Below are 57,671 nucleotides of genomic sequence, written 5' to 3'. Positions count from 1 at the left end.
GCACAAGCATATCTTCTACAGTTTTAACTGCATTTCCGTATATTCTATCAATCATGGAAGAGGCATATCCCTGGTTCCATGTGTATTTATCTCCTGACCAATAGCCGGCTGTAGTGGCAAAATGCTGCATCATGGTCGAGCAATAAATTAAATTAGCTCTCCAGTTCTCATAACGTTCACCCGAGGTATAAAGTTGGGTAGACGTAAGCTTATTCTGCACATTTACCTGATTCGGCTTTGTAGGATCAACATTGAGTTCATCAAACCCCTGATCGCACGCACTTAAAACGACAGCAATGAGGAGTATATATATTGACTTTTTCATAATTAGTTTCATTTTAAAATTTAACATTTAAATTAAGTCCATAACTTCTTGTCGCTGGAAGTCCAAAGTATTCCAATCCCTGAGCGTTTCCTACATTATAAGCGCTCTCCGGATCTATATTATCAATTGATCTGTTTATATAAAATAAGTTCTGTGCAATAAGTGAAATACTTGCATTTTGAATGAAAGTCTTATCTAACAAACTACCAGGGAAACTATAGCTCAAGCTAAGTTGTCTGAACTTAATGTAGTCTGCATCGTCAACAAATTCTTCAGCAATTCCACTAATTCTACCATAATAGGTTTGTAGATTTTCAGGAGCTACAGTTAATTCGAAAGGCTGATTTGTTTCTCCATCAATTCCTGAAACGGTTAATCCGTTTTCACGACCTTCTAAAGTAGCTTTGTGTAAACCATTTCCATAAGTAACTGCATTGGTTCCTGAAAAAGTCTGACCTCCGAACTTCGCATCAATAAGGAAGTTTAAGCTAAAGTCTTTATAGGTGAAAGTGTTTGTCCAACCTAATACCCAAGGTGGCACCCCTTCTCCTAAGATTTTACGCTCTCCTATTTGCGCCAATGGAATTCCATCATCGGTAACATCATAAACGATATTTCCACTATCATCTCTTACATAAGAAACACCATAGATAACACCATAAGGCTGACCAACGATGTGCTTAATTTCAACATTTCTTGTTCGCGGTTCACCTAAACTAATATCTGTACCATCTTCATTGGTAGATAAAATAGTACCTTCATTGAAAGTGGCATTTACACTGGTTGACCATCTAAAGTCTTCCGTTCTTACAGGAACACCGGTAACAAGCATCTCCACCCCTTTATTTTCTATTTCCCCTAAATTACTTAATGCCGTTGCATATCCTGAGAAAACAGATGCTGTAGCCGGAACAATATCATTTAAGGTTTTATTTTGGTAGTAAGCCAAATCGAACTTAAGTCTGTTTGAGAACAAACGAACATCAAGACCTACCTCAAATTCTTTTTTTCGATACGGTAATAGACCTGGGTTAGGCACTGAGTTCCCGTTAATTGCTCCAAGTGGTTGCCCCTGGTGACCCTGACCAAAAATCTGATATGTTAAAGCTAAGCCATAAGGATCTTGCGCACCACCTGACACTTCAGAATAACCACCTCTTAACTTTAAGAAGTTAATAGTCTCAGGCATATCAAATGCTTCTGAAAGGATAAAACTCGCATTCACTGATGGATAGAAATCGTTATTCGGTGTATCTTTACCAGGGTATGACAAGGTTGAGAACCAGTCATTTCTTCCGGTAAAGGTTAAATAAGCCATATCCGCATAAGAAACTTCCACTGAACCGTATAATGATCCGATTTTACGCTCGCCATAGGATCTGCTACGCGATTGGTTTTCTGTATTACCAACATCTTCCAATCCAGGAACAATAAAGCGTGCACCTCTTTGACCAAGGTTCTCCTGAGTCACATGGTTACTGTTTGCTCCAACGAAAGCCGTCGTACTAAATTTATCCGTTATATCTTTTTCGATACCTAAGATCAGATCCGCATCTACTTGCGTATAGCGTATTTCATTTTCATTAATAGCCCCTAAAGGAATATAAGCAGTACCCCAAGGCTCTACTGAAGTTCTTCTAATCGTGTAGTGGTCTACCCCGGCACGACCGCTTATGTACATCCAGTCTAAAATATCATATCTTATAGAAGAGGAAGCAATCAATCGATTCTGAACATCCTCATTTCTAAAGTTGTAAGCAGCCCAATAAGGGTTTTGCGAAAATGTATTACTTGAGTAGGCTCTTTCGGTTCCATCCGGATTTTCTCCCGGATCCATAAATCTTACGTCAACATTCGGCGATAAGTTTGCCACGGTGAAGTTAGCATTACCAGGCGCATCAGATAATCGCGCTCTGTTATGCACATTTTCTATAATATATTTGGCATTCACCTGTGTTGTTAATTTCTCATTCAACACGGCTCCTGCATTAATAGAAAAAGACTTTCTGTTTAAATCTGCATTTGGAATAATATCATCACTGTCTAAGTTTGAAGCAGAAAATCTATAGTTCATATTTTCGTTAGCATTGGTCATAGCCACAGTATTGATCATAGTTGACCCTGTTCTATAGAAGTGATCAACATTGCTTCCTACATAAGAATAAGGTCTTTCAACCCCATCCCACTGAACTACATCAGTACCATCTAAACGAGCACCCCAAGAGCTTAGTCCTAAATCAAAAGCTTCCGCTTCATTAGCAGGCTTTCTACCTTGAGTACCTTGTCCGTATTGTCTTTGAAAATCTTGTAAAGAAGTATCTACCGTATCGAAAGTAACCTGGCTACTGATCTCTACTCCAAAACCTTCTTGTTGCTTACCAGATTTTGTAGTTACCACAATCACCCCGTTCGCAGCTCTGGATCCGTAAAGAGCGGAAGCAGCACCCCCTTTTAATACACTCACAGATTCTATATCATCAGGGTTCAAACTAGAGATACCATCTCCACCATCAGAACCACCCCAAAGCCCTGCGGCTCCGTTATTTTCGTTACTAATGGTTACACCATCAACAACGTATAAAGGCTGGTTGTTCCCTGTTAATGAACTGGCACCCCTGATCACTACTCTACTTGATCCGGCAGCACCTGTAGCATTTTGGGTAATATTCACCCCAGCTACTTTACCCTGTAAGGCATTAATTGCATTTGTTTGTTTAATTGTAGATAACTCTTCACCTCCAACTTCAGTTAATGAATAACCTAAGGCCTTCTGTTCTTTTTGAATACCCAAGGCAGTCACCACAACTTCTCCAAGTTGTTCAGCACTTTCTTTCAGGGAAACATTAATACTTGTCATCCCTTGAACTGCAACTTCTTTAGAAGTATATCCAATTATGGAAAATACTAAAACACCATTATCAGGAATATTACTAATATTAAAATTCCCGTCAAAATCGGTTGATGTACCATTACTGGTACCTTTTAAGATCACATTTACTCCAGGCAACGGTGAACCGTCATCTGCATCTGTAACTGTTCCAGTAACAGTCTTCGTTTGTGCTAAGATCGCTTGTGAACACAACGCAAACACAAACACCATTAAAGGCAGTAGTTTTTTACACATAGATTTGAAATTTAAGTTAGTTGTTGATTAATTTATGACTTTTTCTTAAAAAAACCATACTAAATGTTAGTATTAAGTTAAATTTTAAGAAAATATTTCGACAAACAACAACTAGCAAAAGTCAAATAACATGAAATCAGAACCAACCATCCTTTACAGGAATTGAAAAAAAAGGCCCCATTCGGGGCCTTCAAACACAATAAAAAACTATATAAACTAACTAAATGAGAACTTACTAGTTAACATCCCAGAATATTTTTGTCGTTAAATTATCTGATGCGCTAACCTGGTTATAATTTTCAGTATTGTATATACGTTCACCACTTGGATATATCCATCTCATTGGAGGTAAAGTTTGTGGATTTGCCTGGTCTGCCTGGAATTCTAATTCAGGTAAGTCCATTCTTCTTAACTCCGACCAGTTCTCTACAGACTGTACTACATTGAAGTGAATCCACTTTTGTTCTCCGATCAATCCTAGTTTTTCAGCGCCTGTAGTAGCAGCATCCCAACTTACACCCGGACTCATCAGGTATGCCGAAATCTCAGCTTCATCTGTTGGCATTAGCTCACCAGCAGCATTATCTGCACTCAGACTATTTAACCAATAATAGAATTCTATAGATTGTCTAATCCCAGTTTCGTATGCGGTTTTTGCCATGGCGTCATTCCCCTGACCAAGGTAATACTCTGACACAAGAAAACTCACTTGAGAGGCATTCATCAAAACTCCAGGGAAATAATCATTTCTACTTAAGGTTGTACGATTATAGATGGCCAACTCTCCACTACTAACCGCTGCTTCCTGCTCAGAAGCCGTCAATAAAGGATCTAATCCATTATAAACGCCACCTGCAGATTCACCCGGCTCGAACATTGCTCTCAATCTCGGGTCAGCATTGGTATTCATATGATCCATCATGGCTTTACTTGCCAGGTTACCGTCCCAATCTTCTAATCCAGTTTCAAAACCTTGAGAGTTAATTGGTGTATCTAGGTTTGTAACCTCTATCTGAATATTATCATCATTACTTTCTATGATCGGATAAGACCCTGGGTTATTCAGGATTGAAGCAATTTCAGAATCTGCCCTTGACTCAAATGAGGACACACCTGAAACCCTTGTAAGCATTCTTAATCTCAACGAGTTACAATACTTCTTCCATAAATCAAGGTCACCTCCATTTAGAAAATCCTGATTGTTAAATAATACTGCAGTTCCGGAATCAAAGCTGATATTATTTAATTCATCAGCAAAAGTTTTCAAATTATCCAGCATCATTGTATACAGATCTTCTGCATTATCATAAGGTGCTAAAGACCCTATATAATCTCCACCATTCTGGCTTAACATACCCGCTTCATTAAATGGTATATCTCCATGTAAATCAACCACCTTCTGTGTATGATCATACAAATAGATAGTCGCCGTTAACATGAACACTCTATATTTATTTTGCTCTTCAGGAGTTAGTTCACCATAAACCTTTTCTAATTCCCTGTACTGAGCTAACATATTATAGTAGTTATCCCATCTTCTGGCAATACCAGCTTCTCCAGGCACATATTGATTGGTAGCATTCACCCAACCTACGGCCTGATTGTACCTTGTTAGTGTTGTTCTCAACACAATAAAGTAATTAGGATAGGAAGGCAACACGTAATCCTTGTTGGTTACCATAAACCCAGCAAACTGTTTATCTACAGTAGTTTCCGCGATCTTAGAAGGACTTGAGTAGTCATCACTAAAATCGGATTCTTGACAACCGGTAAACAGCAATGCTCCGGCCATTATAATAGGTATATATATTTTTTTCATTTTAAAATTTTTTGATATTAACAACCTAATCAAATTACAAACTTGCACGTATCATCATCCCGAAAGTTCTTGTAGAAGGATTGGTACCTAAATTGTTTACAGACTGGAACCATCTTGAACCAGCTGTTGTCTGCTCAGCATCTAAATGATCTAAAGTTCTATACAGGTAAAACAGGTTTCTTCCGAAAACAGATAATTGAATATTTTGGAATCCTATTTTCTCTGCAGCTTCTCTAGGTATCTGATACTTTAACGAAAGCTCACGCATTTTGAAATATGTATTTTCTTTCACATACAACTCATATCTTGTATTCGGGCTATACTGTGGCCCACCCCAGTTATAAACAGTCCAGTAATACTCAGGGTTTGAAGTGATATAATCGTTCGTTGATCCATCATCCTTAACACCATCTAATACAATCCCATTATCATATACAGTCTCCCCGTTAGGACCCTGTGTCGCATCTGTAAGGTGTCTGTCACCGGCAGCATCCTGATACCAGCTTAATCCTCCATGTTCAGCATCCATATAATTTAAACTTTCTTCTGTTAATCCTCTACCGATCATCCAGTTAATTGCTGTTGGCATTACGTGTCCACCAATTCTATAATCTACCATGGCGTCTAATGAGAATCCTTTATAAGAGAAGGAGTTAAAAACACCACCCACTGCTTTTGGCATGGCATTACCCACTTTTATATATTCATTTGGATCAACTCTATACAATCCATTAGGATCTACTATTCTTCTACCTTGATCGTCAGTTGCTACAGGGTGCACATAAAAGTCTCCCATTGGCTCACCAACTTTAGACACTAACTTGGCTGCATCACCATCCCAGTTGGTATGTTGTAATTCATCAAGACCTGGCGCTAACTTTTCAATTGTATTCCAGTTTTTCGCATAATTCACTCTTACATCCCAGGTAAAGTCACCATCTATAGGTGTTACATTTAAGCCAACCTCTAAACCTTTATTTCTTAAGGTACCAATATTAGTCAATACAGAATTAGCTCCTGATGTAGACGGTAAGGTTAATGGTAAAATCTGATCTTTAATCTGGGCATTATAGTAAGACACATCTAATCCGATTTTACTATCGAACATTCTTGTTTCAAAACCAAATTCAAATTCATGCTTCTCTTCAGGTCTGATTCCATCATTCCCCTGTGACATTGGAAGCTGAGTATAAAGAATTGCTCCTCCACCTTGAGAACCTAGTGTATTCTGCGTGTAAGCCTGATTAGCTCTGTAAATATCAGGGTAATTACCTACAATACCCCAAGAACCTCTTAATTTACCGTAGTTGATAAAGTCCGGCATTTCAAAAGCATCAGAAAAAACGAAACTTGAATTAACTGAAGGGTATGTAAATGCATTATTATCAGGGTGCATTGTTGAAGTTCTATCACGTCTAACCGTACCTTCTACAAATAAAAATCCTTTATAGTTGAAGTTTGCCGTACCGATTAATGCATCCTTAGTAATATTGAATCGATCACTCCCTGAATTCGGAGTATTTGTTGAAGCTGCCACATCAAACCAGTTTTCTACACTCAAACCTCCATTGGTTGATCTTCTCACCATGGTACGCTCTTGTTTAGTAGCATTGTAACCAGCCATTAAAGACATCTCTAAATCAGGGGTTAACTCTTTGGTATATGTCAATAACACATCTCCATAAACGATCTTATTGATATCATTTGTTAAAATAAACGCCCCTGACGGACCGTAAACCAAAGGTCTTGTAGTTGCACGACTGTCTTCAGTTCTCATCGAAGTGAAATCTGTTGAAATTCTACCTCTTAACTGTAAGCCTTTTGTAATATCCCAATAGTTGGTAAGATTGGCGATTACACGATCACTTTTTTCTTCTAACTGATGTCTGTTCACTCTCCATAAGTAATCCAAAACAGCATCTTTATATCCAGGATAAATAATATTTTCATCTGGCGTTAAACTTTGATTGTTCCCTGTTACAAAACGATATCCTAAACTTGTCTGATAGTGGTCTAAATACCAATCTGCGTTATCGAATCTCGACATCATCCCACCGAAGTTATTCGTTAGACGGTCTATTGAATAAGGTCTGTTATTAACAGTTTGATTGATATAATTTATAGTAATATCTGTTTTAAACTTTTCTGCCCAATCAAAAGAGGTGTTTAAATTGAAAATATTCTTATCATTTTCAGAGTTCAAACTCACTCCTTCCAAATCCTGACGGGTATATGAAAAACGTGTATTCGACTTTTCAGTAACATTGGTAATTGCAATGTTATAAATATTGTTATTAGCGGTCTGGAACAATCCTTCATATGCATTTGTTTGTGCATTGTAAGGACGTACTTCACCATCCCATGATAACGTTGGCTGTCCATCGAACTTTGGTCCGAAGTTTAACGTTGTTCCGATAAGACCTCTGGTTTCATTAGTACCATCCCCATCAAGGTCGTAGTATACAAATCCATCTGCATCCTGACCTGCATCCGAAAGATACGTTGGATACCCAGGACCTCTTACGTTTTGATATTTTGGCAAATAAGCAACTTCATCAAAACTTGTAGACACGCTAAAGTTAACACCAAGGCCTCTGCCTTTACCTTTTTTAGTGGTAATTAAAACCACACCATTCACTGCTTCAGAACCATATAATGCAGCTGCAGAAGCTCCTTTTAAAATCGAAATATTATCGATGTCTTCCGGGTTAATATCCAACAATCCATTTCCTCTAAGACGTTGATCACCCCAGTAATTACCGTTATTCACTTCTCCATCACGAATTGGCACCCCATCTAATACGATGAGCGGTTGACTTCTACCCGTGATCGAGTTAATACCTCTAATCTGAATATTCACCGGACTGGTTGAACCACCAGGTCCCTGAGAAATTCTTACCCCGGTTGCTTTACCATATAAAGCTGTACCGAAGTTGGGAGTTGCAGTTTCAACAAGTTCTTCAGAATCGATAGTAGAAGTAGCATATCCCAAGGACTTTTTCTCTCTTGAAATACCTAATGAAGTAACTACTACTGCATCTAATTGCTGAGTATCTTCTGCCAGCGAAACATTTACGGTTGTTTTTCCAGATGCGGTAACCTCCTGAGTTGCGAACCCAACATAGGAGAAAACCAATACGGCATCAGCTCCTACGTTAATGGTATAATTACCATCAAAATCGGTTGAAGTACCATTACTTGTCCCCTTTACCATAACCGTTACTCCCGGTAACGGCGAACCATCCATTTCACTGGTGACCTTACCAGTGACAGTTTTACTTTGCGCCAATACTGCCTGACTACACATCAACAGCACAAACACCAAACTCGATAGTATCCTTTTATACATACATTTAAAGTTTAAGTTAGTTAGTATTATTTTTGGTTAATCCTTAATAATTTGACATAAATGTTATGAATCTGTTAAATAATTAAAAAGAATTTCGACAGGCAACATAGGGCACTCGCCCAAAGTATGTATTTTAACTACGAAGAAGCTTTAATTTTGGTCCAAACGCCCAAATTAGGATAGAAAATTATCAAAACGATAATAAAATTCATAAAAAAGAGAATAATTTCTAAAAAACGACAGAATGTTGTAAGAAAAGACAGAATATACCACAAAAAAAAAGGCCCCTGCAGGGGCCTTTTTAAACACAATAAAAAACTATATAAACTAACTAAATGAGAACTTATTAATTATTAGGTCCTACACCATAATTAGGATTCTCCTTATCAAACCAGATTCTTTCAGTATTCAAAGTAGCAGGATCGTTTGTACCTGTGGTAAACCCTTGCTCTTCGATAGCACTTGCACGATTCTCAAAGTTCGCATCATCTCCAGTTGGAGTTTCGATGGTAAATCTACGTGGAATTGTAAGCTCAGAACCTGAAGCTAAAAGCGCTTCTCTCGGGAAGTATGCACTTCCTGTTTTAGGCACACCTGAACGTCTAACCAAAGTCCACAAATCTCCAGGAGTTGCAGCAAAATTGATATACTGCTGGATGTATACTTTTTCTAATCCATCTGTACTTAAATCGTAAGCAGGCTGTGTTAATAAATCAGCGATTTCTCCAGCTCTTAATTTAGTAGCGGCAGCTTCCGCTTCCGCTTCATCCGTATAAACAGGATCAGATTCATAATAAGGCTGTCCGTTATTCTCTGCTAAAGCATCCAATCTTAGTACAGAAAGCTCAACACCTCTATTGAAGTATTCCTGAGCCGTACCCGGAATATTAGCACCCAACAATTTAAATTCAGCTAAATATAAATTTGTTTCTGCAGAAGAACCTAAAATAACCTCTAATGAAGGGAAGTTATCTCTCTTTTCAATCACTCTTCCTCCTGGTCTTGTTGGGTAGGTATGGTTAATACCAGTTCTTGTAATTCTTTCAGAATAAGAAGAAGTTGAGGCATAGGTCTTTTCTACACCATCAAGACTAATTCTATTCAATTCACTTTGCTGAAAATAAGGATCATTAGTCGCATCGAAACGCTCATCCGGAGATAAAGGTGCTCCGAAATAACGAACCCATGGCTCACCTGGCGCTTCCCAACCTGCAAAGTTACCATCAACATCTGTCATTACATATTGCTCAACATACGGAGGAAGGTCTTTTCCTGCATCTATAAACGCCTGAACCACCTCTGCATTGAATCCGTTTTTAGTAAACAAGTAACGTACTCTTGGATCTTTATTTGCAATCAAGAAATCAACAACATTCTTACCTGCAGCTCCAGGCTGGTTACCGTTACCTGTACCGAAATAATTTTTATCTCTTTTATAGATAAAATCATCATCAAGGCTATTCATATATCCTACCGGTGAGTTAGCTACTTCTTCAGCAATTGATAAAGCTTTCGCTCTGTCTTTATTCACTAATCTTGCAGCAATTTTCAACTTTAAAAGGTTACAAAACTTAGCCCATTTGGTGTAATCACCTCCATAAACAACGTCTTGTCCTCCAATATCCAATTGATTAGAAGCCGTAAGACTTTCAATAGCCATATCTAATTCCTCTAACCATGTATTGAACATCAATTCCTGATTATCGTATACCGGAGTCAATAAAGCAGGGGTTGTATACGAAGCTAAAGCAGCTTCAGTATATGGTAACGAACCCTGATTATCAGTAACCGTAAGGTATGGCTGAATCAATGTTGGTACAGTCATCGCTTTCATAGCTTGCATACCAGCTTGTTCTTCTGCAGGCAAGGCATCAATTCTGAACCTTACATCTCTTACATTTGAATAAAGTGAAGGATAAAGTTGCTGATTCCCGTAAGGTCCCATCACAACAAAATCTTCATTGTTACCTACCCCAACGCCAGTTAACTGACTCCATGGGAACACATAATCGAAATTCGTATAGAACCAAATCGTATAATCGTTATTATACATTAGTTCGACAGATTTAGCCACTGAGAAACGTAAATCCGGTTCGGACAAATCTGATGGATTACTGTTAAGATCCGCAAAATGGTCTTTATCACAGCCTACAAAAGCAATTGCGAGTAGCGCTAATGATGTGTGAAATATATTTTTAATTTTCATCATATTATCTTTTAAAAGTCAATAGCTATTGTCATGGTATAAGACGCAGTGTAAGGGATAAATCCTCTTTCCTGGAATGACTCAGTACTTGTAGTACCTCTAAAACTTTCTGGATTCAGGTTATTTGGTAATGAATTATACAAATACCCTAAATTTCTTGCATTTACACCTACATAGAAGTTTCTAGCTCCGATTTTACTACTTACAGTATTTGGAAGGTTATATCCTAATGAAATATTTCTTAGCGCGATATACTTCACCTCATTAAACCAGTTGTCATTAACAACCCCTTGTCCCCATGAGTTTGTAAAATAATTATAGAAACTAGCGTGAGTAGGCTCTACAAAACCTTGATCGTAAGCTTCCTGATAAGTCATTCCACCCACATCAACAGAATTTCCGTTTGGTGCAGTAACGGTTTGTCCTTCAGCAAATACACCATCAGGAATTACACCATCACTAAATTGCTGTCCCTGAGTATCGCTGTATTGAGAAGTCCAAGACTGACCTCCATACTCTGGAGCTCTTCCATACAATGAAGTCTCTAACCATCCGTATGAAGTACCATATTTGTTAGAGTAAGAAGCAATATGTCCACCATATCTTGCATCTAATAGCACAGATAAAGTAAGTCCTTTATATGTAAACGTATTGTTCAATGATCCTTCAAAGTCAGGCTGTATCTTACCTACTTTTTCCACTTCATAACTTCTTTCGTAATAAGCACCTCTTCTCGAGTCACTCCATACGAATATTGGCATTCCGTTTCTTGGATCATTCGGATCGTCAGACTGCCATGTCTTAGGCTTACTATCACTCATTAAAGTACCGTATTCTCCTCCTTCGAAGGCTACCGCACCTACTCTAAAGTTACCGTAATTCACATAACCTCCAAGCACTTTGTACTCTCCTAATGCTTCATGCATCTCGGTTATCTTAGTGGTATTTTTCCAATAATTAAAAGTAGCATCCCAACGGAAGTCTTCTGTTTTAATTGGTGTACCAGTAACTTTTAATTCTACACCATAGTTTGAAAGTGTACCAATATTGGTAAAGATTCTGCCATATCCAGATTCAGCAGGAACCGGGATATCACCGATCTGATTTGTAATATCTTCTTTATAGTAAGCAAAATCAAAACCTAATCTATTGTCAAAGAATCGAATATCTGCACCGATCTCATAAGAGTTCTTTCTCTCCGGCTCGATACTTCTATCGATTGCTGTAGTACTGATACCATTTGTATAAATAAAGGTACCATCATTCATTTCATAGGTATCCAGATTATAACCCTGGTTCAGGAAATAAGGAGTTGTATCACTACCTACCTGAGCCCATGAAGCTCTTAGTTTACCAAAAGTAAACCAATCTGGCGTATCGAATGTTTCAGTAAATATCCAAGAAGAACTTACAGAAGGGTAGAAATATGAATAATTTCCATCTCCGTTACTATAAACTAATGCAGAAGACCAGTCATTTCTTCCTGTAATATCTAAGAACAATTGATCTTTGTAACCGAAGCTTGAAAGGAAGTATAAAGAATTAATCTTTTTAGTTCCAAAAACTCTAGCTTCTGTTCTTGCAGTTCTCTTAGAGTTGTTAAGGAAATATCTTCCCGGAACAATTAAACCACCATCGGTCCATGATCTGGTTTGTGATTTTTCCTGGCTCCATGCTTCAGCACCAAGCAATAATTGACCAGTAATATCAGGAGTAATATTCTTCTGGAAGTTAGCTGTAAACTTACCTGTTTTACTAACATCCTGAAAATGTCCTAACTCATAATACCCACCTTCATTCTGAAAACCTTGTCCAAGGTTTTTAACTTCCGTCTTAACATTATAAGAGTTCATGTTCGCTTCAGCGGTAAGCGTAATCCAGTCATTCACATTCGCAGTTAATCGAACGATTGGACGAATAACTTCTTCGTTACGCTCATTATTATTCATATTGTAAGAGAACCACAATCCTCTTGCCGGAACATAAGCATAATCATCACCATAAGCAGCATTAGGAACACCGCCATGTGCAGCCTGCCAGTATTGACGCTGACTGTATTTTTCTGCATCATAATAGTTTGACCAGGTACCATCAAAGAACAATTGAGAAATATCATTTCTTGGGTTCTTAGCCGTTGAAAGCGTATAAGAAATCGACGCGTCAGCTTTTAACCAATCTGTAAGCTCATGTGCTCCTCTGAACATTAAAGCATCTCTGTCGAATGTATTATTTGGTAACGTACCTTCTCTGTCATTTCTTGAATACGAAAGGTAGAAATTACCTTTTTCATGACCACCACTCATTGAAACAGACGTGTTGGTGTTCCAACCTGTATCGTATGCCTTAAGAACCCCATCTTTAACCGGGCTATAAGTAGTCATTTCACCATCGAACCCTACCATTGGTCTTCCATCAAAACGAGGACCGTAACCAGCCCATCCCCATGGATGATTAATTTTTGTAGGATCTCCATCCTGATTTGTATAAAACTGGTCCGTAGAGAAACGGTAGTAATTACCATCAGCATCTCTTTCACCATAATTAGTATACCCAGCTAATGCACCAGGACCAAATTCGTATTGTACATCAGGTTGATTGTAAACGTGATCAACACCCATAGATTGCTTTATAGAAACACCTATACCTCTTGATGCTGAACCGTCTTTAGTTTCAATCAATACCACCCCGTTAAGACCTCTGGATCCATAAAGAGCTGTTGCAGCTGCACCTTTAAGTACAGAAACACTCTTATAGTCATCCGGGTTTAAGTTCTTTAATATGTTACCAAAGTCATTTGAACTTGCATTCCAGTCTGCACTTGCACCTGTAACGTTATTCTCAAGAATAACTCCATCAACTACAAATATCGGTTGGTTATTGTTTGAGTTCAATGCTGAAATACCACGAATCTGGATTTTAGAATTACCAAACATACCACCATCTGAAGCTCCAATACTAACACCAGCAGCCTGACCTTGTAAAGCCTCTACCGGATTTACAGTATTCGTTTTTGCTAATTCTTCACCTTTTACCTCAGACATTGCATAACCAATCTTTTTGGTTTCCTTTTTAATACCTAAAGCGGTAACAACAACCTCATCTAACTGTTGCGTATCTTCGGTCATTGATACATTAACCACCGTCTTTCCGGCGATTGTTATTTCCTGAGTTGTAAACCCAACATAAGAGAACACCAATACTCCGTCAGAAGGAGCTGACAAGGAATAGTTCCCGTCAAAATCGGTTGAAGTTCCAGTACTTGTACCTTTTACCATAACTGTCACGCCTGGTAAAGGAACACCATCAGATGCCCCAGTAACTGTACCTGTAATCGTTTTGTCTTGCGCCCAAATTGTCTGTCCAGACAACAAGCAGACAAATACCATAATGGTTAGTAGCTTTTTACACATACTTCTTGTTTAATGTTTAAAAATTAATTTAAATTGGTTGACCGTGTCTTAGCCATAAAACACTGGTATAAATGTTATAATAAGGTTAAATTATAGGAAAGATTTTCGACCGACAACTAATTAGAAAAGCTGAATAACGAAAACGATATCGCTTTCACTATTCAGCTTTTGAATACTTAATTTTTTGAAGAATTTTCGGTGTTTTAACCTAAAAAATTATTTATTATTTTATTTTAACAACAAATGCTGCGCTTTCCCCTAATTTACTCGCTATTTTATTAGGAATCGTCACCTTAAAACTCCCATTTCCCTTTTCAATCTGACATCTAACGTTTTCCCCTAAGACTTTAGCTTTTGCTTTGTTTTTTAACGCAAATGGCACCTCAATTGTAGTTGGTATTTCTGTCTGATTTTCATCAACTAAATAAATAAGATAGATAGAACCATCTTCTTTTGATGTAAGACAAATATTATCAAATTTATAAGGAGCAATTGGCTTTGTTCCATAAATTGCCTCACTGTTTACATCCATCCATGCTCCTATTTCCTCTAAAAGGTCATAAGCTCCCTGATCCCATTCTCCCTGAGCATTTGGGGCAACATTTAGTAGCAGGTTACCTCCTTTTGCTACGATATCCACCAACATATGAACAGCTTCTCTTCCAGACATATATTTAGCGTTTGGACTCCAGGACCATCCACCTCCGGAGATAATACATGATTCCCATGGGTACGGTAATGGCTTCTCAGGAACTCTGTTCTCAGGAGTTAAATAGTTTTGATTTTTGCCATGAACCGCCCTGTCCACTACGATCAATCCAGGTTGTTTTTCACGAGCTTTTTCTACCAGCTCATCCATTTTGATGTCCTGATCGATGATACGGTGTTTTACATAGCCAGTCTCATCACTTTTGGCCTGACGATCATACCAGCTGGTAATTTCTGACTTAGGAGTTTTAGCAACCCAACCTCCATCTAACCACAAAATATCTATATCACCATAATCGGTTAATAATTCCAAAATCTGGTTGTGTGTAAAATCAACAAACTTATTCCATTTTTCAGGATAGGCTTTAGGGTCGTAATTTACATTTCTATCTTTAGGAGGAAAATAAGGATCCCAATAGTATTCTGAATGCCAATCAGGCTTAGAGAAGTAAGCTCCTGCCCACATATCCTCATTCCTGAATGCTTCAAAGACTTCTTTTGCCACATTAGATCGAGGGTTAGAGGCAAACGGAGAATTTGTTCCAGATATCTTATAATCTGTATATTTTGAATCGAACATCGAAAATCCATCGTGATGCTTCGTAGTAAATACCACGTATTTCATTCCTGCATTTTTTGCAGCTTTCGCCCACTTTTCAGGGTTAAACTTCACAGGATTAAATGTCTTTTGAAGGTCTTCGTACTCTTGTTTATAAGCAAAATAGTTTTCCGGATTTGAACCTTTTTTACGTTCACACCAACCGTATTCTTCCGGGCATAACGACCAAGACTCTACAATACCCCATTGACTGTAAGCACCCCAATGCATTAGCAGTCCAAATTTCAAATCTTGCCATTCATCTAATTTTTCTAATACTGCTGGGTCGGTTTCCGGCACATAACGCTCATCTTCATAAACAGCCTGGGAAAAACCAACCTGAATACCGGATAATACCAAAAACAACACAAAGAGTTTTGTAATTTTCATCATTAAAGTAAAAGTTAATTAATTATTATTTCATCTATAAAAATCCAGGAAGGCAAGCCTGCTGCATGATGCCAGTATGGTGCTTCCTTTAAGTTTTCTGCAATTATTTTCACGTACCGCGCACTCACAGGATCAAAATCCAACTTAAAGTACTGGATATCATTTATCTTGCTTTCTTTATTGAGAGGCATTGGATTCTGAATCGAGCCAATCTTTTTAAATTCCACTCCATCATTCGACACATAATAGGTAACCTTTGAAGGATAGAAGACTATATGGTTGGTTACTTGTAAAAAGGCACTTGAAACGGTACTGATCTCTTTCAATCCTTCCAGATCAACAACTGCATCCAGGTCATTTCCTTCAAAGCCCAACCAATTCGCATAAAAGTTATTGCCTCCCAACGCTCCATCGGTAAGGGTCTGCGGATCCTCATCCGCATATTTCTTAGGCTTCGTATTCAGAACCACCTTTTTTCCTTTGGCGATATTAGGCTGTTTCGCCACCTCAATGGCTTTTCTATAAGCATCGCAATATTCATTTACCGTAAACCCCATCTCATTCATCATGGTTATATTCCATTGTTCACAAGTGGACTTAAATTTATCGAGTAAAGCAACTACCGCTTGATTTACTCCTGCTTCAGTTTTATTAGTTAATGAATAATCCTCAGAAATCCCTTTGCGACATGCTTCTAAAACTGCGTAATCTACTCCCAGTCTAGCCGCTTTCACTCGCTCTTGCACCTGAGGTTTATGTTTTACGGCTGCTTCAGCAGCATCAAAAATACTTGTATACTGTTTTAGCTTTTCAGGATTCAAATATGAAGAAAAAGCCTGTGAAGGATCACCATACAGAAACAAGAAGAAATCCTTATCATCCTGTATTCCCTTATGTATTGTATCGACATATTGCTTTATATAGGTTCCAGCCTCCTGATAGTAACCATCTGTAAACACTGTCATCAAACTATCTAAATTCAGATCAGGGTTCCATAATAATTTAGCCGTTACATAAGAACGTAATTCGAACAATTCGCTTGGGTTATTGCTATGTTGTTCAAACACCCATTTAACATTATTATCTCTAAACAATTTAATGTTTGGCTGCAGTGTATGGATATTTGGAAAGGGAGCTAAGAAATTAGTAAACTGGGTCGTATAATCCCAAATCCGAATTTTATCCGTTAACTTGCCCCACCCCTTTAAATCCTCTGCAAAAGCTTCACACTTATTTTCAATGGAGCCACTTCTATCACATTCAATAGAACACAAGGTAACCAGCACGTTTTCATCAGGCCTTGTTTTAGAAGGTTTTCGAGTGTACTGATAGGCCAATGTTGAAATGGTTTTGTCCGGAAATCGTTCAGCTACTTTATTGACAAACCGAATCATCGTACCGGCATGACTACCCTCCTCTTCGTCAATTGCTTTACAGGCATCACATTCACAGTACTGCTGATTATCATTCTGACTCACAGATGCTACCGTAGCTTCCGGATGCTTCTCAAATAGCGATGCTACCGAATCAATTACGATCCGCAATACCTCCGGGTTAGTCAAACACAATTGGGTCGGCAATCTTTTACCATTTCTAAGCGCAAAATACTCAGGGTACTCTTTATAAAACTGTTCTTCCGGAATAAATTTATGAAACGTATGCACCCTGGCTTCAGGAACATAAAAAGGAAATGATTTTTTGGTCACTTTATGTTCATCCGCAAACGTATGATTTTCATAAAAAAGCCTTGAATGCACCGTTCTAACTTCTATTTCAGGACGGTATTCGAAATTCAGGTTCTTATCAAGAACCACGTTCTCCATCTCCGGAATACTAGCAACATCCGGGGTATACCAATCACAACCCAAATACTGCTCTAAAAACACATATACTGCATCCATCAGCGCTTTATCAGACCCTCCATAAATAACCAGGTCCTGGTCTTCTGATCTTACGCCTATTTCTTCATTATCCCCATCAAGGGTTTTCAAATAAATTGATTTAACTCCTTCTGTTCCCAATTTCACAGGAACCTTTACCGAAGTAATCTTTTGAAGGTAATCCTGAAGAACCGCTGCCGCCTTTTTCTCTTCTTCTGAAGCTTTTTCATCCAAAACGATCGTATAATCAGTATGTCCTTTATCAATAAGGACCAACTTGTCTTTACTACAGGACACCAATAGTAACAGAAGTAATAATAACGGATATGCTTTGAAAGATCTCAACTTCATAATTTATATTTTTTTAGTTAGTCACCTCGAATGATGTCTTTATGGTATCCATTGAATTTCCTCCAACCATTACCTGAAATTTACCGGGTTCAACCACTCTTTTCATATCTCTATTCCAGATTGCCAGTTCTTCGGGAGTAAGTTCAAATGTCACTTCCTTCGTTTCTCCTTTTTTGATAAACACACGTTCAAAGCCCTTTAAAGCTTTACGTGGTGTTGTTACCGAAGAATATACATCATTTATATACAACTGAACAACCTCTTCCCCGTCATAGTCACCGGTATTCGATACATTTACGGAAACCTCTACACTCTCATCCTTGCCAATGGTCTCAGCACTTAATTTAAGGTTGTCGTAGTTAAATGTGGTATAACTTAAGCCATATCCAAAATGATATAGAGGATCTTCGCTTTCTTCCACATATCTGTGAATAGCCGATGGCTTTTGATTGTAGTATATTGGCAACTGTCCTACAGATTTCGGTACGGTAATAGACAACCTTCCTGCAGGATTATAATCTCCAAAGAGTACATCTGCTATAGCTTGTCCCCCTTTTTCACCCGGAAACCAGGCTTCCAGAACAGATGGCACATTATTATCGATCCAGTTAACAGACAACGGACGGCCATTAAGCAGTACGCAAACCACAGGTGTTCCGGTCTTTTGTATGGCCTGTATCAATTCTAATTGTTTACCATGGAGATCTAAAGTTGCGACATCCCGGTTTTCTTCCACAAGCTCTCTTGATTCTCCTATTACCACTACAGCTACGTCGGCCTTTTCAGCAATAGCAACTGCCGGATTGAAATCAACTTTTTTCAGGTTCCATCTCAAATGTGCACGGGCTCCCCAGCCTCCTTCCCACATTTCGATACGCACTTTGTACTTTCGACCTGCTTCAAAATTCATCGGATGGGTTACTATGTTAGTAGATCCTTTTGTCCAATTATCGACGATAAGTTTATCGTCTACCCACATTCTTACACCATCATCTGAACTTAAGCCCAGCCAACCTTCAAAAGAGGTGGTTGGCTTTAAGAAACCAGTCCATCGAATCGAAAATTGATCATCAGGCACTCCTTCTCCGGGAGACCATGGCCAATCGAATTCAAGTTCATCATCAACTCTGGTTAAAACAGGTTCACCTTTAAGGCTTCTATTGTCGAAATATTCTCCTTTAAGGCCATTCGAGGATTCATCGGGAGTCCACAAGTTCTCTGAAGAAATAATCTGTCCTTTTATGATTAAAGGAACACCCTCCTCATAAAACACATTCACCTTATCTCCTACTTTTTCTTTGATTCCCTCTAGTACTGTAATCGCTTCTTTATTTCTTACCGCATATCCTCCAAGACGGGTTTCATCGGCATTAGGTCCTATAACTGCTATTGATTTAACATCATCATTAAACGGTAATAAGTTCCCATCATTTTTCAACAGGGTCACCGATTTTTGAGCTGCCTGTAATGCAATATTCTGGTGTTTTTCCGTATGATACAGCTTATCAAACAGTTTTGCATCTGTATATGGATCTTCAAATAATCCTAACAAAAACTTAAGTCTTAAAACACCTCCTGCTGCTCTGTCGATGGCATCCATACTCAAGTCTCCTTCATTCACTAATTCAACAAGCGTTTTTTGCCAAAACTCATTAGAGAAATCATAGAACTGCATATCAACCCCTGCTGCTACAGATTGTTTAATCGCATCTTTTGGAGAGTCAGCTACATAATGCGTCGTCTGCACATATTTAATAGCTCCCAGGTCTGAAATAACGATACCTTTAAAACCCCATTCATTTCGCAACACATCTGTAAGCAGCCATTCGTTTGCTGCACAAGGGATTCCATCTAATTCAGTATAGGCGCACATTGTTCCAAGTGCTCCTCCTTCGACAAAGGCTTTTTCAAAAACGGGTAAAAAATCTTCCCTGGCTGTACGTTCACCTACGATTATCGGCGATGAATTTCCTCCGGCTTGTGGATAACTGTGTACTGCAAAGTGTTTTGGCTCCGCTATTATAGAAGTAGAAGAAGCCAAAGTATCACCCTGGATTCCTTTTATCATAGCGAGTCCCATTTCACTAGCCTGATAGGTGTCTTCACCAAAAGTTTCAGCTACACGACCCCAACGCGGTTCACGACCAATTCCTAAAACCGGTCCCAGGCCGTAATGCACACCTCTGATTCGTGCTTCAGTTCCAATTACCCGTCCGACTTCATACATCAATTCAGTATCCCAGGTTGCACCTAAACCAATATTCATAGGAAATGCAGTGGCTCCATCATCCACATATCCATGTAACATTTCACACATGATAAGCGCAGGTATTCCCCATCGGTTATTCTTTATGACATGTTTTTGTAAATCATTAATCATTTTAGCTGATCTTGGGTAGATATCATGTATTGCACCTACTCCCAAATCGTTTATATGCCCGACAGTTTTCTTTTTATCGAATTTTTCATCCGTTTTAAAATTCTCACCCCGGTACATATCCATCTGACGCACCTTTTCTTCAAGGCTCATCCTTTTTAATAAATCTTGTACGCGTTCTTCAACAGGTAAAGAGGCATCCTGATAGGGAAATTTGTTTTGTCCATTTAAACAAAACACCCCTAAAAGAATGACTATAAAGCTTAGTTTTTTCATTAGTTTGTCAGTTATTTCTCTCACTAAGTGAGCTTTAAATTGCTCCGACAATTGTCCTTGTTAAACATTCTCCACGAGATTTCACGAAACTAATGTCGGACTGTTTGTTTGTTTGTTTTTATGCTAACCTGCCCGAATTTATTATTCAGGCAGGCACTTCACAGGCTTAGCCTGAGGTAGTTTATTTCAATATTATTTCCATTTTCCCGGAAGAGGTCAGCTCATCGTGATCGATAAAAAAGCTTCTGATGTTTTTACCTTCTAATTTTACTTCTGAGATAATTCCATCATTCCCTTGTTTCTCTATTACCAGTGTACTATTGTCATAATAGTTTTCATCGAGATGAATGGTAACCTTATCAAAAACAGGGGTGGTAATCGTATACATTGGTGCCGCCGGAGTTACGGGATATATTCCCATCATTGCATAAATAACCCATGCAGACATCGTTCCGGTGTCGTCATTTCCTGGAAGTCCGGCAGGTTTATTCGTAAAATATTCCGCGATTAATTCATGAACTCTATTTTGGGCTTTATACTCATATCCCTTACAATAGTTATATAAAAAAGGATAGGCAATATCAGGTTCATTAGCCATATCGAATTGCCCTTTTTCAAAGATGTTATCAAGTTGTGTAACGAATTTTTTATTACTCCCAACCAACTTAATGTTTCCTTTGATATCATGAGGATTCATAAAGGCATACTGCCAGGCATTACCCTCAATATACCCTACATTTTTCTCAAAATTTGCTCCTTTATTCGGATCGAAGGGCTTATACCACTCTCCATTGCTATATTTAGGACGTAGCAGTTCAAATTCTTTATCAAAAAGCTTTCTATAGGATAAAGAACGCTTATAATACGTTTTATAATCTTCTTTCTTCCCGAGGGCTTTGGCGAACTGAGCTATTGCATAATCAGAAATATTATATTCCTGCGTAGTGGAAACGGGACCTCCTATTTTACTGTCAACACTCACATACCCATTTTTTATATATTCTTCCAAGCCCGGGCGAAGCGGGTTATTTTCAATCTGATTGGCCCCCTTAAGCATCGCTTCATATGCTTTGTCAACATCAAAACCTTTAATCCCTCTCAAATAGGTGTCTGAAATAACGACAGAAGCAGGATCACCAACCATGGTAAAAGTTTCTGTTGAATTTAGTTCCCATTTAGGCAGCCATCCATTTTCATCATACATCTGCAACATACTGTTAACCATGTTCAATTGCTGATCAGGATACAATAATGACATTAACTGATGATAATTTCTATAGGTATCCCATAGCGAAAATACCGTAAATCGCGTTCCACTGGTTTTACCAATTTTTCCAGTACCGATTTCAGGGTATTCACCATTGTAATCATTCAGGGTATTGGGATGAATCTGCGTATGATATAATGCCGTGTAAAAAACAGTTTTCTCATCTTCAGTACCACCTTCAACTTCTATGGTAGACAATGCCTTATTCCATTCATTTTTCGTTTTGTCATACACTTGATCAAAAGACATATCACCCACCTCTTTTTCCAGGTTTTGTCTGGCGTTTTCTATACTCACATAGGAAACTCCAATTTTCACTTCCACCTGAGTCTGTTTATCAAAATTATAGGTAACATAGGCTCCAATACTATCTCCGACAACTTCTCGCGTGTACCCTTTCATTATTCTGGTCTTCCCATTGTAGCCCATCCATTGCGCCTCAACGCCTTCATATTTATAAGGCTTATTCCAGATGGCGAATTCTTCTGCCGGTTTTGAAAATTTAGCCACAAAATAAACAGGATATGCCTGTTCCGGACTGTTGTAACAAAACGATCCAACATTTCTAAAACCTTCTATTTCATCAGGAGCAACCATCTTTACCATACCTCCTTGTTCATTGGTTAAGCCCAACCCCAGGTTTAAAAGGATATTCGACTTTCCAGCCGGAAAGGTATATCGGGTAACACCAACCCTGGTAGATGCAGTAGCCTCTGCTTTTACATTATATTTTGACAGATTTACGGAATAATAACCGGCTGTTGCCTTTTCGTCCGTATAGGTGGTTCCATAATTCAAGTGATTGGTTTCTACCGCACCGGTTGTTGGCATGGTAATTACCACTCCAAGATCAGGACAACCTACACCACTCAAATTAACATGGGTAAAGCCGGTAAGGAATGTATTTTGATGCACATACGGATTTGACAACCAACGACTATCCTTTTCGTGTGGTAAATTTTGTGGTCCGGCGACATTAAAAGGTGAAACACTCGCCATTCCTCTTGGTGCAATAGCTCCCGGATTTGTGGCTCCGTAATTCGATGTCCCAATAAAAGGATTCACATATTCGACGGCTTGTTTTTGGGCAGTAAGCATACTACCCAAAAAGAAAAGCCCTAAAGTTATTTTCTTTAAATTCATTTTTATTCTACTATAATTTCATCAACAAAGAGAAACACGCCACCACCAGTAGGTGTTTGTTTCAGGTTCGTAGCTTTCACCTTAATATAACGTGCGCTCTTTTTCTCAAAAGTCACCTCAAAGTCTTTAATGGTTGCATCTCCAGTGGCAGCATAAGCTCTTTCTGTTTTACCCGCAGACACAAAGTTCTGTCCGTCGTCAGAAGTCCACACCTCAACCATGGTTGGATAGTATATTCCAGGACCCTGATTTTCCAACGCTCCCACAGAAACTTTTGAAATCTCTGTAGGTTCATCAAGATCTATAACCACTTCCATGTCTTTAGCCAGCCATGCTTGCCATTGACCATCGTGAAAATTCTTGGTACCTCTCAATACATTCACCTGCGTAGTTGCACCAGCACCCTGGTACCTATCGTTCACCTCTGTATTATAAGTTACCTTCTTACCAACCGCCTTATGATATTTAAAGGTTTTTTCAAATACTGCCCCTAAAGGTTTATCATTCTCGAAATAAGAAGCCTTAATTGTGGTAGTCTCTGTAATTTGAATTGGCTTATCATAGGTAACAGCATCTGTATTTAGATCACCATCATTAAGAACATATCTTATGTCAGAATTCTCGATCTCGTTCGCTAGTGAAACAGATACAGCACCTGTGTTCTCATCAACAATAGCCTCTTCTCTAATAGTGTAAACACTCTGAGCATAATTGATTCCCATAGCTGCAAAACGATCGAACATTGGAATAATCCGCGTCGTAAATTTATTCCAGCTTCTACCTTCCTTAGGGCTCCATAGTGTTTCTGACAAAGCAGCTATTCTTGGATAAATCATATATTCAGACTGATCGGTATCAGGTATATATTCAGCCCATAAATTGGCTTGACCACCAAGTACATGCTTTGCTTGCTCATCAGACATCCCATCGACAGTTGGATCAAACTCATATACTTTACTCAAAGGAGTATATCCACCCCATGCAGCTGGCTCAGAATCCTGAGGCCCTTGATAATGATCGAAATAACAATGTGATCCCGGAGTCATTACTACATCATGGCCTTGCTCTGATGCTTCTAAACCACCTTTTACACCTCTCCAGCTCATTACGGTAGCTCCCGGAGCCAAACCGCCTTCGAGAATTTCATCCCATCCAATAAGGATACGATCTTTTGAACTAATAAAACGTTCCATCCTTTTGATGAAATAGCTTTGAAGTTCTTCTACATTTTCAAGTCCTTCCGCATTAATTCGTTTCTGACAATGCGGGCATTTTTCCCAATTCGTTTTAGTTGCTTCATCTCCTCCTACATGGATGTATTTTGAAGGAAACAAATCCATCACTTCTACAAGTACATTTTCAAGAAATTCGAAAGTTGATTCTTTCCCTGCACAATAAATATCAGTGATAGGCCATAAACCTCCTGATGGTACAGATATAGGAGTTTCAAAACAAGATAAAGAAGGATATGCTGCAACCGCACTACTTACGTGTGCAGGCATTTCAATTTCCGGTACAACGGTAATTCCTCGCTTTTCAGCATAAGCCACTATTTCTTTTATATCCTCTTGGGTATAAAAGCCACCGTAGGTACCCTTTTCATCCGCTTTTGCTCTGGGTCTTGCATTCCAGTGTTTATCTTCCTGGTCAACCCTGTAAGCACCTACTTCGGTCAGTTTTGGGTATTTTTTAATTTCTATGCGCCATCCCTGATCATCTACCAAATGCAGGTGTAGTGTATTCATCTTTAGATATGATAATCGATCGATGGTCTTCATCACATAATCTTTTTCAAAAAAATGACGAGAAACATCCAGCATAAGTCCTCTCCATTTGTATCGTGGGGCATCAGCAATATTGACGTTTGGAACTTCCCATGATACATCTGCACTTACCGTGTTCTTTTCTATGGCTACCGGCAGTAATTGTCTTAACGTTTCTATACCGTAAACAAACCCACTTAAACCTGAAGCCTCTATAACGATATTATCATCACCAACCACCAATGTATAGGCTTCTGCTCCAAGCTGTGAATTATCTTTTAAAATAACGAAATTAGAAGAAGGTTGATCTTTAGTTAATTCAAGCTCCAAGCCTGCAGCTGTTTTAAACCTGTCAATCAATATTTGCGCTGCTTGTAACTGGGTATCTGAGGTAACTACAAATTTTGTATCAGCATCAAAGATGAATGATCCCTGGTTAAGGGTTAACTCTTTGGGTTGAGGAATGATTTTTATATCCGATTCTGTAAAAGTTGTTTTTTGTTTTTGGCAGCCAACCTGTAATAAAACCGCCAGCGCTAAAATAAGTACACGTTTAAAATTCACTTTCATATATTAATTTAAGTTGTTATTTACCATATTAAAACCTCATCTATAAATAACCAGGCATCGCTTCCAGCTCCATCGTGCCATTTCGGCAACTTTCCATAGTTATTCACTACAATTTTCAGATTTTTGATCGCTGTTTTAGGGAAGTTTAAAGTAAAGCGCTGTTTCTTATCTTCCATAATATCACCGCGACGGCTAGTTTCTTGTTCACTCAGCTTTGTATAGTTCCCGTTTTCATCTTTGGTATAAACGGAAATTGATTTTGGGAAAAATATCCAACTGCTAACGTCTTCCAGACAGCTTATAGTAATATTTTCGAGCTCTTTTGCTTCTCCCAGCGTAATTTCCGCCACCATATCATCTCCTTCAAACCCCGCCCATTTACCGTCTGAGAAACTTGTAGTTCCTTCAACCAGATCAAAAAGTTTCCCGGATCCGGGGTATTTTTTATTGGGCTCTTTTTCAAGTTGAAAATCTTCAACTACATATTTAACTTTAAAGTATTCTCTAGTAACAACAGGGCTGGGCAACCAGTCATTTTTAAAAGCCTTTGCCTTAAAAATCAGTGGTTCCTTAATAAGCAATGTTTCCGGCATTGGCTCTGAATCTGAATCCGGATCGGAACCATCTGTAGTATAGTAGAATTGGACATTTCTAACCTGACTACTTAGTTTCACCTGAACTGTATCTAAAAAAACCGATTTATTGCTATTGAACTCAGGCGGATTTAAAGTAGCATCTTCATTAAATCCTTCAAAAACCCCTGAAATAAGTTCTACATTGCTGGATTTGGCAATCATTGCCAATGCCTTATCATCCATTTTTGTATTCCATACATACACCTTTTCAGGTTGTAGCTTTTCGAGAAGAAGACTCAATCCTTTTTCTGATACTTCTGTATTATGAAGATTCAGTATTTTCAGTTTGGAGATTTCCTCCAGATGAACCAATACCTTATCCGTAATTAGGGTATTATCTAATTTAAGGAATCTTACATTTTTAAAAGCCTCCAGATAAGTCCCTAAATCATCATTAAAATCACTACCTCCTAAATCTAATTCCTTCACCTGCTCTGCCACATTTTCAAGTAAACGCATTGCATTTTTATCGATCTTCTTCGAGAGGTACTTTACACTTAAAAACGATTTATCGGCCACTATCTTCTGTACCCGAAAGCCATTGTCCATTAATTCCCGGATATCAGCTAAATCAGCCTCTTCCGGTTCCACCTCTTCTTCCACCACATAGGCTTCAAGCAACTTATTTATGGTATCGTTTTTTTGATAGGCTACCACTTTGTTATTAAAATCAGCCCCATGATCAATCCAATAGGATAGCAAATAAGCCTCTTCTTCCGTAACTTGCTTTTTCCCTTTTGGCGGCATATGGTGATCATCTTCCAACGGCAAGTGAAGAACGTTCACCAGCATACTCTCTTTTGAATCTCCTGCGCTAATAACCTTCCCGTTTTCACCTCCCTTTAGGATCTCACTCATTGTTTTCAATGATAAGTCTCCTTTCTTTTTTTCAGGGTTATGGCAACTGATACATTTATTATCAAGTATCGGATACACTATATCATTGAAATAATGCAAACTGTCTACGGTTGCAACTTTATCAGGTTCAGGTTTTGATTGCAGGTGTTCTGTTAAAAAATCACTGCCATGGGTTAGAACACTCCCATAATGACCTGCCACAGTAATAGCTATAAGAGTAAGTACAAAGCATGGAAAAAAACTTCTTTTTACAGCGCTGGATTCACTTAAAGACATCAGGAAGAGCACTGTAATCAACAGAGCGGTAAGGATTCCTGTATACAAATGCAGGTTTAGTGTTTTTTCTTCATAACCACCTTCAAGGGATAAGAAATAGCCGAAAACCGCTGCTAAAATTGCAAAGAAGCTACTAAAAGCTAAACCTTTCCTTACAATTTCCTTTGGGTATGTTTTTTTTACTCTTCCTGCTACATCCAGAAAGAAAACCAGCAAGATAGCACCTATTGGAAGGTGTAGAATCATGGGGTGCAGTCTTCCCAAAAACCCTGTAATACCAGAAACAGCATCGCCGGTATCTGCGAAGGCTATTTGTGCTATTAATAATCCTGCTATTACTGATATGTGTCTTTTTAATTTCATTGGGGGAAATTATTCATCGATAATAATCTCATCTATAAAATGCCATGCACTGGTGCCTTTACCATCATGCCATTGAGGAATTTCTTTTAGATTCTCTATCTTAATTTTGAAATATTTACCTGTTCTATTAATTGGAATTTCGACATTTTTCAAGGCGGTATCATCTCCTTTTTTCTCAGTTTCAATCTCCACCATACCTACCTGGGTATAATCTTGCTTATCGTCAGAAACCCAAACAGTTATTTTAGCTGGCGAAAAGATCCATGCTCCCGTAGCTGACATATAACCAATAATGACTTTGGTTGCTTTGTTTTCAGATGGCATTTCCAGTTCAACGACTACATCTTCATCAAACCCCATCCATCTACCATCAGAATAACTGTTTGATCCTTTTTGATTATCGATTAGGGTATTCACTCCATTTCCAGGATATTTGGCATTGATTTCATTTAACATTGACACTTCGCGAACCTTAATCCCGCTCTTATAAAAAGTAACGGTACTTATTTCACTGGACTGCAAAAAAGGATGGTATGCCTTAAAAGAGTAGACCCCGGGATTGGTTACTTTTATAGGTCCTGTATATTCAGGCGATGTTTCATCAGGAGCGGTACCATCTGAAGTATAATGAATTTCAACATCCGGATAAGGTAGTGAAGCTTTTAAGGTAGCAACCGAATCTATCACCAAATTCGAAGCCACCAAAGTTGGCGCAACTAAGGCAACCGCCTCCGATTGTAAATACTTATTAACTTTGGAGTCCTTATCGATCTTACAGCCTGAGATCAATATCAGCCCCAATAAAACAACTAGATTTTTCATACTCTGGTAAGTTTTATAGGGTATGTCTGTCCGGAATTCCATTGAGCCACATATATACTATCATCTTCATCAACACAGACATCATGAGGATGCTGAAACAACCTAATAGTCTGGTATAATTGATCTAATTGATGGTTTTCGTAAACCGGCTTTGTAGCACCCGGGCATGAAACCACCTGATCCTGATCATCCATAATTAACAAAAATCCTGAATCGTCGTTGGCTGCTTCCTTTGATTTTAACACTGCAAAATAAACTTCATTATTGTGAATTACAGGACGACAGATTAGAGCTCCAGGCACTGGAATTGAAGATAGATATTCACCTTCCAGGCTAAACTTTTTAAGCACATTCTGTTCGCGAGCTGTTATAAGTAAACATGGATTCGCCTTGTCTCTATTATCGTAGCAGATACCATGAGCATTTATAAACTGGTGCTCTTCTCTTCCTCTTCCTCCAAATACGTTCAACAATTCTCCTTTATGATTATAGTGCAAAATGAACTGATTCCCATAGCCGTCTGCAATATAAAAGTCTCCGTTATCAAGCACAGTGGTCTCCGTAGGCTTGTATGCCTCCTTTTGAGCATAATGACCGGTATCCAACGGACAATCAAGGGTCATCACCACTTTGCCATCGATGGTTGTTTTGATAACCTGGTGACGTTCATAATCTGTAATAAACAGGAAGTCCTCCCCATTTTCCTTGGCCAGGGTTAGTCCGTGTCCACCCGGATATTCCGTCCCCCATTTATCCAAAAGTTTACCTGACTTATCATAAATGAGCACATTATTTTTTGTATGATTGGTTAGCATTACAATACGCCCTTGAGAATCCTGAACAATTTCATGACAGTCCTTTACAGGTGTCTTGGCTGGGTCGAGGTCGCCCCAATTCAGGTTAACTTTGTAGCGGTGATTGTTATGACCTATAATTATATCGTTATTTCTATCAATACTGAAGGCACTGCTTAATTGTGAAAATGTGAGTAAACCTCCTGTGGCTAAAGCCGATTTTTTAAGAAAACTTCTTCTTCCGGATTGCATCATTTTACCCTATTAAATCATTAATTACATTACCCGCAACATCCGTAAGCCTGAAACGTCTCCCCTGATGCTTATAGGTCATTCTTTCATGATCAACGCCCATTAAATGCAGGATCGTAGCATGAAGATCGTGAACATGCACAGGATCTTTTACCACATTATATCCAAACTCATCTGTTTCACCATAAGTGAAACCAGGTTTCACTCCTCCTCCTGCCATAAAAATAGAGAAACATTTAGGGTGGTGATCACGGCCATAATTAGTATCTGTTAATACTCCCTGACTGTAATTTGTTCTTCCAAACTCCCCGCCCCAAATAACCAGGGTATCTTCTAATAATCCACGTTGTTTTAGATCCATAATTAAAGCAGCGGTCGGTTGATCTACATCCTTCGCCTGCTTTTCGATTTGGCCCGGTAAATTGTCGTGTTGATCCCATCCCATGTGATACAACTGCACAAAGCGCACATCTTTTTCCAGTAATCTTCTCGCTAGTATACAGTTTGCAGCGTAAGTCCCCGGCTTGTATGAATCAGGACCATACATTCTAAAAATATGGTCAGGTTCATCATCTATATTCATCGTTTCAGGTACCGAAGTTTGCATTTTATAGGCCATTTCGTATTGGGCTATTCTGCTATTGATCTCGGGATCTCCAAACTTCTCTTCTTGAAAATGATTCATTTCAGCCAAGTGGTCGAGCATTTTACGTCTTTCTGCCCGCGACATTCCATCAGGATCTTTAAGATATAAAACAGGATCTTTCACTGCTCTGAATTGCACTCCCTGATGTAAGGAACTCAAGAATCCGTTCCCCCATAATCTTGAATATAATGGTTGCCCGTTGAGTCTGCCGGTTCCTCTTGAAAGCAGTACTGAGAAGGTAGGCAGGTTATCATTCATGCTTCCCAAGCCATAACTCATCCAGGAGCCCATACTCGGTCTTCCCGATTGTTGAGAGCCCGTTTGAAAAAATGTAATGGCCGGATCGTGATTGATAGCCTCTGTATGCATCGTTTTTACAAAACAAAGTTCATCGGCAATTTTAGCCGTATAAGGCATTAAATCACTTACCCATGCTCTTGACTGCCCATACTGATTAAATTTATATTGACTTCCAACCAACGGAAAATTAGCCTGACCTGAGGTCATTCCTGTTAGTCGCTGTCCCATCCTTACTGATTCCGGTAAATCGGTTCCTCTAAGTTTGTGAAGTAAGGGTTTATAATCAAACAACTCTAATTGCGATGGCCCTCCACTTTGAAAAAGGTATACTACTCTTTTAGCTTTTGGAGCAAAATGAGGTAAATTAAGAGGTCCGTTTCCAAGATCAGGCATTGCCTGAGCATTTGAATTGGCACCAAAAATCTTCAGCGGATCAGTCATAGCAGCCATAGCGAGACCACCGAGTGCCAAGCTGGCATTTTTAATAAAATGCCTCCGATTATTATGATTAAAATGCTTATACAATTCACTCATAGCCTTAAATTTTGGTTACCGCTTCGTCGAGGTTAAAGATCATGTTTGCCAGTAAGGTATAAGCTCTCAATTGATGCTTGGAAATATCAGCAGGAATTTCTCTGGCACCTATTTCCAGGATCGCAAAAGCCTCTTCTGAGTTATCACCATCTTCTTCAATGTCATCTAGATAAGAGATGCAGTTTTCCAACTCCTTCTGGGATGGATATCTTGAAAGTACGCTTCTAAATATATGTTTTATACGTTCTTCTCTGGACAAGGTTTCGTTCTGTAGGGTCGTGGTTGCTAACACCCGCGAAGCCTCAACAACCTGCGGATCATTCAATAGTACTAATGCCTGCAATGGCGTACTTGTTTTTTGACGTTTTACTTCACAAAAATCCCTGGTAGCAGCATCAAAAGTTATCATTGATGGTGGCGGCACTGTTCGTTTCCAAAAAGTATACAAACTTCTTCTGTAAAGACTTTTCCCTGTATCGGGTATATACTTCGTTAATCCAACCCCGGAAGTCGTTTCTGCCCACAAACCCGGAGGCTGATATGGCTTAACACTAGGTCCGCCAATTTTTTCTTCCAGGAGACCACTTGTAGCCAAGACGTTATCTCTGATAACTTCTGCAGGCAATTTATATCGTGGTGCTCTGGCAAGTAATATATTATCCGGATCTGTTTTTAAAAGTTTTGGTGTTATTTTAGATGACTGTTGATAGGTAGCAGACATGGCTATTTTTTTCAACATTGCTTTAATATCCCATCCGCTGTCTTTAAAAGATACAGCCATCCAGTCAAGTAATTCCGGATGGGTAGGCAAAGCTCCCTGACTACCAAAGTCGTCAGAAGTAGCAACAATCCCAACACCAAACATATGTTGCCAAAGTCTGTTTACATAGACTCTTGAAGTTAATGGATTATCATCATCAAAAAACCATTCAGCTAATCCCAATCTATTGTTTTCAAATTTATCTGAGAATTCCAAAACACTTTCAGGGGTATTAAAGGAAACTTCCTTCCCCTTTGCATCATACACTCCTCTTTCGAGCAGGTATGTCTTTCGCAATCCCGGTGCGTCTTTCATAACCATCAAGTCAATCTTATTGACAGAATCAGGCATTTGAATGAACGACAAGTTATCGTTTACCTCTTCATCCGTAAGGGTAATGAAAGGGGCCGGAGTCTCATTATATTCAATTCTACCTTTTTCATCAAGTTGATTAAAAAAGGTGTACATGCCGTAAAACTCTTCCTGCGAAAGCGGATCGTATTTATGATCATGACAACGGGCACATTCCATGGTAAGCCCCATTAGAGCCTTTGAAGTAGTACTGGTCCTGTCAACTACATACTCAACGCGATATTCTTCATCGATAACTCCTCCCTCTTGTGTTATTTTATGATTTCTATTAAATCCGGAGGCCACAATCTGCTCCATAGAAGCATTTGGCATAAGATCTCCTGCCAATTGCCATTTGATAAATTTATCATAAGGCAAATTTTCGTTAAACGCATGAATCACCCAATCTCGCCAAGGCCACATGACGCGTTCTAAATCGTCCTGATACCCATGACTATCGGCATAGCGGGCTATATCCATCCAGCCGGAAGCCATTCGTTCTCCATAGGCATCAGAAGCCAGTAGTTTGTCCACTACCTTTTCATAGGCATCACTACTTTGGTCACTTAAAAATTCATCGATATCTTCTAAACTTGGAGGCAATCCGGTCAAATCCAAATAAACTCTTCTCAACAGGGTTTCTTTATCGGCTTTTTCCGATGGAGACAATCCTTCGGACTCTATTTTTGCCAGGATAAAATAATCTATTTCATTTTTGGGCCAGGATGTGTTGCCAACCCCTGGCACCTCTTTTTTCTTAGGTTTAACAAAAGCCCAATGATCGCTCCAAACCGCACCTTGCTCAATCCATTTTTTAAGCACTTGTTTTTCATTACCGGATAGTTTAAGATTCGATTCAGGAGGTGGCATTTGCGTTTTAGGGTCTTCCGAAAAAATGCGTTTCATGGCAATACTATTTTCGAAATCACCAGGAACAATGGCAAATGCATGCGCATCATCCTTTAAGGCTGCATAGGCTCCTTCTTTTGTGTCTATTCTAAAATCAGCTTCACGCGTTCCACCATCCGGCCCATGACAAGCATAGCATTTATCAGACAAAATAGGTTTTACGTGTAAGCTGTAATCTATAACATCAGGTAAACCAACATCACCAACTGCTGCGCCCCCCTCTGAACCATTATGTTCATCAGATTTAATAACCTTTAAATCTCTTTCGGAAGGCCTGTTTAAAAACATCTTAAACAAAAACAAAAAGAGAAATGGCACTATAAAGAACCATAGTGATTTCCATTTTTTTGGTAAGTGTTTTTTGGTGGTCATAAATTTATTTTAAGTAAAAAATAGTTGCATATCGTTAAAGGTAAAAAATATTTCGACCAATAACACAGTTAAAGCCCTGATTGTAAAGTTTTAGATCTTAAATTCCGCATCTATTAATCGGCTACCTTCTTCCTTGTCATAAACGGCATAATTGAACCCTTTACGCAGGCAATAACCGCCATATTCCCCATGCTTATTCAGTGCTATAAAACCAACTTGCAGATAATCAAATTCAGGCTGATTACGGTGTAAATTATAAATGCGTTCTACAATCTCCTTACACGCTTCCGCCGGTGATTTCCCCTGACGCATCAATTCGACTACCATAGCACTTCCTGCTGTTCTAATCACAGCCTCCCCGAGTCCGGTCGCTGCAGCACCACCAACTTCATTATCTAAAAACAATCCGGCTCCGATAATTGGTGAATCGCCAACGCGTCCGTGCATTTTCCAGGCAGCTCCACTGGTGGTACAAGCTCCGGAAAGATTTCCGTTTTCATCGAGTGCCAAGGAACTGATGGTATCGTGGTTTTCAATATTTATAACCGGCTTATACTCTGATTTTTTCAACCAATTCTCATAGGCCTTTTTTGCTTTTTCAGTAAGCAGGTCCTGTTCTTTAAAACCTTGCTCTAATGCAAATTGTTTAGCTCCCTCTCCCACCAACATAACATGTGGTGTCTCTTCCATTACTTTTCGGGCCACAGAAACAGGATGCATGATATCCTGAAGAAAAGCTACAGATCCTGCTCTGCTATTATGATCCATAATACAGGCATCAAGGGTAACCTTACCTTCTCTATCTGGTAAACCTCCATATCCTACACTCATCTCATCAGGGTTTGCCTCTGCTGTTTTAACACCTGCCTCCACAGCATCCAAAGCAGATCCTCCTTTTCCAAGAATTTTCCAGGCCTCTTCATTTGCAGGCATCCCATGGTTCCATGTTGAAATAATAACGGGCTTTTTAACCTTTTTAGGTGAATTATCTTTTTTTGCAGTACCCGGATATCCATTATCTACACAAGCACTTAATGTTCCAATAGCAGCTGTACTTAAGGCTGCATTTGTAATGAATTTTCTCCTGTTAATCATCTTAGTATATTTTATTAGTCAATGGTAACTCAGCTGTTTTAAAGGAATCATCTGTCGGAACATCCGTCATTTCAAAAATCAACGATCCGCCATCCATAATTTCCTTATGAGTAATATACAGTCTGTTTATTTTATTTCCGTTAAGCGATATACTTTTAACGTATTTATGTTCTTTATCTAAATTAATGGCCTTTATGGTAAATGCCTTTTCTTCCGGCAGTTGAATTGTTGCCTCTTTAAACATAGGTGTCCCTATAGCATACACTCCCTGGGCCGGATTGACAGGATAGAATCCCAGTGAACTGAATATATACCAGGAAGACATTTGACCGCAGTCTTCATTTCCACAATGACCATCAGGCTCATTCTTATATTGTGTTTCCAATATCTGCCTTACCCTCTTTTGAGTTTCAGAAGGCTTCCCAATGTGGTTGTATAAATATGCCACATGGTGACTTGGTTCATTCCCATGTGCATACTGACCGATCATCCCTGTACTAAAGATCGGTAATTTATCATCCGGAGCCGGTTCGTAAGTAAACATCGAATCTAACTTTTGATTAAATCGCTCCGTTCCACCGGTTTTCTGTATCAAACCTTCAACATCCTGTGGCACGAACCAGTAATAATGCCATGCATTACTTTCACAGTAATATGGGGAATAATCTTTGGCAACAAAGGGGGTGATAAAATCACCTAGTTTATTTTTTGGCCTTAGGAATGTGGTCTGATCGTCATGTAAGTTTTTCCAATTCTCCGAACGCTCTAAGAAATATTGATAATCATCTTCTTTGTTTAAGGCTTTTGCAAACATAGCAATACACCAATCGTCATAGGCGTATTCTACTGTTTTAGACACTGACCAGTTCTCGTGGTGCTCATCGACAGGAACATAGCCCAATTCTTTGTATTGATCAATCTGTCTTTCGTCGACCATTGCACTTTTTTTACAGGCTTCATATGCTAATTCAGCATCGAAGTTAAACCCTTTAAAATAGGCATCTACAATTACAGGGACAGCATGGTAGCCGATCATCATATTGGTTTCATTCCCCTGCATCGACCAAACCGGCAGTGTTCCTGTTTCCTTATAATGCGCGAGTAGTGATTTTATAAAATCCGGAACTCTTTCCGGCTGAATAATCGTATAAAGCGGGTGTGCGGCTCTGAAGGTATCCCAAAGTGAGAACGTGTCATACCGTTGAAACCCTTCTGCTTTCATGATGGTATCATTAGCGCCTTTACAATTACCGTTAAGATCACTCAACAATGTTGGAGCCAACATTGATTGATACATCATGGTATAAAAAATAGTTTTTTCATCCAGATCATCTGTTTCAATAACTACTTTTTGTAATTCTTTTTGCCACTCATTTCTCGCCTTTTCTTTATAATCATTAAAATTAAAATGAGGGGCTTCGGTTTGAATGGATTTATAAGCTCCTTCCAGGTTCGCAGAAGAAACACCTGTCTTTACTACTATTTTTTCATCATTCGAGGTACTATAGTTAACCACAATTCTGGTATCAGTCCCTTTGGTTGGTGAGGCGACCTTTACACTATCGTTATAGAGTTCATAAGAATCAAAATCCTTAGAGAACTCCATTACGAAATATACGCGTTGATCTTTGGCCCAACCGGTTGATTTCCTATAGCCTTCAATAGTATGCTCATCGACTACTTTGATGTATGTGTCGGTTGGTCGATCCCAATTCATTGCATAGCCCAAATCGATATGGATTTGGCTGTTTTCATCCTGAGGAAAAGTATATTGATGTATTCCGGTATGTTTGGTAGCTGTCAATTCTGCTTTAATCCCATAGTCTAAAAGATCTACCGTGTAATAGCCGGGACTGGCACTTTCACGGTCGTGACTGAAGGCAGAGAACGGCTTAAAATTATTCTCTTTAATTCTTTCAGAAAACCTGCTGTTTGTCGGCATTACAAGAATATCGTACAAATCGCCCGCTCCGGTACCGGTAAGGTGCATATGAGAAAAGCCTGAAATAATAGAATCCTGATAATAATATCCGGCAATTCGATCCCATCCGGGAATCCCTATATCCGGACTTAACTGCACCATACCAAAAGGCACCGTAGCACCGGGATACGTATTTCCCGGCCCATCGGTGCCTATAAAGGTATTTACAAAGTCTGTCAGGTTAGGGTTAGGTTTTATCACGGTTGTTTCTTGTTTTTCCTTACAACCAATCAAAATCAATAAAACGATGTAAATATACCTTAGGTTCATTATATAATATGCGTTATTCTTTTGAAGCTTTTATAGCTGCTAATTGTTCATCTGTAATAGCCGGGCCGTCGAAGAAAGAAATTCCTTTTGCTCCATTTTCTTTGGCTAACTTAATGGCTTCAGTTACTTCATCTGCCGACATGGTTGGCACAAATACTCCGGTGTGTAATTCTACTCCTTTTCCTTCCAGGTCTTTTACTCCCTGACCGGTAGCATACCCAATCCAATCAACTTCTTCATTGTAAAAGTTGTTATAGATCATCGGAAGTACCATGTCTATATTCCATTTATCCCAACGCTGACGAACCATATGATCTGCCATTTCAGGATAAGGAAATACCGCTGCTGTTAAAATTTTACCATTATTATGAGCAATTTCATAGGCATCATCAACAACAGCTTTAATTTTATTTAAACGAAATTGTTTCCATTCCATATCAATAGCCGGATTTTCGAAATCTCTTGGATTTTTATGGTGAATCTTTTCAAATTCAGCCACACAAACATCGCAATAGCAAAAATCAAATTCCGGTAATTCCTCTTCTTGCTTGAGGTTGTATTTTGGCAATAATCCTATCGGCAAAAAGATATCCGGTAGTCGGATGTAATCTAAATGTACACTCGCAACTCCTTCTACTTTAGAAAGTCCTTCCACCAAACTCAACACGTGTCCTCTTGATTCTTTTCTGGTAGGACACATCCATTGATAGTAATCCACATAAGGACGGGTATCGTGACAAGATTTTCCATCTCTGCTTACTGCATACCAATCAGGATGCTTTAAGGCAACTGTATCTCCAGGTCTGTTCATTGCCATAATCCAGGCATGAACTTCTAAACCTTCCTTTTTAGCAAGTGGAGTTAAACGACCTAACAATTCAGGATCGGTATTGGTATTAATTAAAACGGCATCGATCCCGTTGCTTTTGTATTTTTTAAATTCTTCGGTAAATGAATCGTCTGTTCTTTTAGCATTCGCTGTAATCCAGGTCCAATACTTAAATGAACTTTCGTTCACCTCAGCCGGAGTAATTGCAGCGGCAACTTCTGCTTCAGTTTTTTGTTCTTTTTGACCACATGAGGCAAAAATGACTAATAATAACAGTAAATATTTAGTTTTCATTTATATAGTTTTAAGTTAATTCTTCAATCAATTATGCAAACTTTTAAAAAGCACATTCAACAGTTCCTGCTCTTTATCCAGGCTATATTCCCAAAACATAGCGCCTCCAAGTCCGTTCTCTTTAATATACTTAGCTTTCATTTCAACTTCTTTGGGAGTTTCCCAGGAAATAAAAACGCTGTCTTCCTCATTCCACAGGTAAGCAGCTTTCGCTGATCCATCGTATAGCTTTTTGTATTTTCCTGATTTAAGCTTTTCCACAATGTCTTTATAAGATACAATAACCCCCGTTGACATGGCCGATTGATAGAGGCCATTGTTTTTTGGTGTCACCTTTTCCCATTGTCTGCCATAAAAAGGAATCCCCATGATTAACTTATTAGAAGGAACCCCTGCCTTTAAATGTCTTGCAACAGCTTCTGTAGCGCTATTACCTCCAAACTTTTCTCTATCTGAAGGGTATAAGTTGGCATGATGGCCGGTTTGGTAATGCCACCCATGATAAAAATCGTAACACATGATATTGATAAAATCGAGGTATTCCTGTGCCTTTCCTAAATCGGTATGATCTATATACGCCTGATCTGCGCCTGTGGCAATAGTCAACAAGTAATGTTCATTATCTTTTTCTCCCTGCTCGGTTAGAGCTTCACGAATTGTTTGCAGTAACAAGGTAAAATTTTCTTTGTCTGATGGGCGAAAGGCATTATCCTCACCACGCTGACCAGGATACTCCCAATCCAGGTCCACCCCGTCAAAACCATGCTTTTTCATAAGTTGCACGCAACTATTGGCAAACTTTTTTCTAGCCGTTTCTGAAGCTGCAACATGTGAAAATTCATTAGACCACACCCAGCCACCAACAGAATAAAGTATTTTCAATTCGGGATTATTCTTTTTAAGCGACATTAAGCTGGCAATTTTCGCAGCATCAGTCTCCAGCTCGAATTGCACACCGCCATCGACGATATTTGCAAATGCATAATTAACATGAGTTAATTTGGTTACATCAACTTGTGCCGGATCAAAATCTTCATAACCCGCTACATAACCAATAACCTTCATAGGGTTGTTTTTGTCCTTCGTCTCCTCTCCTTTAGTATCTGAACAAGCAAAGAGCATCAGACTGACAAAAAAGAAGACACCCGATTTTATCAGCTTATTTATTCTATTTATTAAAACTGGTTGTAACATTTCTAATCTTTTCTCTAAATATAATTAAGTCTGCTAACCGAATCCTTCCTTCACCCTCATTTAACTTTCTACACCAGCATTCAAATTCAATTTTTAGTTTTTACTTTTTAAAAAATCTCCGTCTTCTTTTATGATTAAAACCTGATTCGTAAAAGGACTTTCCACTTTGATGTTCCAACCCTGCTCATGTAATTCTATAGAAGGCTGAATTTCTTTCCCTTTTACTTTTATCGGCTCCTGAGCCAGCTCATCCATAGAGGCTGCCCATTTACCATTTTTATTTTTGAAAGCTTTTTGTTTTCTATACAATGCATACAACTGCCATTTAATAGCTTCATCTTCCGGTATTTCAAAGGTTACCTTTTCATCTACTCCTTTGGAAGTAAAATACACATAACCCCAGTGTTCCGGTTCGTGCATATTAATAACTCCTTGCGGAGACCATACCCAGTTATACTCCGGTAAATACTTTCCGCTTTCATCTTTTTTACGCTGATACCTTCCATCTACCAATTCAAAATCCCAGTTTACCCTCGAAAAGTTGATTCTCCAGAATTCATCTTCAGGAATTTTTCCATGCGAATTAGCCTCAGTCAGGACTTTCCATGGCATCGCAATTTCAACACTCCATCCAGAATCTTTATCATTTGGATTATTCAGCGTACCGTTCACATGTACCGCCGTTTTTATGCCTTGAATATCCCAACTATCGAGCACTAGTGAATGTTCGCGATAAGGTTTTACCAATAATAAATCCCAAATTGTATTGAGCGCATTCATTTCGAATTCCATATAGTTATGGGTATCTCCATCCGGATCAATAAAAATTTCGAAGTCGTTGTTGTAAAATATTACTGTGTCGCGTTGTTTTAGCGTACCCCAAACATGAGGCTCCTCTAAATCGGCAAAGAAATATAAATATTCATCATCCCAAAGCATTTTCATATTGGTCTTATAGGTGGGTGTTTTCACCCCTTCAATATCGATGAAGTTATCACTCCACGGAGCTTTTTCCCAAGATTCCTCATCTGCTTTCCCATCTACCACTATATTTTCAGTTGTCTTATGGGCTACATAGCTCCTTGGAGCTTTGGAGGCTGATTGGGCACAAGCAGTCAATACAAAACCACTTGCCAACACAAACATCGAATGCTTTAATAAATGTGTAAAATTTCTTTTTTGACGTGCCATATTATAAGCTATTCTTTTTGATAAAATCTATTATTTCCGTTAGGTGGCCAAAAGCCATTGCAGTTACGGTATCTGCAGCTCCATAATAAAGGGCTAATTTATTCTCTTCATGCGAATGCAAGGCCGCACATGGAAACACCACGTTTGGTACATCTCCTGCCATTTCATACATTTCAGCAGGACCTAACATATAAGGTTGGGTTCTGTATTTAACTTTATCCGGTTCATTTACATCTAAAATAGCGGCTCCTACCGAATACCTGAATCCATTACAGGTGTTGATCACTCCATGATAGAACAACAACCAACCCTCATCGGTCAAAATTGGTACAGGCCCGGCACCGATTTTAGTACATTGCCATGCGCTATCTTCAAAAGGAGTGACTTTCATGACACATCTATGCTCTCCCCAATATTTCATATCCGGGCTATAGCTGATATAAATATCTCCAAATGGGGTATGTCCATTATCACTAGGTCGACTTAACATCGCATACTTTCCATTAATTTTCTGAGGAAACAAAACTCCATTTCTATTAAATGGAAGGAATGCATTTTCACATTGAAAAAACTCTTTAAAGTCAAAGGTATATGCAATTCCAATCGTTGGACCGTGATATCCATTACACCATGTTACCCAATAGCGATCTTCTATAAAAGTAACCCGAGGGTCATATTTGTAATCAGAGTCAATCATCTGGGTATTACCAGCCTTCATTTGAATTGGTTCGTGATTAATATCCCAATTGATCCCATCTTTACTAAATCCAGCAAAGATATTCATCTGCACCGCCTTATTATCACAACGGAAAACACCTGCATATCCATCTTCAAAAGGTACTACCGCACTATTAAATATACTATTCGATGTTGGAATAGCGTATCTGTCTATAATAGGGTTCTCATCATAACGCCACAATACGTCATTACTATTTTCAGGTCTATCCTGCCAAGGAAATTTACTCATCAATCTTAATTTTTATACTTTTTAACTTTATCTAACCATGTAAATTTGAGGATTCCCGAAGTTACTGCAAAAACCGCTGTCCATACAAATGCTTTCGGATAATCTCTAACCATAAAAAATATGGGCATTAATATCATACTGGACTGCCACACAATACCAATGGCACAATTTAGCATATCCATTCCAAAACTCTTATTACTGGTAAAGGTACTATCTTCATTCTTTAATTCTCTGTAAACAGGCTTCCACCATCCCCACGGACGTACATTCGAATAGAAACTTTTCAGGGTTTTCATATTTGTTGCCGGGGTTAAATAGGTTCCTAAAAAGCACCCTAGCAATGAACCTACAAAAATGATTGGAAACAGGTAGATTGCCGGAATATGTGCCAGCTCATACAATAAGGTTCCATCGATAAAATTATCCTTATTGTTATCCATTAAAAACTGAAGGGTCGCTATAATAAGTCCGGCGAGCATTCCCCAGAAATATCCCCAGCCATTAAAACGCCACCAAACCCACTTCAGGAAGTTTGCCGCAACATACCCACCATATAGTGCACTCGTGATCCATAAGGTTATTGAATTAATAGACTCTGCAAAAAAGCCCATAATAACCCCTAAGGTAACCACAAAGAACGATGCGAGGTGACTTGCCTTCACATAATGTCTGTCTGATGCTTCAGGCTTAAAATACTTTTTATAGATATCATTCACGATATAAGCAGGACCTGAATTCACAAAGGCTGAGAAGGTCGACATAAAAGCCGCCAATAACCCGGCTAACAACAACCCTTTAATTCCTACAGGCACATGAAAATTGATTACTTTAGGCAATACGATCTCCAGGTCGTTTGAAGTAACACTCCCCGAGGCAGCCATTTCAGGCGCTATATAAACCAATCCTATCACCACCACTCCTGCAATAAGGAGATAGCGTGGTATAAACAGCACAAGGTTTGTAAATCCGCTCATATAGGCTGCATCTTTTACCGTACGGGTCGAAAGAATACGTTGCATATCGTAAGATGGTGTAGGTCCGGCAACACTGGCAAAAAAGCCTTTTAAAAGTGTCATCCCGATAAAGGCACCGAACATTTTATATCCCTGGGTATCGATGAGATCATTGAAGGTTGCCAATTTCCCATCCCAAAATCCATTCAATTCATTTCCGAAGAAAACATTCTTCCATTCGGTAGGAATCAAAGCTGTTAATTCAGCATCCGAGATCGTAACAAAAGCATAAACCGCTACCAGGATCCCTGCCAATACCATGATCAGATATTGCAAGACCTCAGTCGCTACCACCGAATACATCCCTCCTTTAATCGTATAAATAGTCGTTAGAAAAATGATGATCAACGCATAACTTTGAGCAGCCGTTAACAAGACCGTATCACCTATAACAAGACTAACATCCCACGGAAGAATGACAGTCATGAACTTACCTACGCCCTCAAAAAAGTATGCAATAAAACCAACGGAGGCTACGATTGCAAAAATAGCTACTATCAGGTGGGAGGCTCTACCGGCTTTATCATCCCCGAAACGGGTAAGAATCCATTCTGAACCAGTCATGATATTTGATCGTCGAATCCACACCGCCAAAAACACCATTACGAATATCTGGTTCCAGATAGGCCACATCCACATAAACATAAAACTCTTAACTCCGTAAAGAAAAAGTATCCCTACCATCCAGGCGGTCCCGGAAACATCAAACATTCCCGACCCATTACTCAAGCCCAAATAGTACCACTTAATACTATTACCTCCTAAGAAGTATGAGTCAAGTCCTTTTGAAGCCTTTTTAGACACCCATACGCCAACAAATAACGTTAAAGCTATATAAAGCGCAATTATTACAACATCTATAATATCCATCTCTTGTATTATTTAGCTTTAACCCCCCAAGATTTATTGGGTTCCGATCCCATTACAAATTGAAGTTTACCTCCTTTTAATATCGCCTCATGCGAAATATTAGTTTGATTAAACGCTTCCCCATTGAGGGTTGCTGATTGTATATAAATATTTTTATCTGAAACATTTTCAGCAATAATTTCAAAAGACTTTCCTCCCGGAAGGTTTATGGTAGCTTTATCGAATAGCGGACTTCCGATTTCATATTCGGTTGAAGCAGGATTCATTGGATACAAACCGATTGAACTCATCACATACCAAGCGGACATCTGTCCACAATCTTCATTACCACTCAATCCATTCGGAGTCGTATTATATTGTGTATTCAGTATATGATTCACCCAATATTGTGTTCGCCAAGGTTTCCCGGCTCTGTTAAACAGATACGCAATGTGGTGACTTGGTTCATTTCCGTGTGCATACTGTCCTATGAGACCCGAAATATCTGCAGAAACATTATCTCCAGTAATCTCAGAATTCTCTGTAAACAACTGCTCCAGTCTTTCGGTAAAGATCTCTTCCCCTCCATGAAGCTCTATAAACTTTTCAACGTTGTGAGGAACGAACCAACTATGTTGCCATGCATTCCCCTCGGTATAATCTGTATGCTCTCTATGGTTAGAATGCTTCGGATCGAACGGCTCTCTCCATGACTTACCGTCTTCTGATTTCCCTCTCATAAATCCAGATTCAGCATCGAGCAAATACGTATAGGCTTCCGAACGATTTTTAAAATATTCATAATCCTCTTGTTTACCCAACGCCTTTGCCATTTGAGCAACACACCAGTCATTATAAGCATATTCTAATGTAATAGTCACAGACTCATCAATACTGGTATAAGGTATATAACCAAACTCCTTATAATATTTAAGTCCTCTTTCATCTTGCATCATGGTTTCTTTCATTGCGTTGAATGCCTTTTCGGCATCAAAGCCTTTAAACCCTTTTAAATACGCATCAGTAATAACCGGGATTGAATGATACCCTGTCATCGTATTCGTTTCATTTCCATAAAGCGTCCAAACCGGAAGTATGCCACGAGTATCGTAGTAAGCTAACATACTATTAATAATATCCGACACCTTCTCTGGTGCTATTATGGTAAGAAGTGGATTTTCAGCTCTAAAAGTATCCCATAAGGAAAGCGTTGAATAAGCTGTATAGTTTTCTGCCTTATCGATGGAATCATTTTCTTTTCTAAACTCTCCGTTTACATCACTAAAAGTTACCGGAGCCACCTGTGTATGATACAGAGCAGTATAGAAAATTGTTTTTAAAGAGTCTACAGGTGTTTCCACCTCAATATTAGTCAAGGCTTTTTCCCATACGTTTTCAGCTTTGGTTTTCACTTCCTCAAACGGGAAGCCTTCTTCATAGCCCTCCATATTGTCCTTCGCATTTTCAACACTTACCGATGAAAGCGAAACTTTAACTTTTAATTCAGTCCCCTTTGTTGCGTCGAAAAAGAACTGTGCGGCAGTTTTACTATCCGCTACCATCTTATCATCTATCGCAGCATAATCTTTATACAACTCATGAGCGGTAATAGGTTTTGAGAATTTCATCACAAAAAAGACCTTTTGGTTCTTTGCCCAACCGGTACTGTGTCTATATCCCGTCACTGTGTATTCATCTTCTATATTCAAAGAAGTAGCTAAAGGTCTATCCCAGTTAATTGCAAATCCAAGATCTACAATCACCGACTGATCATCACCTTCCTGAAAAGTATACTTATGGATGGCTGTTCTTTGTGCTGTAGTTAACTCAACATTCACATTATGATCTTCCAGATATAACTGATAATAGCCTGGGGAAGCAGTTTCATTTTTATGTGAATAAGACGACTTATAAGGAAGATCATCTCTACCTTTTATTTCTTTAGAGAAATCTATCTTTTTATTTATCGGCATTACCAGTATATCATTCAAATCGCCAATCCCGGTACCACTTAGCGCCAGATGACTAAAACCTACAACTATGGAATCTGAAAAATGGTATCCTGAACACCAATCCCACTTACTAATACCATTCACCGGGGTAACCTGCAACATCCCAAAAGGAACAGTAGCTCCGGGGTAGGTATGCCCATGTCCTCCGGTACCAATAAAAGGGTCTACATATGTTAAATTTTCATCAGACTGTAACGAATCAACTTTTTTATCGTCTTTATTACAGGCAACTAACATTCCCGTTAGAAATAATATCAGGGTATAATTTTTCAGCATATTGTAAAATTGTTAAGTTATCATTAACAGATAAGTGATAAATATTCATATTTTTAGCCTCGAAAGAAATAAATTTAGACCAGCAACATATTTGGAAAGCTAAACATCAAATAAAATCGTCTTGACAAATTGATGCGACTTATATGAAAACACTTGACAAATTTCTTAAGTTAAATGCTTCCAATGAATACCGGATAACAGTAAGGCATCACATTATTTTTTGGAGTATTTACTTTCTTTTTAACACCATTCGCTGGGGCAGTTACTACAATGACTATTGGTATTCGATCAAAGCTAATTTAGTAGGCTTTCCTATACATATGACCTTGTGCTATTTCAATATATATTTCTTAATGCCCAAGTTCATTTACAAAGGAAGATTTGTAAGTTACACCTTAGCTATATTACTCTCCATCCTTTTTATGGTAATGGTTAAATTCAACCTGACCTATTTTTTAATCAGCACCAATGTGTGGCCTGAAGGACCGGAGACTACCACTTTTACGTTTAATTATGCCTTGCAAATGATGCTTGGAGAATTCTATGTAGTATCGTTTGTAACTGCAATTAAAATTACTATTGATTGGTTTGGGGAAAGCAAAAGAGCTGCTAAGCTGGAGAAAGCTCAACTGGAATCTGAATTACGTTTTCTAAGAGCGCAAATATCACCTCACTTTTTCTTCAACACCTTAAACAATATTTATTCGCTATCCATAGAAAAATCAAACAAAGCTCCTGAAACCATCATGAAGCTTTCTCAATTGATGCGTTATATGCTATATGAAACAAAAGGAAGAAAACAAAGCCTGAAAAAGGAAATCCTGTGCATACAGGATTATCTCGATCTCGAAAGAATTCGTTATGGCGATTCTGTTAAAATAAACATGGATATTTCCGGGGATATTGAAGACAAAAAAATAGCTCCGATGTTATTGTTAACGTTTATCGAAAACTGCTTTAAACACGGAGCCGATAAAAGCATCCAAACTGTCATCATTAATATTGATTTTTCAATCGTTGGGGATTTATTATATTTCAGAGTAGAAAACACGTTGCCAGAAAGAGATAATATTGTAAAACTACCAAAAGATAAAAGCGGTGGAATTGGCATCAATAATGTAAAGAAACGTCTGGAATTAGGCTACACCAAAGACGAATACGATTTAAAAACATTTGAAGCAAACGATATGTTTGTCGTGGAATTAAAAATAAAATTGAAATGAAATTAAAATGCGTGATTATAGACGATGAGCCATTGGCGGTTAATGTGATTAAAAATTACGTATCTCAAATAAACTCTCTTGAGTTACTATGCACATTTAACAGTGCTATTGAAAGCATGGATTACCTTCAAAAAAATGAAGTTGATCTTGTTTTTCTGGACATCAATATGCCGCTTCTAAATGGCCTGGATTTTATTCAAAACCTGCAAAACGGGCCTTTAATAATAATCACCACAGCTCATGAAGAGTATGCGGTAAAAAGTTATGAACTGGAAGTGCTGGATTACCTTGTAAAACCGATTCCGTTTAACCGCTTTTTAAAGGCCGTTAACAAGGCCCAAAAAGAAAATGAATCTTCCTCAAAAGAACCGACAACCCCTGAAAAAGATTTCATTTTTGTAAAGATCGATAAAAAGAAGCTTAAGAAAGTTTACCTGGATGACATTCTTGCTATAGAAAGCCTTAAAGACTATATAAAAATAATCACTAAGACCAGTAAGTACATCGTTCATCAAACCCTTACGAGCTTTACTGAAGACCTTCCATCGGAAAGATTTATAAGAATTCACCGCTCTTACACCATTTCCATAGACAAAGTAGATGTCATTGAAGGAAACAGTGTGGAGATCGATGGAATTCGATACACTATAGGAAGAAGCTATTTAAATGACGTAAAAAGAATCCTTTTAGACGGGGCCTCGGATAACGATTAATTCGTCGTATCTTTTTTCTTCTTCCCAAATAAACTTTTGAAGGCGTTTTCTGCCGCCTTCTTAATATCGTCTTCCTTTTTACCTGCTACAGTATCTTTTTTAGAAGCCACAGAGTCCTTCTCCTTTTTGTTCCCTAACAAACTACCCAAGGCATTCTCTATTTCATCCTTGCCCTGATTTACCAACTTATCCTGTTGCTGCTTCACTAATTGTTGCGTCAGATTAGCCGTAGCCTGTTTAAGATCTGTAGAAACCGTTGGCTGGGTAAAAGTCCCCGCTATATTGGCCGTCACCGGAACCGTGATTTCTTCAGCATCACCATCGTTTAATTTCGCCAGCGCATTTTTAACATCATTCCCCAAATATTTGGCAGGAACATCAAAAGTCGCTTTATAACTCATGGTTTTATCAAAGCTATGAGAACCCGAAACATTGATAGCAACATCCTGATACTTTACCTGAAATGGCTTTACCTGCACCATTCCATCTTTAAAAGAAAGGGTAGTTTTCAAGCGATTTAAATCTATTTTATCAAGATCAATAAAATTAATTTTATCTCCCAATAACGATAATGCCTGAGAATTCTTTGGACTGATGGTACTTCCCAAAATCTCTGCTAATGCATCACCACTAACCGAAGCTAAATCTGGCGTGAAATCATTATTAAGATTCCCTCCTATGGTTATGTTGGAGTTCATTTTCCCTTGTAAAGCACCGGCAATTGGCGTTAGCGCTTTAAATAAATCTAACCCATTGAACGATTCGGCGATATCAAAGGCACTCATTCCTAAACTCATATTAAACTGCGGAGTTTCAGTTTTGGTTGAAACATCTCCGGATAAGGTAAGTTTTCCGCCAAAAAGGTCTGAAGAAACGTTTTCTAATATAGCTTTCTGATCCTTTATCCTAAGAACACCTGTTACATTTTTAAGCTTCAGATTATCGTAAACAACAGTATTTGCATTCGCCTTAACAGTAGCATCTAAAAAAGACGGAATCTTAATTTGTTCACCTGCCTGCTCATCTGATCTATTTTCTTCATTAGTCTCTTCCTGTTCGGCTGTTGCCTCACTAACCATAAAATCATTGAGCACAAAATTATTTGAATTTAAGGTGAAATCACCCTTCATATTTTCATTGTTAAACATAAACCCTAATAAATTAGCTATGGTTCCCTTCGCCTGAATATCAGTGCTTCCGGTTTTTGCTTCAAAAGCATTCAAGGCAACCGTTTTAGGGTTAAAGGTTACATCGGCAATAGCAATAGCCACCGGATGCTTCATCTCATCTGAGGTATATTCAAAATCCGACAACTTCAATCTGCCTTCATTCTTTGTATTCACATACTGCTCTCTCTCTATGGAGTTCATATCAAATTCAGTTTTGATATCAGCCTCAAGTATCCCTTTTAATGCCATTTCTAAATCAACAGGATAAGCTTTAGACAGGTTCGCTAAATTCAAACGCCCTTTAATACTGGCCTTCACCATTGGATTCTCTGTTAAATTGCTAATAAAAGATTGTGCGCTAAATCGATCTTCATCTATTCTAAACGACAACTGTTCTATAGCTACATAGGTATCCTTTACCAAACCTGATTTATTAGCTACAGTCGTTTTTAAATTTATGTCCTGAACCGACTTTGGAAGGTCTGGATATTTAAACGAAGCGTCGTTGGAAACTACCTGTATATTAAAGGCTGGAATATGAGTAGCATCGACGATTCCCTTAAAAAAACCATCAACCTCGAAATTACCTTTTGTTTCAACTTGCCCTATGTTTTTGGAATACACCTCAGGAATCACAGCCAGAAAGTTTTTAAAATCAGATGATGGGGTTTTAAAAGTAACATCCACCTCCTGATTATCATCATTCAACTTCACATATCCATCAAAAACTAAAGGCAACTGGTTAATGAGTGCCTTATTCTCCAGGAAAGTATATTTATTATTCTTTAAATCGACACCAATAAGGGCATCAAGTTTTAAACTGTTCTTATTTAAATACCGCACGCTATCCATCTCAAAAGACACCAATGCTTCGGTGTCGGTATCAAACTTAGCTTCCTCAGCGGACAGATCTCCACTTCCGGCATGGTTCAAACCATCAATCAATAACTGCATTTCAGAACCTTCATCAGTATAGCCAATTGTAGTTGAATTGATACTATAAGACTCCAAAGACAAGCTAAAGCCCTCCTGAGCATCATTAGGTGTTTCACTTTTTTCAGAAGCATCAGCTTTGGCAATATCATAATTTGCCTTCCCATCTTTATTGACCAACACATTAACTTTAGCTTCATCAATAACGAAACTATTGATCACCATTGGTTCTGATTTGTCTTTAAAAAGCTCTTTGACAGACATGGAAACCGATACGGTCTTAGCGACCAGAAGTGTATCCCCTTCAAATGGCTTAAAATTCACCAGGCTCATATCTTCTATAGTGACAGTAGCTTGCGGAAAGCTCTTAAAAAAACTGAGATCAACATCCGAAAAATCGAATTTTGCATTTAGATTTTTATTAACGGACTCTTTTACCAGGGTTTTTATTTTCCCTTCAAAAACAAAAGGAACTGCTATTAAAACACCTACTAAAACCAACAATAGTACAACTATAATCTTAAGAATTTTCTTTGCTTTCATATCGCTAAAATACCCAAATTACACTAATATCCGAGGCCTAACCACAGATTTAATAAAAGTTTAAAACATTAGCATTCTATATAAGCGGAACCGCTTAATACAACACTATCTCTTCACCGACTTTCAATTTAAAGCGGCGTCTAAAGATATATACGAATAAATACAGAAAAGGGGTGTCGATAGCGGCTACCATTATCTTAAAAACAAACCCACTAACCAACAACCCGTAAAACATACTCCAGGGAAGTACCTGAAATAAACACAGTAAAGAAACTACCGTAAAGGTATCTATAAATTGAGAACTAAAAGTTGAAAAGTTGTTTCTCAACCATAAGTGCCGACCGTTTGTATAATCTTTCCACAAATGATAAATACGAATATCTACAAATTGCGCAAGCAAATATGCCAACATTGAAGCCAATACAGCTATTGGAGAAAGCGCAAATACCTTCGAATACAAAATATCATTTACTGGAGAATTCTCTATGGCGGGCACTATATTACCTAACAACACTATCCCCATAGAAAAGAAGGAAGCAAATATTCCTGCAACCACTACCTGGTTTGCCTTTTTCCTGCCATAAATTTCAGAGATAAGGTCCGTAATCAAAAAGGTTATCGGATAAGGGAGTATCCCCACTGAAATCTCAAAAAGCGGAGCTCCAAAGATCTCCACTTCACCAAAAGGATTCCAATAGAAAAACTTCTGAAATATCAGATTCGAAACAACCAGGGCTGTTATAAACAATGCCCCTAAATAGAGATACACTTTAAAGGCAAGCTTTTTATCTTTTTGCGTCATCAACTACTGAATATACATTTCAAAAGGAATACGCGCCTGAATTCCTTTCTGTTGAAGCATCATTTTTAACTTCTTATACACCTGATAGGCCTCTGCCCCTATTTCTTCTTTAATTATATCTTCTTTGGATTGCGCCAGGCCAAATCGCGCAAATACTTTATCGAGGTTAATTTCATATTCCGGATAGTTGCGTACAGCATAATCACTAACCTCTACTAATTCAGCAGCATAGGCCACAGCATCATCCAGTCCTCCGATTTCATCCACCAATCCTATCTCCAGGGCCTCCGAACCACTCCATACTCTACCCTGGGCAATGCGATCAACTTCACTCACCTCCATATTTCTACCCTCGGCTACCCTTTCCAAAAAAGTCTGATATACCTGCTCTATACCTTCTGTGGTAACCTTTTTAAAATCTTCGGTCATTGGTTCAAAAAGACTGTACATTGTCGACTGCTTATTGGTATTTACCTGCTCTGCATTTATACCCCATCTTTCGGCGAGTTCATGGACATTTGGTACCACCCCAAATACGCCAATTGAACCTGTAATAGTAGAAGGTTCGGCGAATATCCGTTGCCCTCCAGCTGCAATATAATACCCCCCTGAAGCCGCTAAGTTCCCCATGGAAACCACCACCGGCTTAACCGCTTTTGTCAATTCTATTTCATTCCATATGATATCGGAAGCCAAGGCGCTTCCACCCGGAGAGTCTACGCGAAGTACGATAGCCTTTACTTTTTCATTCTCTCTCGCCTCTTTTAAAGCCTCGATCATGATACCCTGTCCAATAATATTGTCGTCGCCCTTTCCATAGCCTATTTCTCCTTGAGCATAGATCACAGCTATTTTATCTTTACCAAAAGACTTTTTCTTTTTAGACGCATGTTCTGCATATTCGGCTACTGAAACATATTCCACATCATCGAGCACATTACCTCCTATAGCTCTTTTCAACATCACCTCGTAATCACTATGATACATCAATGCATCCACAAAGCCATTATCAAGTGCCATTTGTGGAGTTCGGGCCGCCAATTCATCAGCAAATGCATCTAATTGCGCTACAGAAATCCCCCTGCTCGATGCAATATCAGACTTCACAGAAGACCATACAGAGCCTAGTAATTCTGATATCTGTTCTCTGTTTGCTTCGCTCATTTCGTCTGCCAGGAATGGCTCCACTGCACTCTTGTATTTCCCATGACGGATCACCTCCATCTTAACTCCCGATTTTTCCTGAATATCCTTAAAGAACAATACTTCAGAAGATAAGCCTCTGAAATCCATCTCACCAACAGGATTCAGGAATACCGAATCAGCCACCGAGGCTAAATAATAATCTTTCTGCGTATAGAAATCTCCGTAAGCATACACAAACTTTCCTGATTCTTTAAAATCAGCCAAGGCATCACGAATGGCTTTAGCCTGAGCGGTGCCTCCCATAAATACCTTACTATAGATACTAACCCCTTTAATCTTATCATCCTCTTTGGCAAAATGAATAGCATCAATAACATTATTCAAGCCGTCATAATTTTCAAATTTGTATTCAAAATCAACAAAATTGTATTTGCCACCATAATCTTTTAATGGCTGTGAAAGGCTGATTTGTAATACTGAATTATCCTTAACCGGAATAATGGCTTCCTGATTTCCTGCAAAAGCGATAAAAATTAAAAACACCATAAAAATAATCCCCAGTGCTACCAGAGTTCCCAGTATAGAGGCTAATAAATTTCGAAGAAATTTCATTGCAATCTTTTTTTTTAAAAACCCCTTAATTGAGGTTCATGCTATTCTACTTATTTAGTCTTAAAACCGAGGTGATTGTTACAGTTTCTACTGTAGATTTACAACCTACCCTCACCCGCTAAAACTTATCAACAATAAAAACAAAGATAAAACTTTGTTGATTTCTTTTGTTTACTTTGCCATTTGATTATGAAGAAATTTAAACGCGCATATTTATCCATAGGGAGCAATCAGGGCGAGAAGTATGAAAACCTGCAGAAAACGGTAGATCGTTTAAACCTGCAAGCGGGCCATGTTGTTGCCAGTTCAAAAATATACACCAGTCCGGCATGGGGATTTGAAAGCGATGATTTTCTAAATGCGTGCCTCGCTATTGACACCACCTTAAACCCTGAGGAGTTGTTAAAAGTAATGCTTAAAATCGAGGAAAGCCTCGGCAGAGTTCGTTCTGATCAAAAAGGTTATGCAGCCCGTACGATTGATATCGACATTATTTTTTACGAAGATGAAATAATCGACACCAGCATATTAAAAGTTCCGCACCCTTTCCTGGAGCTTCGGAAATTTGTATTGTTACCTTTAGCAGATATCGCTCCCGATAAAATCCACCCCAAATTAAACAAAAGCGTTACCGAACTACTTCAAAACTGTAAAGATGATAGCGCTTTAGTAACGTATCCAAAAACGTTGAGAGTAAAAAAAAACGACTTTTCTAAATTCAAACTCCTTGCTATAGAGGGTAATATTGGTGCCGGAAAAACAACCCTGGCCACTAAAATTGCAGATGATTTTAATGGAAAACTTATCCTGGAGCGATTTGCAGACAACCCCTTTTTACCAAAGTTCTATAATGACATGCAGCGCTATGCGTTTTCGTTGGAAATGTCGTTTTTAGCAGATCGCTATCAACAGTTCACTGACGACACCTCTCAGTTTGATTTGTTCAAGGACTTTATGGTAAGTGATTATGATATTTTCAAATCACTGGTTTTTGCCAAAGTAACCCTGCATGCAGATGAATTTACCTTATATCGCAAAATCTTCAACTTCATGTACAAAGAGGTTATAAAGCCTGATGTGTATGTATACCTCTATCAGAATACGGATCGCCTGTTAGAGAACATAAAAAAAAGAGGAAGAAACTACGAGCAAAAAATTGCACCTGAATACCTGGAGTCTATCAACAGGGCCTATCTCGATTATATAAAAACACACGAAACTTTAAATTCATTGGTCATTGATGTATCAGAAATGGACTTCGTAAAACGGGAAGATGACTACCACCTCATTGTCGACCAAATACATGATTTCTACAACGAGCGTTAATTTTTAAGAAAAATTCTTAACATTTTTTTTGCATTTTTGCGAAAGGTTTTATTATTTAGACCCCGAATTGAAGAGAAAACTAGCTAACTTTACTTAATATATTGACTGAGGAGGAGCCCAAAAGGCTCCTTTTCTTTATTTAGATAGCTTGCAAAATAAATCCCATATCACTACGCCGGCACTTACGGCTATATTCAGTGAATGCTTGGTTCCGTATTGTGGAATTTCAATAACGTTATCTGAGGCCGACACCACTTTTTGTGACACCCCTTTTACTTCATTACCAAAAACCACAGCATATTTTTGATCTGAATCGACCTTAAAATCATTTAACATGGTGGCATTTTCAGCCTGCTCCACAGAAAGCACTTTAACGCCATCCTCCTGTAAGCGTTTAACTAATTCTAATGTATCCTCTTCATATTCCCAAACAACACTCTCAGTGGCTCCAAGGGCAGTTTTCTGGATATCCTTATGGGGTGGACATGCCGTGATACCACACAAATAAATCTTTTCTATTAAAAAAGCATCAGAAGTACGAAACACCGAACCGATATTATTCAGACTTCTTATGTTATCTAAAATAACGATTAAAGGTGTCTTCTTCACTTCCTTAAACGCTTCAACATTCAATCGCTCTAACTCACTATTTCTAAGCTTTCGCATATAATCAATTTTAGGCAAAAATAAGATGCATTCCTTGATTAACCATATAATCCCAAAAGGAAATCAACAAAAGCTGTTTATAAGAGATGATAAGATTAGTGGCATTAAAATATGAAAACCTTTACCTTCGCTTTTAGAATAAAAACGAAGAACATTGGCAGCATCTAAGAGCAAGAAGGAAACACCGTTAATGAAGCAATACAACCAAATTAAGGCAAAGTACCCCGATGCCTTATTACTTTTCAGGGTTGGTGATTTTTATGAAACATTTGGAGATGATGCAGTACGTGCAGCTAAAATTCTGGGAATCGTTTTAACCCATCGTAACAATGGCGGTGATAAAACGGAACTTGCCGGTTTTCCTCATCACTCCCTGAACACCTATTTACCAAAATTGGTGAAATCGGGTTGCAGGGTAGCTATTTGTGATCAACTGGAAGACCCGAAACAAACCAAAACCATTGTAAAGAGAGGTGTTACCGAGTTAGTTACTCCGGGCGTAGCTCTTAATGATGATATTCTAACGGCAAAATCCAACAACTTCTTATGTGCGATCCACTTTACTAAAAAACAATTAGGGATTGCCTTTCTCGATGTTTCTACCGGCGAGTACCTGACTGCCCAGGGAAATGACGAGCACATAGATAAACTTTTACAGAATTTCAACCCTAGTGAGATTCTCGTTTCTAAAAAACACAAACAAGACTTTTATGCCCTGTTTGGTAATGAGCACCATACCTATTTTCAGGAAGATTGGATCTTTCAGGAGGATTACGCTCACGAGACCCTGAATAAGCATTTTAAAACCGCTTCTTTAAAGGGTTTTGGTATCGACCATTTACACGAAGGTATTATAGCCAGTGGAGCCGTTTTACACTATTTATCGGAAACGCAGCACCACCAATTACAACATATAACGGCCATTAACCGAATTGCCGCAGAAGAACACGTCTGGATGGATCGTTTTACGATCAGAAATCTGGAGCTTTACCAGTCGACTGCCAGCAACGCGGTTACGCTTATCGACATTATCGACAAGACTATTTCTCCGATGGGCGGACGTACGCTTAAACGATGGCTGGCATTACCCTTAAAAAACATCGATCGCATAAAACAGCGACATGAGGTAGTTGAGTATTTATTGCAACATGAGGATAAGCTTCAAAAAATACAAGCTTACATTAAACAGATCAGTGATATTGAAAGGCTCATCTCTAAAGTTGCTACCGGAAAGATCAATCCGCGTGAGGTAATATTCCTTAAAAACTCTTTAGAGGCTATCGTCCCAATCAAGGCACTTGCAGAACAGAGCGAGAACGACTCCTTAAAAGCGATGGGTGATGCGTTTCACCTATGCGAGCACTTGAGAGCCAAGATCAAGGAAATGCTTCATGAAGAGGCTCCTATTCACGTAAATAAAGGGGCTGTAATTGCAGAAGGATACTCTAAGGATCTGGACGAATTGCGTGGCCTCGCTTTTTCAGGCAAGGACTATCTCGATAAGATGCTGGCACGTGAAACCGAGCGTACCGGGATTCCTTCCCTTAAAATAGCTTCCAACAATGTATTTGGGTATTACATAGAAGTGCGCAATACGCACAAAGACAAAGTACCGGAGGAATGGATAAGAAAGCAAACCCTGGTAAATGCAGAGCGATATATCACAGAAGAACTCAAAGAATACGAAGCGAAGATATTAGGTGCTGAAGAAAAGATATTACAATTAGAGCAGCAATTATTCACCCAATTGGTTGTCTGGATGTATGAGTATATCGAACCGGTACAGCGCAATGCGGCTCTTATTGGGCAACTCGATTGTTTATGTGGGTTTTCACAACTCGCCAGGGATCATAAATATGTACGACCGGAAATTACTGAATCCTTCGACCTCCACATTAAAAATGGTCGCCATCCGGTTATAGAAAAACAACTACCTATTGGCGAACCTTATATTGCCAACGACGTTACCTTAAGCCGGGAGGAGCAGCAGATCATCATGATCACCGGACCGAATATGAGTGGTAAATCGGCTATCTTAAGACAAACAGCCCTGATTGTGCTATTGGCTCAAATGGGAAGTTACGTACCGGCTGATGCTGCTGAAATAGGACTTATTGACAAGATATTTACCCGTGTCGGAGCGAGCGATAATATTTCTATGGGTGAATCTACCTTTATGGTGGAGATGAACGAAACCGCCTCGATATTAAACAACATTTCAGATCGAAGCCTGGTACTGTTAGACGAAATCGGAAGAGGAACCAGCACCTATGATGGTATTTCCATTGCCTGGGCCATTTCTGAGTATTTACACGAGCACCCGGCCAAGGCTAAAACCCTTTTTGCTACACATTACCACGAGCTCAATGAAATGACCGAAACCTTTAAACGTATTAAAAATTACAATGTTTCGGTTAAAGAGCTAAAGGATAATGTGCTTTTTCTCAGAAAACTTGTAAAAGGCGGCAGTGAGCACAGTTTCGGGATCCATGTAGCCAAGATGGCCGGAATGCCACAACAGGTTATCCATCGCGCCAATAAGATCCTTAAAAAGCTTGAAAAGTCGCATAGCAGTGACGAGCTTACAGAAAACCTGAAAGAGGCTCAGGATGATGAAATGCAACTAAGCTTTTTTAACCTTGATGATCCGCTTTTAGAAGAGATCAAAGAAGAGATTATTCATACGGATATTGACACCCTGACTCCTGTTGAAGCCTTGATGAAACTTAATGAAATAAAAAGAATGCTCATTAAAAAGAAAAAGGCATAATTGAAAATCAATAGGTTATAAAATTAATTTCTTTTTTTATCGAAAATCCTTTGGAATTAGAAGAAATGTTTTAAATTTGCATCCGCAATAACGAATTGCACACGTTCATTAAGAAAGGCGAAAATAGCTCAGCTGGTAGAGCGCAACCTTGCCAAGGTTGAGGTCGCGGGTTCGAACCCCGTTTTTCGCTCGAATGCGCGCTGATTGAACAGCGCTTTTTTTATGCCAACAGCGGCTCGAGTGGTGGAATTGGTAGACACGTTGGACTTAAAATCCAATGAACAGTAATGTTCGTGCGGGTTCAAGTCCCGCCTCGAGTACAGATCAATAAAGGTCAGGACGAAAGTCTTGACCTTTTTTGTTTTAAGC

Annotated in this window: 32 protein-coding genes and 2 tRNA genes (1 of these 34 running past the window's edge); 6 read left to right on the top strand and 28 right to left on the bottom strand. The window is 38.7% G+C overall.

Annotated features, from left to right (window positions below; translation table 11 throughout):
- The 24 genes from BM361_RS16305 to BM361_RS16190 all read right to left on the bottom strand — a co-directional run.
- Positions 1-325, bottom strand: partial view of a SusD/RagB family nutrient-binding outer membrane lipoprotein gene (locus tag BM361_RS16305; protein WP_074980186.1) — the start only. 1,163 nt of this gene lie to the left of the window's left edge; 325 of the gene's 1,488 nt are visible here — the first part of the coding sequence; its start codon is at positions 323-325; its stop codon lies beyond the left edge, outside the window.
- A gap of 13 nt (positions 326-338) precedes the next feature.
- The gene (locus BM361_RS16300; protein WP_038266603.1) at positions 339-3,449 is read right to left on the bottom strand and encodes a SusC/RagA family TonB-linked outer membrane protein; all 3,111 of its coding nucleotides are present in this window, start codon (positions 3,447-3,449) and stop codon (positions 339-341) included.
- 235 nt (positions 3,450-3,684) lie between these two features.
- Positions 3,685-5,268 (bottom strand): SusD/RagB family nutrient-binding outer membrane lipoprotein, encoded by a 1,584-nt coding sequence (locus BM361_RS16295; RefSeq protein ID WP_074980180.1) that lies wholly within the window; start codon positions 5,266-5,268, stop codon positions 3,685-3,687.
- A 34-nt stretch (positions 5,269-5,302) separates the two neighbouring features.
- Positions 5,303-8,617: a SusC/RagA family TonB-linked outer membrane protein gene (locus BM361_RS16290; protein WP_074980179.1), complete on the bottom strand. Its 3,315-nt coding sequence runs from the start codon at positions 8,615-8,617 to the stop codon at positions 5,303-5,305.
- A gap of 346 nt (positions 8,618-8,963) precedes the next feature.
- Positions 8,964-10,826 carry a SusD/RagB family nutrient-binding outer membrane lipoprotein gene (locus BM361_RS16285; RefSeq protein WP_083425990.1) on the bottom strand — a complete coding sequence of 621 codons (1,863 nt, stop codon included), beginning with the start codon at positions 10,824-10,826 and terminating at the stop codon, positions 8,964-8,966.
- Between the two features lie 8 nt (positions 10,827-10,834).
- Positions 10,835-14,233: a SusC/RagA family TonB-linked outer membrane protein gene (locus BM361_RS16280; protein ID WP_038266613.1), complete on the bottom strand. Its 3,399-nt coding sequence runs from the start codon at positions 14,231-14,233 to the stop codon at positions 10,835-10,837.
- 223 nt (positions 14,234-14,456) lie between these two features.
- A complete protein-coding gene (locus tag BM361_RS16275; protein WP_254785867.1) occupies positions 14,457-15,932 on the bottom strand; it encodes an alpha-L-fucosidase in 1,476 nt (491 codons plus the stop codon).
- 11 nt (positions 15,933-15,943) lie between these two features.
- Entirely contained in the window at positions 15,944-18,160 is a 2,217-nt protein-coding gene (locus BM361_RS16270; protein WP_074980175.1) for a DUF4838 domain-containing protein, read from the bottom strand.
- Between the two features lie 13 nt (positions 18,161-18,173).
- Positions 18,174-20,813: a glycoside hydrolase family 3 protein gene (locus tag BM361_RS16265; RefSeq protein ID WP_074980173.1), complete on the bottom strand. Its 2,640-nt coding sequence runs from the start codon at positions 20,811-20,813 to the stop codon at positions 18,174-18,176.
- Positions 20,814-20,994: 181 nt separating this feature from the next.
- On the bottom strand, positions 20,995-23,223 hold the full coding sequence (locus tag BM361_RS16260; protein WP_038266620.1) for a GH92 family glycosyl hydrolase: 2,229 nt from the start codon (positions 23,221-23,223) through the stop codon (positions 20,995-20,997).
- Positions 23,224-23,225: 2 nt separating this feature from the next.
- A complete protein-coding gene (locus BM361_RS16255) occupies positions 23,226-25,556 on the bottom strand; it encodes a glycoside hydrolase family 20 protein (protein ID WP_074980172.1) in 2,331 nt (776 codons plus the stop codon).
- 20 nt (positions 25,557-25,576) lie between these two features.
- A complete protein-coding gene (locus BM361_RS16250; RefSeq protein WP_074980170.1) occupies positions 25,577-27,688 on the bottom strand; it encodes a c-type cytochrome domain-containing protein in 2,112 nt (703 codons plus the stop codon).
- Between the two features lie 9 nt (positions 27,689-27,697).
- A complete protein-coding gene (locus BM361_RS16245) occupies positions 27,698-28,510 on the bottom strand; it encodes a chitobiase/beta-hexosaminidase C-terminal domain-containing protein (RefSeq protein WP_074980169.1) in 813 nt (270 codons plus the stop codon).
- The gene (locus BM361_RS16240; protein ID WP_074980167.1) at positions 28,507-29,559 is read right to left on the bottom strand and encodes an NHL repeat-containing protein; all 1,053 of its coding nucleotides are present in this window, start codon (positions 29,557-29,559) and stop codon (positions 28,507-28,509) included. The genes BM361_RS16245 and BM361_RS16240 overlap by 4 nt, the downstream gene beginning before the upstream one ends.
- Position 29,560: 1 nt before the next feature.
- Positions 29,561-31,036: a DUF1501 domain-containing protein gene (locus BM361_RS16235; RefSeq protein ID WP_074980165.1), complete on the bottom strand. Its 1,476-nt coding sequence runs from the start codon at positions 31,034-31,036 to the stop codon at positions 29,561-29,563.
- 4 nt (positions 31,037-31,040) lie between these two features.
- Positions 31,041-33,428, bottom strand: coding sequence for a PSD1 and planctomycete cytochrome C domain-containing protein (locus BM361_RS16230; protein ID WP_254785864.1), 2,388 nt, complete (start codon positions 33,426-33,428; stop codon positions 31,041-31,043).
- A gap of 90 nt (positions 33,429-33,518) precedes the next feature.
- Positions 33,519-34,523, bottom strand: a complete 1,005-nt coding sequence (locus BM361_RS16225) for a glycosylasparaginase (RefSeq protein ID WP_038266634.1) — start codon at positions 34,521-34,523, stop codon at positions 33,519-33,521.
- Position 34,524: 1 nt separating this feature from the next.
- Entirely contained in the window at positions 34,525-36,774 is a 2,250-nt protein-coding gene (locus BM361_RS16220) for a GH92 family glycosyl hydrolase (RefSeq protein ID WP_074980163.1), read from the bottom strand.
- Between the two features lie 13 nt (positions 36,775-36,787).
- Entirely contained in the window at positions 36,788-37,897 is a 1,110-nt protein-coding gene (locus tag BM361_RS16215; RefSeq protein ID WP_074980162.1) for a glycoside hydrolase family protein, read from the bottom strand.
- A gap of 27 nt (positions 37,898-37,924) precedes the next feature.
- Positions 37,925-39,091 carry a glycoside hydrolase family 18 protein gene (locus tag BM361_RS16210; RefSeq protein WP_074980160.1) on the bottom strand — a complete coding sequence of 389 codons (1,167 nt, stop codon included), beginning with the start codon at positions 39,089-39,091 and terminating at the stop codon, positions 37,925-37,927.
- Positions 39,092-39,184: 93 nt separating this feature from the next.
- The gene (locus BM361_RS16205; RefSeq protein ID WP_083425987.1) at positions 39,185-40,282 is read right to left on the bottom strand and encodes a carbohydrate-binding family 9-like protein; all 1,098 of its coding nucleotides are present in this window, start codon (positions 40,280-40,282) and stop codon (positions 39,185-39,187) included.
- A gap of 1 nt (position 40,283) precedes the next feature.
- Positions 40,284-41,249, bottom strand: coding sequence for a glycoside hydrolase family 130 protein (locus BM361_RS16200; protein WP_038266641.1), 966 nt, complete (start codon positions 41,247-41,249; stop codon positions 40,284-40,286).
- 5 nt (positions 41,250-41,254) lie between these two features.
- Positions 41,255-43,132, bottom strand: coding sequence for a sodium:solute symporter family protein (locus tag BM361_RS16195; protein WP_074980159.1), 1,878 nt, complete (start codon positions 43,130-43,132; stop codon positions 41,255-41,257).
- Between the two features lie 8 nt (positions 43,133-43,140).
- Positions 43,141-45,399 (bottom strand): GH92 family glycosyl hydrolase, encoded by a 2,259-nt coding sequence (locus BM361_RS16190; protein WP_074980157.1) that lies wholly within the window; start codon positions 45,397-45,399, stop codon positions 43,141-43,143.
- Between the two features lie 143 nt (positions 45,400-45,542).
- Between BM361_RS16190 and BM361_RS16185 the strand changes: the two genes are divergently transcribed.
- Both BM361_RS16185 and BM361_RS16180 read left to right on the top strand, forming a co-directional pair.
- Positions 45,543-46,622 carry a sensor histidine kinase gene (locus BM361_RS16185; protein WP_038266647.1) on the top strand — a complete coding sequence of 360 codons (1,080 nt, stop codon included), beginning with the start codon at positions 45,543-45,545 and terminating at the stop codon, positions 46,620-46,622.
- Positions 46,619-47,335: a LytR/AlgR family response regulator transcription factor gene (locus tag BM361_RS16180; RefSeq protein ID WP_038266651.1), complete on the top strand. Its 717-nt coding sequence runs from the start codon at positions 46,619-46,621 to the stop codon at positions 47,333-47,335. The genes BM361_RS16185 and BM361_RS16180 overlap by 4 nt, the downstream gene beginning before the upstream one ends.
- Here the strand turns inward: BM361_RS16180 and BM361_RS16175 are convergent.
- From BM361_RS16175 to sppA, 3 genes are all read right to left on the bottom strand, one after another.
- Positions 47,332-49,980: an AsmA-like C-terminal region-containing protein gene (locus tag BM361_RS16175; RefSeq protein WP_074980156.1), complete on the bottom strand. Its 2,649-nt coding sequence runs from the start codon at positions 49,978-49,980 to the stop codon at positions 47,332-47,334. The two genes, BM361_RS16180 and BM361_RS16175, sit on opposite strands and share 4 nt — an antisense overlap.
- Positions 49,981-50,074: 94 nt before the next feature.
- A complete protein-coding gene (locus tag BM361_RS16170) occupies positions 50,075-50,782 on the bottom strand; it encodes a queuosine precursor transporter (protein ID WP_074980154.1) in 708 nt (235 codons plus the stop codon).
- Positions 50,783-50,785: 3 nt separating this feature from the next.
- Positions 50,786-52,540, bottom strand: coding sequence for a signal peptide peptidase SppA (sppA, locus tag BM361_RS16165; protein WP_074980153.1), 1,755 nt, complete (start codon positions 52,538-52,540; stop codon positions 50,786-50,788).
- A 189-nt stretch (positions 52,541-52,729) separates the two neighbouring features.
- Between sppA and folK the strand changes: the two genes are divergently transcribed.
- Positions 52,730-53,866 (top strand): 2-amino-4-hydroxy-6-hydroxymethyldihydropteridine diphosphokinase, encoded by a 1,137-nt coding sequence (folK, locus tag BM361_RS16160; protein ID WP_074980151.1) that lies wholly within the window; start codon positions 52,730-52,732, stop codon positions 53,864-53,866.
- 135 nt (positions 53,867-54,001) lie between these two features.
- Here folK and BM361_RS16155 read toward each other — a convergent pair whose 3' ends face one another.
- A complete protein-coding gene (locus BM361_RS16155) occupies positions 54,002-54,532 on the bottom strand; it encodes an RNA methyltransferase (RefSeq protein WP_038266661.1) in 531 nt (176 codons plus the stop codon).
- A gap of 190 nt (positions 54,533-54,722) precedes the next feature.
- Between BM361_RS16155 and mutS the strand changes: the two genes are divergently transcribed.
- The 3 genes from mutS to BM361_RS16140 all read left to right on the top strand — a co-directional run bounded on the left by mutS (position 54,723) and on the right by BM361_RS16140 (position 57,622).
- The gene (gene mutS, locus BM361_RS16150) at positions 54,723-57,302 is read left to right on the top strand and encodes a DNA mismatch repair protein MutS (RefSeq protein ID WP_074980182.1); all 2,580 of its coding nucleotides are present in this window, start codon (positions 54,723-54,725) and stop codon (positions 57,300-57,302) included.
- A 117-nt stretch (positions 57,303-57,419) separates the two neighbouring features.
- Positions 57,420-57,492: transfer RNA gene (locus tag BM361_RS16145), tRNA-Gly, on the top strand.
- Positions 57,493-57,536: 44 nt separating this feature from the next.
- Positions 57,537-57,622: transfer RNA gene (locus tag BM361_RS16140), tRNA-Leu, on the top strand.
- The last annotated feature ends 49 nt before the right edge of the window (positions 57,623-57,671 follow it).

This window comes from Zhouia amylolytica (assembly GCF_900116365.1).
GTDB classification, from domain to species: Bacteria; Bacteroidota; Bacteroidia; order Flavobacteriales; family Flavobacteriaceae; genus Zhouia; species Zhouia amylolytica.
The sequence above is the reverse complement of the archived record's forward strand: the minus strand, read 5'-3'. Positions and strand labels throughout refer to the sequence as shown.

Bases quoted from the DNA above. Each gene is read 5' to 3' on its own strand.
- BM361_RS16300 (WP_038266603.1), bottom strand. From the start codon at position 3,449: ATGTGTAAAAAACTACTGCCTTTAATGGTGTTTGTGTTTGCGTTGTGT.
- BM361_RS16295 (WP_074980180.1), bottom strand. From the start codon at position 5,268: ATGAAAAAAATATATATACCTATTATAATGGCCGGAGCATTGCTGTTT.
- BM361_RS16290 (WP_074980179.1), bottom strand. From the start codon at position 8,617: ATGTATAAAAGGATACTATCGAGTTTGGTGTTTGTGCTGTTGATGTGT.
- BM361_RS16285 (WP_083425990.1), bottom strand. From the start codon at position 10,826: ATGATGAAAATTAAAAATATATTTCACACATCATTAGCGCTACTCGCA.
- BM361_RS16280 (WP_038266613.1), bottom strand. From the start codon at position 14,233: ATGTGTAAAAAGCTACTAACCATTATGGTATTTGTCTGCTTGTTGTCT.
- BM361_RS16275 (WP_254785867.1), bottom strand. From the start codon at position 15,932: ATGATGAAAATTACAAAACTCTTTGTGTTGTTTTTGGTATTATCCGGT.
- BM361_RS16270 (WP_074980175.1), bottom strand. From the start codon at position 18,160: ATGAAGTTGAGATCTTTCAAAGCATATCCGTTATTATTACTTCTGTTA.
- BM361_RS16265 (WP_074980173.1), bottom strand. From the start codon at position 20,813: ATGAAAAAACTAAGCTTTATAGTCATTCTTTTAGGGGTGTTTTGTTTA.
- BM361_RS16260 (WP_038266620.1), bottom strand. From the start codon at position 23,223: ATGAATTTAAAGAAAATAACTTTAGGGCTTTTCTTTTTGGGTAGTATG.
- BM361_RS16255 (WP_074980172.1), bottom strand. From the start codon at position 25,556: ATGAAAGTGAATTTTAAACGTGTACTTATTTTAGCGCTGGCGGTTTTA.
- BM361_RS16250 (WP_074980170.1), bottom strand. From the start codon at position 27,688: ATGAAATTAAAAAGACACATATCAGTAATAGCAGGATTATTAATAGCA.
- BM361_RS16245 (WP_074980169.1), bottom strand. From the start codon at position 28,510: ATGAAAAATCTAGTTGTTTTATTGGGGCTGATATTGATCTCAGGCTGT.
- BM361_RS16240 (WP_074980167.1), bottom strand. From the start codon at position 29,559: ATGATGCAATCCGGAAGAAGAAGTTTTCTTAAAAAATCGGCTTTAGCC.
- BM361_RS16235 (WP_074980165.1), bottom strand. From the start codon at position 31,036: ATGAGTGAATTGTATAAGCATTTTAATCATAATAATCGGAGGCATTTT.
- BM361_RS16230 (WP_254785864.1), bottom strand. From the start codon at position 33,428: ATGACCACCAAAAAACACTTACCAAAAAAATGGAAATCACTATGGTTC.
- BM361_RS16225 (WP_038266634.1), bottom strand. From the start codon at position 34,523: ATGATTAACAGGAGAAAATTCATTACAAATGCAGCCTTAAGTACAGCT.
- BM361_RS16220 (WP_074980163.1), bottom strand. From the start codon at position 36,774: ATGAACCTAAGGTATATTTACATCGTTTTATTGATTTTGATTGGTTGT.
- BM361_RS16215 (WP_074980162.1), bottom strand. From the start codon at position 37,897: ATGAAAACTAAATATTTACTGTTATTATTAGTCATTTTTGCCTCATGT.
- BM361_RS16210 (WP_074980160.1), bottom strand. From the start codon at position 39,091: ATGTTACAACCAGTTTTAATAAATAGAATAAATAAGCTGATAAAATCG.
- BM361_RS16205 (WP_083425987.1), bottom strand. From the start codon at position 40,282: ATGGCACGTCAAAAAAGAAATTTTACACATTTATTAAAGCATTCGATG.
- BM361_RS16200 (WP_038266641.1), bottom strand. From the start codon at position 41,249: ATGAGTAAATTTCCTTGGCAGGATAGACCTGAAAATAGTAATGACGTA.
- BM361_RS16195 (WP_074980159.1), bottom strand. From the start codon at position 43,132: ATGGATATTATAGATGTTGTAATAATTGCGCTTTATATAGCTTTAACG.
- BM361_RS16190 (WP_074980157.1), bottom strand. From the start codon at position 45,399: ATGCTGAAAAATTATACCCTGATATTATTTCTAACGGGAATGTTAGTT.
- BM361_RS16185 (WP_038266647.1), top strand. From the start codon at position 45,543: ATGAAAACACTTGACAAATTTCTTAAGTTAAATGCTTCCAATGAATAC.
- BM361_RS16180 (WP_038266651.1), top strand. From the start codon at position 46,619: ATGAAATTAAAATGCGTGATTATAGACGATGAGCCATTGGCGGTTAAT.
- BM361_RS16175 (WP_074980156.1), bottom strand. From the start codon at position 49,980: ATGAAAGCAAAGAAAATTCTTAAGATTATAGTTGTACTATTGTTGGTT.
- BM361_RS16170 (WP_074980154.1), bottom strand. From the start codon at position 50,782: ATGACGCAAAAAGATAAAAAGCTTGCCTTTAAAGTGTATCTCTATTTA.
- sppA (WP_074980153.1), bottom strand. From the start codon at position 52,540: ATGAAATTTCTTCGAAATTTATTAGCCTCTATACTGGGAACTCTGGTA.
- folK (WP_074980151.1), top strand. From the start codon at position 52,730: ATGAAGAAATTTAAACGCGCATATTTATCCATAGGGAGCAATCAGGGC.
- BM361_RS16155 (WP_038266661.1), bottom strand. From the start codon at position 54,532: ATGCGAAAGCTTAGAAATAGTGAGTTAGAGCGATTGAATGTTGAAGCG.
- mutS (WP_074980182.1), top strand. From the start codon at position 54,723: ATGAAGCAATACAACCAAATTAAGGCAAAGTACCCCGATGCCTTATTA.